Below are 57,671 nucleotides of genomic sequence, written 5' to 3'. Positions count from 1 at the left end.
TGATTTTCATTGACCCGCGTGGTCTTTTTCAAACGCGGTATTTCAGACAGCTTCACGCAAGCCAAACGCTTTACCTTCTCCTTGAAAGATGACCACGAGGGTTTTTGAATGAGTATTTTCGGCACTATGCGAACCGGCGTGTCCGGCATGAATGCACAGGCGAACAAGCTGGGCACCGTTGGCGACAACATCGCCAACGCAAGCACCACCGGTTACAAGCGTGCATCGACGTCGTTCTCGTCGCTCGTTCTGCCCTCCTCGTCGGGCAGCTACGCTTCCGGCGGTGTGCAGTCCAACGTTCGCTACAGCATTTCGGAGCAGGGCAACCTCTCCTACACCACCTCGGGTACTGACCTTGCCATTCAGGGCAACGGTTTCTTCGTTGTCCAGGATGGTGCAGGCACGCCTTATCTCACCCGTGCCGGCTCTTTCGTGAAAAACTCGGAAGGCTATCTGGAAAACGCCGCTGGCTTCCAGCTGATGGGTTACCCCTACGGTTCCAACCCGCCGGCTGCCGTCGTTAACGGCTTCACAGGTCTTGAAGCCATTAACGTCAACAATTTCGGCCTGACGGCATCGCCCTCCACGCAGGGCAGCTTCCCGGCCAACCTCAATCGTGACGATACGGCCGTAGCGGCGGCGTCGCTCCCCAGCACCAACTCCGCAACGGCGAAGTTCGGCAACAAGACTTCGCTGACCGCATTCGATAGCGGCGGCGCGAAGGTGCTCTACGACTTCTATTACACCAAGACTGGTGACAACACCTGGGAAGTGGCGGTCTACCGTCAGGATCAGTCGACCAATGGTGGCTTCCCCTATACGGCGACTGCGCCGGCATCCCTTGTGCAGGAAAGCGTCACGCTGACCTTCGATCCTGCGACCAACAAGCTGACGACTACGTCTCCCAAATCCATCACCATCGACGACAACAACAGCGGCGTGGCGCAGGCGATCAACATTGACCTGTCCGACATGACCCAGTTTTCGTCGAAGTTCACGCCCGGCACGGCGATCCTGAACGGTAACGGTCCGAGCCAGATCAAGGATGTCGAAATCGGCAAGGATGGCGTAGTGACGGCAGTTTACCAGGATGGCGGCCGCCGCAACATTTACCAGCTGGCGCTGGCCACCGTGCCGAGCGTCGACAACCTGAGCCCGCAGAACGGCAACGTTTATCTTCCGAGCAACGAGTCCGGTGTCGTTACCATCGGCTTCCCGCAATCGGGCAGCTTTGGTTACGTCCAGAAGGGCGCGCTGGAAGGCTCGAACGTCGATATCGCCAGCGAACTCACCGACATGATTGAATCCCAGCGCATCTATACCGCGAATTCGAAGGTCTTCCAGACTGGATCGGATTTGATGGACGTCCTGATCAATCTGAAGAGATAGTAATTCCTACGGGGACAGATGAATGTCGCTCACGTCAGCAATGAATACTGCGCAGTCGATTTTCAATAATACAGGTAAGCAGACGGACGTTACCTCGAAAAACATTGCCAATGTCGGCAATGCGAACTACGTCAAGCGAACCGCCATTCTCGGCACGACCATGGCCGGAGCGAGTATCGTCTCCAATGGCCGTGCCCAGAATGAAAGTCTTCTCAGGCAGACGATTTCCAGCGCCTCGCTGGCCACCGGGCAGAACACTGTTCTGACCGGTCTCGAGGAGATGAAGAGCATTTTCGGCGGCAACGACTACGAGAGCGCGCCGTCCACCTACATGAAGGAACTGCTCAAGAGCCTTAGCGGCTATGCCGCCAAGCCGAGCAATGCTGCTCTTGCCGCAACGGCCGTGACTTCCGCCGCGGATGTCGCCAGCTCATTGAACAAGGCGTCTGCCGAATTGCAGGCGATGCGTCTGCGTGCCGACAAAGAAATCTCCCTTCAGGTCGACAAGCTGAACGGCCTGCTCGCGAAATTCGAGGAAGCCAATAACGAGGTCAAGGCGCAGACAGCGATCGGCGGCGATCCGAGTGACGCACTCGATCAGCGCGAGACCTTGCTGAAGGACATCTCGTCCATCATCGGCATCAATGTCGTCAACCGCCCGAATAATGACGTCGCGCTTTACACGACCGACGGCGCCACGCTGTTCGAGATCGTACCGCGTCCGGTAACCTTCAAGGCGCAGCCGGGCTACGACGCGACGACCACCGGCAACGCGATTTATGTGGACGGTGTGGCGCTCAAGGCCGGCAGCGGCAGCAACACGACGGCGGAAGGATCGCTTCAGGGTTTGATGCAGGTTCGCGATGAACTTGCGCCGACCATGCAGAGCCAGCTCGACGAAATCGCGCGCGGCCTGATCACGATGTTTGCGGAAAAGCCGATTACCCAGCCGGCGCCGCCTGCGACGCCTCTGACGGCGAAGCCCGGCCTTTTCACCTGGTCGACGGCAACCGCAACGAGCGAGATTCCTCCCGCCGGCGTCGTCGTCCCGGGGCTCGCTGCGACCATTACCGTCAACTCCGCGTTAATTATTTCGCAAGGTGGCAATCCGGAATTGTTGCGCGACGGCGGCATCAACGGTACCGCTTATATAGTCAATCCCGCAGCTACGGGCGGAACCGGGTTTTCCGCGCTGATCGACAGCTATGTGACCGCATTCGACGCGCCCATGAATTTCGCCGCGTCGACACGTATCGATACGAATACCAGCATCCTGAAATACGGCACCAACTCGATGGGTTGGCTCGAACAGGAACGGTCCGGTGCGACTTCGGCAAACGAAGCGAAAAGCGCGCTTTATGAGCGCTCTGCGACATCCTATTCGAACAATACGGCGGTTAGCCTGGACGAGGAGCTGTCGCTGCTCATGGATATCGAGCAGTCTTACAAGGCGGCCACGAAACTGGTGACGACCGTTGATGAAATGCTCAAGTCCTTGATGGACATGGTGAGGTAAAGGATGAAAACGTCATTCATTTCATCGCTGGCGATGCAGAACAGCATGCGCAGCACCATCCTCAAGGCTCAGCTTGAGATGACGAATCTCAATACCGAGCTGACAACGGGCAAGCACGCGGATCTTGGTGTGACGCTGGGTGCCAACACGGCCCGCAGCCTCGATCTCAACAGGGACGTGGAGCGGATTTCCTCGCTCGTTACGGTCAACTCCTTCGCCACACAGCGTCTTGAATCGTCGCAGACCGCGTTGGACGGCATGGCAAAGGCCGCCCAGGAAATCCTCAATGTTCTGGTGCCGAATACGAGCAGCGAGCAGCCCACGCTTGCCACCGTCAACCAAAAAATCACGATCGCCTTCAACAATTTCACCAGCTTTGCTAACACGGCCGTAGATGGTGAGTATCTGTTTTCCGGTACGAATACGGATGTGAAGCCGGTCCAGGACTATTTCGCCGACGGTTCGCCGTTGAAAGCCGCCTATGACGCCGAACTGAACCATTTCATGGCGACACAGACGCCGGCCGTGGGGAGTATCTCGGACCTGTCCAAAGATCAGGTCAACGCCTTCATGACGCATATGGAAGGCGTATTCAACGGTACGACGACTGTAACCAACCCGCCGCACAGCAGTCTCGCTGTGGGACAGAATGTCGATTTCTGGACGAGGTTCGGTTCCAACGCCAGCGATACCAACATGACGAGCCGGATCAGCCAGAACGAGGTGGTCGAAACGTCGACCAACAGTAATTCGCAGGGCATGCGTTACTTCGCGATGACGGCAATCACGGCGATGACCTTCCTCAAGGACAATGTTTCGAGCACGGTCCGCGAGGCGGTCGCCACCCAGTCGGTGACGACTATCGGCAAGGCTATCAGTGGGCTGAACCAGCAGGCAAGCAGTCTTGGCCTTTCGCAGGAGCGCGTCAAAAAGTCGAATGACTCTCTGGCTGCCCAGAAGAAGATCATCGAAACACATCTGTTGGATATCGAGGGGATCGATACCTACGAGGCGAAGACCCGTCTCGATCTGCTGCAGCAGCAGATTGAGATCGCATACAGCCTCACGTCGCGTCTGCAAAAAATGAGTCTGGTGAACTACCTCTGATGAACAGGGGTGGCGGCAGATAAAGGATACATGAATGTACCAGTTTTCCTACGCCGAAATCATGGAGGATGGTGTCGCCAACGCGAAAGACCGCGAGCGACAGGCGTTGACCAAATCGATCGAACTGCTTGCGGAGGCGAAGGACTCCTCTTCTCAGCGGCACACGATCGAAGCACTTTTTTACACTCGACGGGTCTGGATCCGCTTTATTGAGGATCTCAAGCAGCCGGATAATCAACTGGCCATGGAACTGAGGGCCAATCTGATTTCGATCGCGATCTGGATACTGAAAGAGTGCGAACTGATCCGGAAACGTCAGTCGACGAATTTCCAGGGCATAATTGACGTGACAACCATCATCAGGGATGGACTGAAATGAAAAGTACACTTCGAATTTCGCTGAAGTCGGGCGAAAAGATTTTCATCAACGGCGCAGTTCTGCGTGTGGATCGCAAGGTGGCGCTGGAATTCCTGAACGATGTCACGTTCCTGCTCGAGAACCACGTATTGCAGCCCGACCAGGCTACCACCCCGCTGAGACAGCTTTATTTCATCGCGCAGATGATTCTCATCAATCCGGAGGGGCGGGAACAGTCCACCAACATGTTCCGCAAGTCCGTGAGCATGCTCTTGAATTGCTTCCAGCATGACGAGGTCCTGGCGGAGCTCAAGCGCATCGACGGGCTGGTTGCCTCCGGCAAGGCTTTCGAAGCGCTGAAGGCCATCCGCGGCCTTTACCCGATCGAGGAAAAAATCCTCAACAATCAGGAAATGACCCCTGCAACGATCGAACAGATTCGCAAGGAGATCGCACCATGGCGGTAGATGCAGTCAATGCGGCGGCGGCAAACCCCTGGGCGAATGCCGGGGCGAGCAGCAACGACAAGAACGCGGCCTCGCTGAACTATGACAGCTTCCTGAAGCTCCTCATCGCCCAGATGAAGAACCAGGATCCGACCAGCCCGATGGATGCTGGTCAGCAGATGTCGCAGCTTGCAAGCTTTTCGCAGGTCGAGCAGACCATCAAGACGAACACCCATCTGAAGAGCATGCTGCAGGCCGAAGCACTGACCCGTGCGTCGGATCTGGTCGGCAAGACGGTAAAGAGCGCCGACGATACCGTCACGGGCGTGGTAAAGGAAGTCGAAGTCTATTCAGACGGCGTCGTTGCCATCACCGAAGCTGGTGACAAGGTGCTGCTGCAGGCCGGTGTGACCTTCTCCAACGGTCCGATCACGGATAAATCTGATAGCGGAACCGATTCGGATACGCCAGCTGGTTCCTGATATTGATAAGGCGGTATAATGCCGCCTTTCCGGAACGAGGGACGCGACGATGAACGAGGCCGATGCGCTTGATATCATGCAGGCGGCAGTGTGGACGGTTCTCGTCGCGGCCGGTCCTGCGGTCCTCGCTGCGATGATCGTCGGTGTCGCCATCGCCTTCATTCAGGCCCTGACGCAGGTTCAGGAAATGACGCTGACATTTGTTCCCAAGATCGTCACGATCATGATTGTCCTCGGCGTCGCCGCCCCCTTTGTGGGCGCGCAGATAGCGCTTTTTTCCAATCTCGTCTTTTCACGCGTGCAATCGGGCTTCTGATATCGATCCGGCCAGGATGCCATCCTCGCGCAAGCTTCGGCGGCTAGGGATAGGTTGAAGCATCGGGCCGAATTGCGTGAGCGATTTCGCGAAACGATGCCGCGGAACCGTGCGGCGGCTTTTCCGTCGCCCTTCTCATGAAGAGACAGGACGAAATTTATGGCGCAACCACCAGTCATTTCCTTGCCCAAGGTCAGTCCGAGCACGCGTGACATCGGTTTCGCACTGGGCATCGTGGCGATCCTCTGCGTTCTGTTCCTGCCCATTCCGGTCGTTCTGGTGGATATCGGCCTGGCGTTTTCCATCGCGCTTTCGGTCCTCATCCTCATGGTGGCGCTCTGGATCCAACGGCCGCTGGATTTCTCGTCATTCCCGACGGTGCTGCTGATCGCGACCATGATCCGCCTGTCGCTGAACATTGCGACGACGCGTGTCATCCTCTCCCACGGGAATGAGGGGCCGACGGCGGCCGGCGGTGTAATCGCCGGCTTCTCCAGTCTCGTCATGTCAGGCGATTTCGTTATCGGTCTGATCGTCTTCCTGATCCTGATCACCGTCAACTTCATCGTCATCACCAAGGGTGCGACGCGTATCGCTGAAGTCGGCGCACGCTTTACCCTCGACGCCATTCCCGGCAAGCAGATGTCGATCGATGCGGACTTGTCCGCCGGCATCATCGATGAGAAGGAGGCGCAGCGCCGCCGCCGCGAGCTGGAAGAGGAAAGCTCTTTCTTCGGCTCGATGGACGGCGCCTCGAAATTCGTCCGCGGCGATGCGATTGCGGGCCTCATCATCACCGCCATCAACATTTTCGGCGGCATCATCATCGGTTATTTCCGGCACGGCATGCCGATCGGCGAAGCGGCCGATGTTTTCGTCAAGCTTTCCGTCGGTGACGGTATCGTCTCGCAGATTCCGGCCCTCATCGTATCGCTGGCAGCCGGCCTCCTCGTGTCGCGTGGCGGCACGGCGGGGTCGACCGATCAGGCGGTCGTCAATCAGCTCAGCGGTTATCCGCGCGCATTGATGGTTTCTGCCATGTTGATGGGCCTGCTTGCCATTATTCCGGGCCTGCCCTTCCTGCCTTTCATGTTCCTCGGTGGCATCATGGCGTTCGGCAGCTGGTATATTCCGCGCCAGGCTGAAGCCGAAAGCGCGCTTCGTCGCCAGGAGGAGGAGAGCAAGATTCTCCAGACGACAGAGGCGGAAAAAGACTCGGTCAAGCAGGTTCTGAAAACCGCCGAGATCGAGCTGGCGCTCGGCAAACAGGTTTCGACCCGCCTTCTCGGTGCGCATCAGGAACTGGCTTTCCGCGTCGGCAAGATGCGCAAGAAATTCGCAACGCAATACGGTTTCGTCGTGCCGGAGATCAAGGTTTCCGACGACATCATGATCCCGGAGAAGGCTTATCAGATCCGCGTTCACGGCACGACCATCGCATCGAGCAATCTGCGCGTCGGAGATGTTCTCGTCGTGACAGGGGCAGGGCGCAAGCCGAGCATCCCGGGCGACGAAATCCGCGAACCCGCTTTCGGCATGCCGGCCGTATCGATCCTCGAAACCTTCACCGAGGATCTCAAGCGCGAAGGCTTTCATCCGATCGATAACGTCTCCGTGGTGCTGACGCATCTGAGCGAAGTCATTCGCAACAATCTGCCGCAGCTTCTGTCCTACAAGGACGTCAAGATTCTCATCGACAGGCTGGATCCCGAATACAAGAAGCTCGCCGACGAGATTTGTTCGTCGCACATGTCCTATTCCGGCCTGCAGGCCGTGCTGAAACTGCTGCTTGCCGAACGTGTGTCGATCCGCAACCTGCATCTCATTCTCGAAGCCGTCGCCGAACTTGCGCCGCATGTGCGCAAGACGGAACAGATCGTCGAACATGTGCGGGTGCGCATGTCGCAGCAGCTCTGCGGTGATCTGGCCGACAATGGCGTACTCCGCGTCCTGCGTCTCGGCAACAAGTGGGACATGGTCTTCCATCAGGCGCTGAAGCGCGACCAGAAGGGCGAAATCGTCGAATTCGATATCGATCCCCGCCATCTCGAGGAGTTTTCCGAACAGGCGTCGAAAGTTATCCGTGAATTCATGGATCGCGGCCTGCCCTTTGTGCTTGTAACCTCACCGGAAACGCGGTCCTATGTGCGCATGATTATCGAGCGACTCTTCGCGACCCTGCCGGTTCTCTCGCATGTGGAACTTGCCAAGGGGCTGGAGATCAAGATCCTGGGCGCCATTTCATGATAACCGACCCGCAGGGAACCATTATCGCGTTGTTCCTTGCCATCTGCCGTATCGGCGCCTGTTTCATGACCATGCCGGGCTTTTCCAGCTCGCGCATTTCGCCGCAGATTCGCATGTTGCTGTGTGTGGCTGTGTCCATGGCCCTGTTGCCGGTGTTGTGGGATACGATCTATCCGAAAATTTCCGGCGCGAATCAGGGCACTGTCGTCGGCCTCATCGCCACGGAGATCGCGATCGGTGCTATGTACGGGCTGATCGCGCGCTTTTACACGCTTGGTTTTCAGTTCACCGGCGCCCTTATCGGCGCATCGGTCGGCCTCAGTGCGCCCGGCGGCGCCGATGTCATCGAAGACGCCCAGGAAAATCAGATATCCAACTTCATCACCTTCGGCGGATTGCTGGTGCTGTTCATGCTGGATTTTCACCACATCGTCCTCAAGGCCCTTGTGGATTCCTATACGGCCACGCCGGTCGGCGCGCTCATCAGCGGCCAGAAGATGCTGATTACGCTGACTGACACGCTGAGGGCGTCGTTTTCGATCATGCTTCGGCTTGCGAGCCCCTTCGTGATCTACGGTCTGATGTTCAACGTCGCGGTCGGCCTCATCAACAAGCTTGCACCGCAAATCCCCGTCTACTTCATATCGACGCCCTTTGTTCTCGCCGGTGGCATCTTCATGCTCTATCTGTCGGTCGCGGCCCTTATCCGCCAGTTCGTGGATGGCTTCGGCCCGGTCTTCATCGGCTTTTGATCGGGAGAAACGCGGTGGCCTCAGACAAGCGGTCGGAGAAACTCAAGCGTCTGGTCACGGTCCAGCGCCACATGGAAAAAATGGCCGAGGTCGAACTGGCCGACACCACCCGCACGCGAAGCGAAGTGGCGCAATCGATGGACAGCGTGCTGGAGGCTATGAGTTCGATGGAGCCGGTGCATCAGACATTCTCGAGGCATTATTCGGATCGTTACGGCCGTCTGGTCGTCAAGGACCGTCAGCTCTCCGGCGTGCAGCAATTGCAGGAAAACAGGGTGCTCAAAGAAAAAACCAAGGCCGACAGGCTGGAGGACAGGATGCACCTGGCCCGTGATCTCGAGGATCGTGAGGCCGACGACAATGCAATCTATGATTTGTTAGAAATTACGAATGCTTCCCGGACACCAGCCTCCAGCAAGGTTGGCGATTCATAGTCTGCTCCATTGTTGCATCGCGGGCGTTTTTTTGAGGACGCCTAAAGCGATGTTTCTTGATTGGGTGAACGTGCCGGTTCGTGCCGCGCGTTCGTCAGCTCGGGAGATCGGGACGTGGCGATATCGGTTATAAGTGATCTGGTGATGGATGTGGTGCGTGCTGCGGACCCCCAGGAAGTCCAGGTTGCCCAGGAGAAACTCAAGGCCAATAAGGCGGCTTTTGCCGCAACCAGCCTTGCAGACGCCGGCAAGGGCTTTGGCGCCGCGGTGGATATGCTGGATGGCGCCTCCTCGAAGGCGGGCCTTGGCAATACGAATATTCGCGCGGCTCGCACCGAAATTCCTGAACCATATCGCAAATATGAGGCCTCTGTCCTCCAGACCTTCGTAGCCAACATGCTGCCGAAAGACAGCGAGGAAGTTTACGGCAAAGGTAATGCCGGCGAAATCTGGAAGAGCATGATGGCCGAACAGTTTGCCGACACGATCTCCAGAAATGGCGGTGTCGGCATTGCAGAGCAGGCATACAAGGATGCGCTTCGGAAGGCCGAAAGCAAAGGCATAACCGACGTATCGATGAATGAAAAAGACCATAATGCTGCAATTCGGATGGTGGCGGAGTTCGAGCGGCAGGTCCTCGGCGTTTCCAATGAGAAAACGGACGAGGCTTGAGAATGAAAAACCCTAACGAGGAGACAAGCATGGACCTTATGTCGAACGACCACCGTATCCAATCCGTTCTCGGCCGCCTTGAAATGATCATCGACCATGAGAACGACAATATCGGTAAGGACCCGCGGTTCGACTTCAAGGTCTCCAATGCCCATAAGAGCCGGTGCCTTTATGAGCTGACGATGCTGTTCCGGGATACCCCGCGCGAGGAAATCGCTGCCGGTTACATGGAGCAGGTCAAGGGCATCAAGTCCAAGCTCGCTACCAATGCCAGCCGCGTCGAGGCACATCTGAATGCAGTTCGTGCGGTCGCCGACCTCCTGAAGAACGCAATCCAGGAAGCCGACACGGATGGTACCTACTCCCAGGAACAGTTCATGTACGGCGCAGCCTCCTGATGTTGAAGCTTCTTCTCACCGGCGTCTGGGTTTGCGCCGTCACGCTCGGCGCGGTGTATTTCTCCGTCCAGATGGCGACGGCGCCCGCGCCGGATGAGGCGGGCGCAAAAAAGGCCAGCTTGCAACTGGTCAAGGGCGAAAGCATCACCATTCCCGTCATCAATGATGGCGGGGTAAACGGTTACTTCCTAAGCCGTATTTCGCTGCGCGTCGACAAGGACAAGATGGCGAAAATCGAGTTGCCGGCAACCCAGTTGATGACCGATGAGCTGTTCACGCTCCTGGCGGGTTCTTCCATGGTCAACATCGCCAATATCTCTACCTTCGATCCCGACGCCTTCAAGCAGCGCATCCGCGAGGGGCTGAACAAGAGGCTTGATGACGAGGTGGTCGAGGACGTGCTGATCGAGCAACTCGATTATCTGTCCAAAGCCGACATTCGTGAGCAGAACGGGAATGGGACACCCCGTTCCATCAAGATCGTCGAAGGTGAAAAAGCCGACGCCGGCAAGGAAGCGGCCGCCGCGCCAGGCCACTGATAGCGCCGCCCCGCTTCGTGCCTTCGGCATGGCCAGAGGCAAGGGACGGTCGCGTGATCCACGTGGTTAATCATTCCTTTGCGTCGGCCTTGGAATTCTATTGATTGCTTTCAGCGTAAATTCAACCAGCACATGTATAAACGGTCCATGAACCGCGAACCCGCAGAAACCTGCGCGTGACGGGCGGGGCTTGCATCGGGGGCTGGGTATGAACGCAACGACGGGTTTTGCACGACCGGGACAGCAGCGGGACATTTACGGGCTGCACTTCTGCGACCTCGACTGGAACGCAGCGCTGGAACATGTGAGCGACAGGGCTTCCGCCTCTGAGGGCCACACGTCGCTCTCATTTCTCACCCTTGAAAAGGCAAAGCTTTCACTCAAGGACATCGGCTATCGGCAGGTCCTCGAAAGCTGCCTGCTTTTCCCGCAGGGCAAGGCGTTGAACGCTGCCGCGCGGCGCGCACATGGTGAGCCTCTGCCGGTCGTGATCGATGGCGTCGCCTTTGTCATGGCGCTTCTCACCTATATGGCAGTACCGAAACGGATCGGCGTTGCGGGTGACGATGCAGCCCAGCTCGGTGTCGTTCTTACGAAGCTGCGTAGCCATGCGCCCTGGCACGACTTCGTCATGCTGAGCGGCGAGACGTCCGGCGTGAAAGTGGATATGCTGCTGGCGGGAATGACCAAGCAAAATCAGGAAATGTGGCTGCATCGCACCGTCAACCGCGAGGACGCGCGAGTCGCCATCGCAGTCGGGCCGCTTTTCAAGATATTATCGTCCGAAGTGGCAGGCATGCCTGAAATCTTCCGCAGGCTGCATATGAGCTGGCTTTACAGCCTTTGCGCCGAACCCTGGCATATCGCCCTCGGCAAGGGCTGAAGCGGCTTCGGCGAAGGTCCGTTAACCATTTGTTTGCCACGATCCTTTAACCTCTCGTAAGGTTTTGACAGCTGTCCGTCCGCGGGCGGCGGCGAAGGTGGCAGACGGCTTCAGATGGTTGATCACAGTCCAGATATGACGGCGACCCGCCCGGAAGGGGATGAGATTGCCGCGCCCGCGTCGCAGTGGCGCAGGCATTGTCTTCGGCTTTTGACCGCCGGATGCGTCGCGGCCGCCACGGTAACCGGCGCAGCCCTGCCGCTGCTGCTCGTTGATTCCGGTTTTCGCGGCTATGTTTCGCAGGCGCAGATCGAGGTATCACAGACCGCTTATGATGCACCAGATGCGACCCGCTTTCTGGCGATGGCGCGGCGCACCCTGCTTTCACCTGGCGGGCTGGACCGGATCAGCAGCGATCTCAAGCTGAAGCCTGCCGATCTGGTCGGCGTTCGCAAACAGGGTGAATTTCACCTGCTTGTCGATCTTCTGACCGGCGCGGATGCGCGTCCGCTCTCCCCGCGTGAGGCGCTTAACAGCGCGGTCGGAGATGGGATAGGGCTTGAACTGTCGCCCGACGATACGACGCTGATCGTGACTTCGAGGGCTGCGACGCCAGAAGCGGCCATGCGGCTTACCGACTATCTTTCGATGCGTATCATGGCGGACGGCAAGGCCGGCACCATGACGCCCGCTATGCGGGAGATGGAGCGGGCGCGGACAAGGATGGACGAGGCCGAGGCGGCGCTAAGCGGTTTCCAGATGCGCCATGGCGATGCGGTGACCGAGGTGCAGCAGCTCGAGCAGCAATTGCGTGACGTGAACGACAGAATCACCGCGGCGACCCGACAACAGCAGTCGCTGCAGGCGGATCTGGCGGCGGCTTCGGCCCTGAAACCCAACGATCTGTTCTCCAAACCGCTTCCCTCCGGCATCGCCTTTTCTGCACTCGAGGATATCAGGCAGAAACATGCCGCCGCCAGTATGGCGCTTTCCAGCATCTCGGTCGATTACGGCCCGAAACATCCCCGACACATCGCCGCCCGGAACGCGGTGGATGCCGTACAGGCACTCGCTGCTCCAGCATTGCGCCAACTGCTCGACGCACTGCGCGCGGACGAGAAGCGCCTCGCTGAGGAGATCGCCGATGCTGAAGCCGAGCGGAAAAAGAACCTTGATCGCCTGAATGGTCTCGGTGTTGCTCCGGGAGAGTTCTCCAGACTGCAGGGGGAGCTCGAAACGGCGAGAAACACCTATCTGGAGGCGAGCGAACGCCGCGATCTCTCCTCTGCTACGACGCCTGCCCTTGAGACCCGCCTCGCGAAAAAGGCAGGTCCGGGAGAACTATCGCGTGATCTTGCCCAGGCCGCCATGATGGCGGGCGGCGGCGGCCTGATCGGATTGCTGGGCAGTCTCTATCTTCTGACGTATCGTCGCCATGACGAGGAAGAGCAGGATGCCTCCGCCTTCGAACCGGAATCGGCAATCCGGCTCCCCGAGGAGGAACCCGCGCAATTTTCGGAATTCGAGCCAATCGAACCGGCTGTGTTTGACGATCTGCAATCTCCTGATGCCGAAACGGCCGGCTTGGATGCTGGCCACGACGAGGAGAGCTTCGCCGATTATTACGGCGGTGCGGTTAACGACGATGAGCGCATGCCGCTCGACGAGCGTGTAAGGCAGGTTCTGATGGGCAACCGCACGGTCGAGATCGCCGGTCAGGCACCGTCCGCGCTGCCGCCGCTGCTGGCTGATGCGCTTGCCGGCCACGCCGATCATGCCCAGGCGGAAGCGGAGGAGCTGATGGAATTGCGACGGGAATTGGCGCTCCTGAGGGAGCGTCTCGTCGATTATGCCGACCACCAAGAAGACTACCGCAAAACCGCCTGAAAACGCCGCATTTTAGCTTGCATTCCTGCGACGGGGGCACCATACGGAGCCTACGTAACCCATGAGGAGCAGGACGCATGGCAGTTGTGATTGACGGGAAGGCGAAGGCGGCCTCGGTAACGGAGGCGGTCCGCGTATCGGCAGAAGCGCTTGAGGCGAAAAAGGGCGTCAAGCCCGGTCTCGCGGTCGTCATCGTCGGTAATGATCCGGCCAGCCACGCTTATGTGAACTCCAAGAGCAAGATGGCCAAGCAATGCGGGTTCAATTCCATCCAGCACACGCTGCCGGAGGAGACCACACAGGCTGACCTCCTGAAGCTGGTCGGTGAACTGAATGCCGACACCTCCATCCACGGCATTCTGGTTCAGCTGCCGCTGCCGAAACATTTCAATTCCGATGAAATCATCCAGTCGATCCTGCCCGAGAAGGATGTCGACGGCCTCAGCGTGCTAAATGCCGGCAAGCTCGCGACCGGCGATCTTGCCACCGGTCTCATTTCCTGCACGCCCGCAGGCGCCATGCTTCTGGTGCGCGGCATTCACGGAGACGACCTTTCCGGCCTGAACGCCGTTGTCATCGGCCGCTCCAACCTGTTCGGCAAGCCCATGGGCCAGCTTCTGCTCAATGCCAACGCCACTGTGACGATGGCACATTCGCGCACCAAGGATCTGGCCGGCATCTGCAAGACGGCGGATATTCTGGTGGCGGCGGTTGGCCGCGCGGCGATGGTGAAGGGTGACTGGGTGAAATCCGGCGCGACCGTCATCGACGTCGGCATCAACCGCATTCCCGCACCCGAAAAGGGTGAAGGCAAGTCGAAGCTGGTGGGCGACGTCGCCTATGATGAAGCAAGCGCCGTTGCCGCGGCCATCACCCCTGTTCCCGGTGGTGTCGGCCCGATGACGATCGCGATGCTGATGGCCAACACCGTCATCGCCGCTCATCGCGCCGAAGGCCTGGCGGCGCCGAAGTTCTAGACGTTGAAACGGCCGGCTACGCTTTCGGAGCCGGCCCCGTCGAGGCGCGGACCACCAGTTCCGCCTTCCAGAGTTCCTGATACGGCTCCGTCTGGTCGTTCTTGATACGGTTGATCAGGCGCTGGCCCACGCGGACGCCTGCCGCTCTCAGCGACGAGCGCGTGGTGGTGAGCGGCACGGAAAAATTATCGGGTTTCAAAAGCGGCAGCACATCGTCATGGGCGATGAGGGAAATATCCTTGCCGGGTTTCAGGCCTCGCTGGTTGAGCGAGCGGATCGCGCCGAGTGCGAGCGCGGTACTGGCACAGAGAATGGCGGTCGGTTTCTCCGGGCGTGAAAGCAGGGCCTCCATGCCGAGATAACCTTCCTCGTCGGTCATGCTGCCGTGTCTCTTATTGCTCGCATGCAAGGCCAGGCCGTTTGCCGCCAGCGCCTTTTCCACCCCGAGACAGCGCCGATAGGTAAAATCATAGCCTTCCGGGCCATTCAGCAGGCCGATGCGCGTATGGCCAAGCTGAAGCAGGAGCTGGGTCGCGTCACGGAAGGCGCCTTCATTGTCCACGTCGAGGTAGGGATAATCCTCCTCCACGCCGATGGAGCGGCCATGCACGAGGAAGGGCAGGGAGAGTGACTGCATCATGGCGATGCGCGGATCGTTATTCTTCATATAAGCGAGATAGATGCCGTCGACGCTGCCGCTAGCGGCGAGCCCGCGAAGGGCTTCGCGTTCCTTTTCCGGCTCGGTGGGCATGATGACGAGATGAAAGCCGCTGCGCGAGGCTTCCTCGCCAAGACCGCTCAGGAATTCGCCGAAATGCACATCCGAACGGTGATGTTCGCCAATCGGCATCACGAGCCCAATGGAGCCGACCTTGCCGGTTGCCAGCCGCTGTGCCGCGGCATTGGGGCGATATCCCGTCTTCTCCGCGGCTTCCATGACGCGGCGGCGCGTTTCCGCGCTGACCTCGGGATAGCCGTTGAGCGCCCTGCTGATGGTCGTCTGCGAAATGCCCAGCAGTTGCGACAGCTGTTTCAGGTTCATGTCTGTCATTCCTCCATGCGCGCGCCCGGAAAAGGCCAAAAGCCCCTCCTCATTTTCCCAAAGCGCTTTAGATTTTTAACAGCCCCATCCGCTTTTCTCAATCGAAAATGATAGCCGCCTTCCTAAATCAATATGACTATTTCGAAGGTTAGGCAGCGTTTCCGAATAAAGAGCCTCTTGACTCCATCTTGATGACAATGAGATGAATAGGTAGCCAAAGCGCTTTGATTGGAGAGGACGCTTTGAGCCTTTTATGTGATGGGAGGTAAATCACATGCGGAAGACCCTTTTGGCGACGGCTGCTTCAATCGTGCTGCTGTCGGGTTCGGCCATTGCCGCCGATCTGAAATTCGCGCCGGGCCAGGACGCCAAGTTCAACTGGAAAAGCTACGAAGATTTCAAAGCGGCCCATGCTGACCTTAAAGGCCAGACGCTGACGATTTTCGGCCCGTGGCGTGGTGAGGACGAGGCTTTGTTCCAGTCCGTACTCGCCTATTTTGCTGACGCGACGGGCGTGAATGTCCGTTATTCCTCGTCGGAAAACTACGAGCAGCAGATCGTCATCGACACACAGGCCGGCTCGCCGCCCAATATTGCCATTTTGCCGCAGCCTGGCCTTCTCGCCGATCTCGCCGCCAAGGGTTTTCTTGTGCCGCTCGGCGACGACACGGCCAAATGGGTCGAGGAAAATTACGGCGCGGGTAAATCCTGGGTCGATCTCGGCAGTTATAAGGGCAAGGACGGCAACAAGGCCTATTTCGCTTTCCCCTTCAAGGCCGACGTGAAGTCGCTCGTCTGGTATGTGCCCGAGAATTTCGAGGAAGCGGGATATAAAGTTCCCGAGAGCATGGAAGACCTGCTCAAGCTCACCGATCAGATCGTCGCTGATGGCGGCACGCCCTGGTGCATTGGTCTCGGCTCCGGTGGTGCGACCGGGTGGCCGGCAACCGACTGGGTGGAAGACCTGATGCTGCGCACGCAGCCGCTGGATGTCTACCAGAAGTGGACGACCAACGAGGTGAAATTCACCGATCCGGCCGTGGTTGCCGCGATCAACGAATTCGGCAAATTCGCCAAGAACGAAAAATATGTGAGTGGCGGCGTTGCGGCCGTAGCCTCCACCGACTTCCGCGACAGCCCCAAGGGCCTCTTCGACATTCCGCCGAAGTGCTACCTGCACCATCAGGCATCGTTCATTCCCTCCTTTTTCCCTGAGGGCACCAAGGTCGGAACGGATGCGGATTTCTTCTATATGCCGACCTATGCCTCAAAGCCTGACCTCGGCAAGCCGGTTCTCGGTGCCGGCACGCTCGTCACCATCACTAAGGAAGCGCCCGCTGCCAAGGCATTCGTACAATTCCTGCAGACGCCGATCGCCCATGAAGTGTGGATGGCGCAGTCCAGCTTCCTGACGCCGTACAAGGGTGTGAACGTCGAAACCTATGCCAATGAGCAGATGAAGCGTCAGGGTGAAATCCTGACCACGGCGACGACCTTCGGTTTTGACGGTTCCGACCTGATGCCCGGCAAGATCGGCGCCGGCGCTTTCTGGACCGGCATGATCGATTTCGTCGGTGGCAAGTCTGCCGATCAAGTCGCCGCCGATATCCAGAAGGCCTGGGACGGCCTGAAGTAACACGGATTAAGACGAGGCCTGGCGGCTCGCTGCCGGGCCTCTTCCGCAGGAACGGCCCGACAGCTGCATAAATCAACGCGGCGCGGAGAGGATCAGGGAGGGAACATGGCTCAACAACTGGTGTCCGCCATCGGCGTTATGGTAGCGGGCGTTTTTGCCTGTGCTGCCTATTACTGGCTATCCGATAAGGCGTTGCAGGCAATCTTTCCCGTCCGCTCGGGAGATGTCCTTCATGCCTCCCGCAATCTCAATCGCCGTGCCGCCGTCCGGCCTTGGCTGTTCATCGGCCCGGCGCTGATCCTGTTGCTCGTCTATCTTGTGTATCCCGTCATCGCGACGCTGATCCTCTCCTTCTACGACCGCACCGGCAGCGAATTCGTCGGTCTCGCCAATTATCGCTGGGCGTTTTTCGACGCCGGTTTCCGTCAGTCGATCTTCAACAACATTCTCTGGCTCGCCGTCGTGCCGGCCGCCTGCACCTTCTTCGGCCTCGTCATCGCCGTCATGACGGACCGCATCTGGTGGGGCAACATCGCCAAGTCCATCGTCTTCATGCCGATGGCGATCTCCTTCGTCGGCGCTTCCGTCATTTGGAAGTTCATCTATGAATACCGCGCCGAAGGTCAGGTGCAGATCGGCCTGCTGAACGCCATCGTCGAGTTTTTCGGTGGTAATCCGCAGGTCTGGATTTCCATGCCCTTCTGGAACAACTTCTTCCTGATGGTCATCCTCATCTGGATTCAGACCGGGTTCGCCATGGTCATCCTCTCTGCGGCTTTGCGCGGTATTCCGGAAGAGACCATCGAGGCGGCTGTCATCGATGGCGCCAATGGCTGGCAGATCTTCTGGAAGATCATGGTTCCGCAAATCTGGAGCACTATCGCCGTCGTCTGGACGACGATCACCATTCTCGTGCTGAAGGTCTTCGACATCGTGCTGACCATGACCAACGGGCAATGGAACACCATGGTTCTCGCCAATCTCATGTTCGACTGGATGTTCCGCGGCGGCGGTGATAGCGGCCGAAGCGCTGTTATCGCGCTCATCATCATGGCGGCCGTCACCCCGATCATGGTCTGGAACATCCGCCAGGCAAACCGCGAGATGGAGGGCCGCTGAGATGGATATTGTCAAACGCCTCCGCCGCGTCGGCCTGCCGCGGCTCATCGTTCACGCCAGCGTTCTGATCGTCGTGCTGCTCTGGCTCTTGCCAACGCTCGGCATTCTCGTGAGTTCGCTGCGCGACAAGGATCAGATCACGGTGTCGGGCTGGTGGACCGCTTTTTCGAGCTCCGAACAAACGCAAGCCGTTCGTCTGGCCGATGCCTCGGCTCAGAAGCAGGATGGCAGCCGCTACGTCATATCAGGCAATGTCTTCGAAAACGGCCAGGGCGGAAAGGTTGCGGCCTTCGGCGTGCGCGTGCAGGAGCCGACAGCTTTCAAGGCAGGTGAAGCCGCTGACATCGGCGATGGCGAGACGCTGCTTATCAATGAAGACGGCACTTACGAATATAGCAAAGCCGCGAGCTTCGAGGGTTCGCGCGGCAAGCGCGTCTACATCTCTGTCGCAACGCCGCCCGTCTTCACGCTCGACAATTACCGCACGGTACTCACCTCGGAAGGCATCGGCCAGTCCTTCGTCAACTCGCTGACAGTTGCCGTGCCCGCAACCGTCATCCCCATCCTCATCGCCGCCTTTGCCGCCTATGCCCTGTCATGGATGAGCTTTTCCGGCCGCAATCTGCTGATTGCCATGGTGGTGGGCCTGATCGTCGTGCCGTTGCAGATGTCGCTGATCCCGCTTCTGAGACTGTATAATGAAATTGGCACCATCTTCGGCGTGCCGTCCAAGACCTATGCCGGTATCTGGCTGGCGCACACCGCCTTCGGACTGCCGCTCGCCATCTATCTGCTGCGCAACTACATTTCCGGCCTGCCGAAAGAGATCATTGAAAGCGCCCGTGTCGATGGCGCCAGCGATTTCGAAATCTTCGTCAAGATCATCCTGCCGCTCTCTTTCCCGGCACTCGCTTCCTTCGCCATCTTCCAGTTCCTGTGGACCTGGAACGACCTGCTCGTCGCCATGGTGTTCCTCGGCACACAGAAGGACGAGCTGGTACTGACGGGTGCACTCAACGCGCTGCTCGGCTCGCGCGGCGGCAACTGGGAAATTCTTACCGCCTCGGCCTTCGTCACCATCGTCGTGCCGCTCGGCGTCTTCTTCGCTCTTCAACGTTATCTCGTGCGTGGCCTGCTGGCAGGCTCCGTCAAGGGAGGCTGATCATTCCATGAACGCCCATACCACACAGGACACTTCCATGACCGCTTCGGTGACTTCCGCTTTGACGCCCAACAAGGACTGGTGGCGCGGCGCTGTTATCTATCAGATCTATCCGCGCTCCTATCAGGACTCCAATGGCGACGGCATCGGCGATCTCAAGGGTATCACCGATCGCCTCCATCACATCGCAGGCCTCGGTGCCGATGCGATCTGGATTTCGCCCTTCTTCACCTCGCCGATGAAGGATTTTGGATACGACGTCTCGAATTATGTGGATGTCGATCCGATGTTCGGCACGCTAGCCGATTTTGACGGGCTGATCGCCGAAGCCCACCGTCTCGGCATCCGCGTCATGATCGATCTCGTTCTGTCGCACACCTCGGACCAGCATCCTTGGTTCGTGGAAAGCCGCGCCAGCCGCAACAATGCAAAATCCGACTGGTATGTCTGGTCGGACAGCAAGCCGGATGGCACGCCGCCCAACAACTGGCTGTCGATTTTCGGCGGCTCGGGCTGGCAGTGGGATCCGACCCGCATGCAATATTACATGCACAACTTTCTGACCTCGCAGCCGGACCTCAACCTGCATAATCCGGAAGTGCAAGAAGAGCTGCTGAATATCACACGCTTCTGGCTGAAGCGCGGCGTCGATGGTTTCCGCCTTGACACCATCAACTTCTATTTCCACGACCTTGAGCTGCGCGATAATCCGGCGCTGGCGCCGGAGCGCCGCAATGCCTCCACCGCGCCTGCGGTCAATCCCTATAACTTCCAGGAGCATCTCTACGACAAGAACCGCCCGGAAAACATCGCCTTCTTGAAGCGCTTCCGCGCCGTACTGGACGAATTCCCTGATATCGCCGCCGTCGGCGAAGTGGGCGACAGCCAGCGTGGCCTCGAGATCGTCGGCGAATACACCTCCGGCGATGACAAGATGCAGATGTGCTACGCCTTTGAATTCCTCGCGCCCGATGCGCTGACCCCGCAGCGTGTTGCCGATGTACAGGCGGATTTTGCGAGAGCTGCACCGGAAGGCTGGGCCTGCTGGGCTTTCTCCAACCATGATGTCGTGCGCCATGTCAGCCGGTGGGGCGAACATGTCGAGGACAAGGATGCTTTCGCGAAGGTGCTGTCGGCACTTCTCATGACCCAGCGCGGTTCCGTCTGTATCTATGAGGGCGAAGAACTCGGCCTCACCGAAGCCGATATCGCTTTCGAAGATTTGCAGGATCCTTACGGCATTCAGTTCTGGCCTGAATTCAAGGGCCGCGACGGTTGCCGTACGCCGATGGTATGGGACGCCGGCCATGCGCAGGCCGGGTTCTCGACGGCCGACAAGACGTGGCTGCCGATTCCGACCGAGCACAAGCAGCGCGCCGTGAGCGCCCAGCAGGGCAATGAGGCTTCGGTGCTGGAGCATTACCGCCGCTTCCTCGCGTTCCGCAGGCAGCATCCGGCTTTCGCAAAGGGCGGCATCGAATTTCAGCCCGTGCAGGGTGAGGTGTTGAGCTATACCCGCAAGCTGGGCAACGAAACCGTTCTTTGCGTCTTTAACTTGTCAGCGACGCCGGCAGAGGCCACGCTGCCGGAAGGGAACTGGGAGGTTCTTGAAGGCCATGGCTTTGCAAGCGGACTGAAGGGCAGAAGCGTCGAACTTCCGGCATGGGGCGCTTTCTTCGCCCGTTACGCCTGACAGATGAGGGAGGAACACCCATGACAAGTCTCGTTCTCAAGGATATCCGTAAATCATACGGACAGGTGAAGGTGCTGCACGGCATCGATCTCGATATCGAACAGGGCGAATTCATCGTTTTTGTTGGCCCCTCCGGCTGCGGAAAATCGACCCTGCTGCGCATGATCGCCGGGCTGGAGGAAATCACCGGCGGCGAGATGTATATTGACGGCCAGCTTGTCAACGAAATCCCGCCTTCGCGTCGGGGCATCGCCATGGTGTTCCAGTCCTATGCCCTTTATCCGCACATGACTGTCTACGACAACATGGCCTTCGGCATGAAGATTGCCAGGGAAAGCAAGCAGGAGATCGACCGCCGCGTTCGCGCCGCCGCCGAAATCCTGCAGCTCACGCAATATCTGGAGCGATTGCCAAAGGCGCTGTCCGGCGGCCAGCGTCAGCGTGTCGCCATCGGTCGCGCGATCTGCCGCAACCCCAAGGTCTTCCTGTTCGATGAGCCGCTCTCGAACCTCGATGCGGCTCTGCGTGTTGCCACGCGCATTGAAATCGCCAAGCTCAACGAGCAGATGGCCGATACAACGATGATCTACGTTACCCACGACCAGGTGGAGGCGATGACGCTCGCCGACCGTATCGTCGTTTTGAACGCGGGGCGGGTGGAACAGGTCGGCGCGCCGCTTGAGCTTTATGAGAGGCCGGCCAATCTTTTCGTGGCGCGTTTCATCGGCTCGCCCGCCATGAATATTATCGGTGCGAAAGTGACCGCCACGGGTGAACGGACCTCCATCGAACTTGCCGGCGGCAAGACATTGGTCGTCGATGTTCCCACATCCGCATCTGAGCAGGGCAAGGCCGCAAGCTTTGGCGTTCGGCCGGAAGACCTGAGCATCGCGACGGGCGACGACTATCTATTCGAGGGAAAAGTCGCGATCGTGGAGGCCCTGGGTGAGGTGACCCTGCTTTATCTCGAAGCGCCCAAGGGCCAGGAGCCGATCATCGTAAAGGTGCCGGGCATTGTTTCCGTGGGTAAGGGTGAAACCCTGCGCTTTGCCGCCCTGCAGGAGAAGCTTCATCTTTTCGATGCGGAAGGCAAAGCCTACCGCAAGTAAACGGTGGCGATACTGAAACAAGCCCCGGAACTGTCCGTTCCGGGGCTTTTTACTGGTTATCGGCCGTGTGGAAAAACGTCGGAAATGTCCCGCTTCCGTCCTGTTTAAGCTGACGCTGATATGAATTGTTAAAGACTATGGCCTAGTCTCGTCCTATTGGTAAGCATTGGGAGTTCGGGCGTGCAGAGCGGTGCGGGTGTCATCAGAAATCATTATCTGAGCAAGGAAGAGTCCTTCATGTATGACCGCGAAAGCCGGTTCCGCATGGAAGACACCATGAACGCGGCGCGCATCGAATATACCGAAAAGGCCGTGATGCACATGGCGGCACGCCGCTGCGACGTCATTCGCATCTCCCAGACAGAGGCCGTGCTGGCGCTACTGACCAAGTACAACCTGCCGAACCAGTTCTATCTCGATATCCCCGATGCCCGCATCACCAAGATCGGCTGCGTGATGTTGCGCGTCAACGCCAACAACACCATCCATGTCCGTTTCCTGCGTATGCTGACTCAGAAGGAGCTGGATCGAATTTTCGTATTCAGCACGCACCCGGCCCACAAGGACCGCAAGCTGGATATCCGGTCGTTCTAAGACCCTGACGATTTGCGGCTTTAGGAAAGCCCGCCCAGAACCGTCTGCTTCAGCTTCACATCCGGCACTTCGATGAAGGCGAGATCGCTGCGGCCGAAATAGGATTTCTGGTTGGTAGCGGACCAGTCGTTGCAGACCAGTTTGTAACGGCCTTTCTTCTCCGGCTTTTCCGGCATGGCGTAGAGATAGTCGCCCGTGCGTGCGGCGAGCGGAATGTTGCTGTCCTGATTGCATCGCTTGAGGATTTGGACGAGCGTTTCGCTGTCCACTTCGGTCACCATCAGCTTGCCGTCGAAGCGCAGCGAGGCGTTGAAATCATAACGGCGAATATCGCCTGCAGGCAGGCCTGCGCCGAAAGAGGTGTGGCCGATGAAACCGACATCGGCGCCGGTCTTCGCGGCGATCAGATGCGCCACATGACGCCCGCTTCGTCGACGGTCATCGCCTTGGCGGCCTTGCCGACAACTTCCCGTTCTTCTGCGGTCAGGTGCTTTTCAAGCGTCTGCTCGATGAGGGTCTTGAGAGCCGGCGAGGCGGGAGCATCACGATGGATGGTGACCGTCTCAATGGCGCCGGCCTTGCCGGGACCGGTAATTGTCGCGACCGTCATGGAGGTGCACCAGGAGCCGGTGTGGACATAGCGCGTCGCGCCCTCTTCGTGCACGAAATTAAGGTGATCATGGCCGCCCACCAGCAGCGTGCCGTCAGGCAGCACCGGCAGAATATCGCGGTCGGCGACAACGCCGGCGTGGCTCAGAACAATATTGATCGCATCCGCTTTGACGATTTCGGGCAGATTGGCCTTCGCCCATTCCACCGGCTGCGGAATGTCCAGCATCTCGCGCGTCGCCTTCGGATAGGTATTGATTGCATTGGTCGCGAGGCCCGCGACGATGACCGCCCGTTCGCCGGCCTTCACCGCGGCACTGGACGGCGCATAGGGGTTGCCGCTTCGCTTGTCGATGATGTTGGAAAGCACGGTGATGCCGAGGGCTTGAGCACGGCTGACGAAATTGGCGAGGTCATTGTCAATATCGGGCTCATGATTGCCGATATTGATGACCGTGGGGGCAAGCTTGGCGAGCGCCGCAAGGAAGGTCCATTCGATTTCGCCGGCCGAACGTGTGGCCACCGCGTTGCCGAGTTCGAAAAGGTCGCCATTTAGCAGGATGATGTGGGGCGCCTTGTCGGCCGCGATACGCGTTTCGATGGCCGCGAGAAGCTGGCCAATACGCTCATAGGCCGAATGCAGATCGGAGATGACGATGGCACGCAGGGCTACATCCTGCGCCGTTGCCGGCATGGCCGCTGCCATCAGCGGCAGCATGGCGGTGCCCGCCATAAGCTTCAGCACATCGCGGCGGTTGCTTGAAAAAATCGTCATGTCATGCCCCATTATCCGAAACTGCGCCGTCATCCCACGGCTGGTCGGGAACGCCTTAAGAGGCGATCATCACAGCCGCATGACAAGTTTGGCGTTTAAGGCATGGGAAATAAAGCTGTTTCTGCGTCCGCCCGTCCCGGGCGTGAAAGTGCGGTGGGACGATGCCGCAGAGCGGGGTTTAAAGACGAAAGCCGCATCCAGCCTTCGCCTTTTGGAAATCAATGAAACAGGACGCTGGCACCTTGATCGGCAGGACCGGCATTACGGCGGAAGGGGGCGAAAAGTTCGCGGCCCATGCCCCATTCATTGCCGGAGAGATCGGCGCGCGCCGGTTCGCGTTTTGACAGTTCGGCGGCGGACACCAGCACTTCGAGCGATCCGGAAACGGCGTCGAGACGGATGATATCGCCATCGCGGATGAGCGAGATCGGCCCGCAATCGGAAGCCTCAGGCGTAACATGGATCGCGGCCGGCACCTTGCCGGATGCGCCGGACATGCGCCCGTCCGTCACAAGCGCCACCTTGAAGCCGCGGTCCTGCAGCACGCCGAGCGGCGGTGTCAGGCGGTGTAGCTCAGGCATGCCATTCGCCTTCGGCCCCTGGAAGCGGACGACCGCAATGAAGTCGCGGTTAAGCTTGCCTTCCTTGAAGGCGTCCTGAAGCTCCTGCTGGTCGTGGAAAACAATCGCGGGCGCTTCGATGATATGGCGCTCCGGCTTGACGGCGGAAATCTTGATGACGGATTTGCCGAGATTACCGGTCAGCATCTTGAGACCGCCGGTGGGCTGGAACGGTGTTTCGATGCTGGAAAGCACCTTCGGATCGTGGCTCTGCTCGGGGGAGGGCTGGCGGGTGACCGCGCCCTTCTCGTCCAGTAGTGCATCCACGGTGTAGGCGGCCAGACCCTGTCCGAAGACGGTGCGCACATCGTCATGCACGAAGCCCTGTTTCAGGAGCTGCTTGATGAGGAAGCCCATGCCGCCTGCAGCGTGGAAATGGTTCACATCGGCCAGCCCGTTGGGATAAACGCGGGCCAGCAGCGGCACGATGTCAGAGAGATCGGAAATATCCTGCCATGTGAGGATGATGCCTGCGGCGCGCGCCATGGCGATCAGATGCATGGTGTGATTGGTGGAACCACCGGTCGCATGCAGACCCACGACGCCGTTGACGATGGATCGTTCGTCGATCATCTCGCCAGCGGGAGTGAATTCGTTGCCCTGCGCGGTGATGGCGAGCGCTCTCTTGGTAGCCTCGCGGGTCAGCGCGTCACGCAATGGCGTGCCGGGATTGATGAAGGAGGAGCCAGGCATATGAAAGCCCATGATCTCCATCAGCATCTGGTTGGAATTGGCGGTGCCGTAGAAGGTGCAGGTTCCGGGACCGTGGTAAGATTTGGATTCCGCTTCCAGCAGCTCCGCGCGACCGACCTTGCCTTCGGCGTAAAGCTGGCGAATACGTGACTTCTCGTCATTCGGCAGGCCTGATGTCATCGGACCGGCAGGAATGAAGACCGCGGGCAGGTGACCGAAGGCGAGTGCGGCGATCACGAGGCCGGGCACGATCTTGTCGCACACGCCGAGATAGAGGGCCGCATCGAACATGTTGTGCGAGAGGCCGATCCCCGCAGCCATGGCGATGGCATCGCGGGAAAACAGCGAAAGCTCCATGCCGGGCTGCCCTTGGGTGACGCCGTCACACATGGCAGGCACAGCGCCGGCAACCTGAGCGATACCGCCCGCTTCCTTGGCTGCATCGCGGATGATGGCCGGGAAGGTCTCATAGGGCTGGTGCGCCGAGAGCATGTCGTTATAGGCGGTGATGATGCCGAGATTGGGAACCCGGTCGCCGGCAAGGATGTCCTTGTCGGCGGGGGAACAGACCGCAAACCCGTGTGCAAGATTGCCGCAGGAAAGCACGGAACGGTGAACGCCTTTTGAGACCTGCAGCCGCAGCCGCTCGAGATAGGTCTCGCGATAGGGCTTGGAACGTTCGACGATGCGGGCGGTGATGGCCTGAATGCGGGAATCGGCGGACATGGGCGTTCATCCTGTTCGTTGGTCGACAGCCGGCGTTCCGGGAGGCGAATGCCGGTTGTCGTGTTTCAGTCTTCATGTCTTCGGGGCGCTTGTCGCGGACCGCAGGAGCGGCCGTCGCGTCGGCTTATGGCGCCCAGTAAATATCCACTGGCGTTTCTGCCCGGTTCAGCACGGCACGGACGGGCATTTCTTCCTCATCCTCGCCCGACTGCGCCTTCTCCAGCGTCGCCTTCTTGGCGGCGCCTTCGATATGCAGCACCAGGAAACCGGCATCGTGCAGGCTGGAGAAGTTGAAGGTCAACCGTTCCTCGCCGGCATTCTCGGCCGCCATGGTCAAAACGCCGCGCGGCTCATCGAGATCAAGCGCTTCGTAGAGATTGTCTCCACCGGGAAAGAACGAGGCCGTGTGGCCATCCGTTCCCATACCGAGAATGACAACATCGAAGGGATCGCAGATCGCTTCGGTCTTGACGGTCGCAAGCGTTGCCGCATCCTCCGGCGAGGCCGCCGGCTGGAACAGCGGCACGAAATAAGCCGCCTTCGCCTTGTTTTGCAGAAGATTCTCGGCGACGAGACGATGATTGGAGCGATCGCTTTCCGGCGGCACGAAACGCTCGTCCACCAGCGTCACGCTGATATTGGGCCAATCGAGATCGTGCTGGGAAAGCGCCTGAAAGAACAGCTTCGGTGTAGAGCCGCCAGAGACCGCGATGCTTGCGGTCCCCCGTTCCTTGGTTGCCGCGTCGAGCCGCTGGGCGACATCAGCCGCAAGCGTATTGGCAAGATCGGAGGCGCTATCGAAGGCGTGGATTGTTTCGCTCATCCGTGCGCCCTCAGTCGGCATCGTGCCAGGTACGACCGTCACGCTCGATCAGTGCGATCGAGCCGCTCGGCCCCCAGGTTCCTGCCGTGTAACCCTGCACGCCTTGACCAAGCTCTTCCCAGCTCTTGAGAATTGGGTCGATCCAGTCCCATGCGGCCTCGACCTCGTCGCGGCGCATGAACAGCGTCTGGTTGGACCGGATGGTATCCATCAGCAGGCGCTCATAGGCGTCGGGGCTGCGCACGTTGAAGGCTTCGGCAAAGCTCATGTCCAGCGACACCTGGCGCAGGCGCATGCCGCCCGGACCGGGGTCCTTGATGAGGAGCGACTGCTTGACGCCTTCATCCGGCTGCAGGCGAATGACCAGCTTGTTGGCCTCGATCTTGCCGGCCGCGTCGTCGAAGATCGAATGCGGGATCTGCTTGAAGGTGACGACGATTTCCGAAACGCGGGTCGCGAGGCGTTTTCCCGTGCGGATGTAGAAGGGAACGCCCGCCCAGCGCCAGTTGGCGATCTCAGCCTTGATGGCGACGAAGGTTTCGGTGTTGGAAACGCCGCCTTCCAATTCTTCCAGATAGCCCTTGACCGGGCCACCTGCGGAAGCGCCGGCGCGGTACTGGCCCCGAACCGTCAGCTTTTCGACGTTGCTGGTGTCGATCGGCTTCAGCGAACGCAGAACCTTCAACTTTTCGTCGCGCACGGCTTCGGCGTTCATGGAAGCCGGCGGCTCCATGGCGACGAGGCAGAGTAGCTGGAGAATATGGTTCTGCACCATGTCGCGCAACGCGCCGGCCTTGTCGTAATAACCGGCGCGACCTTCGAGACCGACTGCCTCGGCAACCGTAATCTGCACGTGGTCGATATGCGCGGAATTCCACAGCGGCTCGTAAAGCGCGTTGGCGAAACGCAGCGCCATCAGGTTCTGCACCGTCTCCTTGCCGAGATAGTGGTCGATGCGGAAGATCTGCTCTTCCTTGAAGACATGGCCGATGGTGTCGTTGAGTTCCTGCGCCGAGGCGAGGTCGCGGCCGATCGGCTTTTCAACGACGATGCGGGTCGAGCGAGTGATGAGCTTGTGTTCGCGGATCTTGTCGGCGATATCGCCGAAAATTCCGGGCGCGACAGCGAGATAGAAAGCGCGCACGCGCTCTTTACCTTCGTCCAGCAGCTTCTTCAGCACGTCCCAGCCATTGTTGCCCTTGGCGTCAACGGGCACGTAGAAAAGCCTGTTCAGGAACACGGCAACCTGCGCGTCGTCATACTCGCCGGCCTTCAGATGCTCCTTCAGGGCGTCCTGTGCGAATTTGCGATATTCCTCATGGGTCATGACCGAACGCGACGCACCGATGATGCGGGTCGGCTCCGTGAACTGCCCTTCGATCTGCCGGTGATAAAGGGCCGGCAGAAGCTTGCGCTCGGCAAGATCGCCCGTGCCGCCGAAAACGACACAATCAAAAGGTTCAACAGGAATGATCTGACTGCTCATATCGATTCTCTCGATCTTCAAGGGTTGGGGCATCAATAATCTAATCGATTTAAAAATGCCAGACTCAGTTATGTGAAATTATGAATTTTGCTTTTGCCGGTGTGCTTGCCGCCGGTAATGGACTGTAAACATTGGACTAAAACCTGTCTCGCAACGCAAACCACGAAAGCGCCAGGAAAAGCAGCGGCGCGCGCAGTGACGTTCCGCCCGGAAAGGCCGGCACTTTAAGCCGCGCGAATGGCGCCAGCATGTCCTTTTTGCCGAGCACCAGATCGGCATAAAGCTTGCCGCAATAATTCGACAGCATCACGCCGTGGCCTGAATATCCACCGATGGAGGTGACACCTGGCATGACCTCACGCACGAAGACCTTGCGCGGCAGGGTAATGCCGACGGAGCCGCCCCAGGAATGGGTGATGTCGATATCCTTCAGCTCGGGATAGATTTCCGCGATCTGCCGGCGGATATGGCTGGAAATATCCCGCGGCATATCTGCCGTGTAAGCTTCGCGGCCGCCGAACAACAGCCGGTTATCGGCCGTCTTGCGGAAGTAACGCACCACAAACCGTGAATCCGCCACGGCCTCCCGGTCTGGAATGATGCCGGGGAAGGCATCCAGCGGTGCGGTTGCGCCGATGAAGGAGCGGATCGGCATGATATGGGCTGCCGTTATCGGTTCCAGATTGCCGATATAGGCATTGGTCGCAATCAACACCCGTGGCGCAGTGATGGTGCCGAAAGGGGTGTCGATGATGGTCTTGCCGCCCACTTGCCGGATGGATTTCGCAGGCGTCATCTCGTAAATCTGAGCACCCGCATCTTTCGCGGCTTTCGCAAGCCCGACCAGCAGCTTAAGCGGGTGTATATGGCCGGTGCCGGTGTCGCGGGTGCCGCCGAAATAATGAGTGGAGCCGACGCGTTTGCGCGCTTCGCCACGCTCCATGTAGGAAATATGCGGATAGCCGTAGCGGTTGTTCATCGCATCGACGCTGCGGCGATAGTCGTCCTCGTAACCTGCCTTGTGCGCCACATAGAGTTGGCCCGGCAGATAATCCATGTCGATGCCGCGGCTGCTTGCGAAATCGCGCACATAATTTTTGGCGTTTTCGGCGATGTCGAACAGCAGCTTCGATTGCTCGAAGCCAATCTCTTCCTCAAGCTCATCGGGGAAAGAGCGCTGGCCGGTGCCGAACTGGCCGCCATTTCGGCCGGAAGCACCATCGCCAAAACGATGCGCTTCGATGAGGGCGACCGAGACGCCGTTTTCAGCGAGATTACAGGCGGCCTGAAGACCCGTGTAACCACCGCCGATGATCGCGACATCCACCTGCTTCGACCCATCGAGCGCGGGATAGTCCGGCCGCTCACCGATGGTTGCCTGATACCAGGATAGTCCCGGCGCAATGGGGCTTTGCCATGTCATGCTCGGGATTCCTTACACGTTGAGAAGCAGGAACTCGCGCTCCCAGGGGCTGATGACCTGCATGAAGGTCTCGAATTCCCCCCGCTTCAGACCGGCATAAAGGCCGACAAATTCGTGACCGAAGATCCGGTCGAACTGTGCCTCGCCCTCCAGCAAGGCGACCGCTTCAAGCAGGCCACGCGGCAGGTCGATCGAGCCTTCATTGGCAGTATCGGCGGTGGGTTCGGTCGGCTCGATGCTGTTGACGATGCCGAGCCAGCCGCAGCCGAGCGAGGCCGCGAGCGCCAGATAGGGGTTGGCGTCCGAGCTGGGCAGGCGGTTTTCGACGCGCCGCGCCTGCGGGCCGGAAATCGGCACGCGGAAGGCCGTCGTGCGGTTGTCGTAACCCCAGGCATTGTTCACCGGGCAGGCCATGTCAGGCGTCAGGCGGCGGTAGGAATTCACATAGGGCGCCAGCATGACCAGCGCATTCGGAACGTAACGCTGCATGCCGCCGACAAAGGAGAAGAATTCTTTCGAAGGGCTGCCGTCTTCATTGGAGAAGATGTTGCGGCCGCTATCGATTTCTACCACCGACTGGTGGATGTGCATGGCCGAACCCGGCTGGCCCTGCATGGGCTTGGCCATGAAGGTGGCATAGATGCCGTGCTTCAGCGCGGCTTCGCGAATGGTGCGCTTGAACAGGAACACCTGGTCGGCAAGCTCGATCGGATCGCCATGGCGCAGGTTGATTTCCAGCTGTGCCGGCCCTTCCTCATGGATGAGCGTATCGATCTCCAGACCCTGCTTTTCGGAGAAGTGATAGATATCGTCGATCAGTTCGTCGAACTCGTTGATGCCGGCGATGGAATAGCTTTGACCGCCAACGATGGAGCGTCCCGACCGACCCTTTGGCGGATGCAGCGGATAGTCCGGATCGTCATTCATGGCGACGAGGTAGAATTCGATTTCCGGTGCCACCACCGGCTTCCAGCCCTTTTCGGTATAGAGCGAAAGCACGTTCTTCAAAACGTTGCGCGGCGTGTAGGGCACGAAATTGCCTTCCGCATCCACCACGTCACAGATCACCTGCGCGGTCGGGTCGGTTTCCCAGGGCACGACGGAGAGGGTGGAAAGATCAGGCACCAGCTTCAGATCGCTGTCGCGCGGCTCGTAGCGGAAATTGGCGGTCTCATCGGGATATTCGCCCGATATCGTGTGGCGATAGAGCGCCGAGGGTAGAGCAAGCGAGGTATCGCCCGTGAATTTCGCCGTCGGCATCATTTTGCCGCGGGGGACGCCGGCAAGGTCGGGCGTGATGCATTCTATGTCTTCTATCCCACGCGCCCTCAGCCATTGCGCGGCTTCGCGCCAGGAGGAAACGCCACGGGTGGAGGAAAGGTCGAGGGGAGGGGTCTTCTTTGCCATGGTTGCCTGTTTTTTCGGGCGGAGCATGGTTTTCTTGGCGGGCATGTATCACCGGGTCTGTGTTTCGACTGTCGCCATCATAACCGTAGTTTGGCAATTGGCGAGGGGGAAAGCGCCATTGACAAGCGGCGGCACTTGGAAAAGAGGAAAGGAAACGAAACGGATGGAATGATGGCAGATAAATGTGACGTGCTGATTTTGGGGGCGGGCGCCGCCGGCATGATGTGCGCCATCCGCGCCGGCCAGCGCGGCCGCTCCGTCGTCGTTCTCGACCATGCGAAAGCGCCGGGCGAAAAGATCCGCATCTCCGGCGGCGGTCGCTGTAACTTTACCAATATCCACGCCGGGCCGAGGAATTATCTCTCTGCCAACCCGCATTTCGCCAAATCCGCGCTTGCCCGATATACGCCGCGCGATTTCATCGCCCTTGTCGAAAAACACCGTATCTCCTGGCACGAAAAGACGCTCGGCCAGCTTTTCTGTGATGACAGCGCCAAGGATGTCATCCGCATGCTGCTGGCTGAAATGCAGGCGGTGAATGCGAAGCTTCGGCTCGAAACGTCAGTCTTCGCCGTGACCCATGACGGCGGCCGTTTTCGGGTGTCGACCTCGGGTGGCGTCATCGAGGCGGAGAGCCTCGTCGTCGCGACAGGCGGCAAGTCTATCCCGAAGATGGGCGCGACCGGTTTTGCCTACCAGATCGCCGAACAGTTCGGCCTCAAGCTCATTGAAACCCGCCCCGGCCTCGTTCCGCTGACGCTTGATCCCGGTCTTCTGGAAAAGCTGAGCCCGCTTGCCGGTGTCGCTGTTCCGGCTGAGGTTTCCCATGGCAAAACCTCGTTCGAGGAAGCGCTATTGTTCACCCATCGCGGTTTGAGCGGTCCTTCCATACTGCAAATCTCCTCATACTGGCGCGAGGGTGATCCCATCCGCCTGAAGCTTGAGCCGCATCGTGATCTGGCCACGGTGTTGAAGCAGGCCAAACAGAAAAACGGCCGTCAGTCTGCCCAGACCGCCCTGTCGGAGATCCTTCCGAAGCGGCTCGCCCAGCATGTCGTCGAACAATCCGCCCTCACCGGCCATCTTGCCGATATGTCCGACAAGGCTCTGGCGAAGCTGGGGGCAGAGGTGCAGGACTGGCAGATCAAGCCCGCCGGTTCGGAAGGTTATCGCACCGCGGAGGTCACGCTCGGCGGCGTGGACACGACCGGCCTCGATTCCCGCAGCATGGCGGCGAAATCCGTGCCCGGCCTCTATTTCATCGGCGAATGTGTCGATGTGACCGGCTGGCTCGGCGGTTATAATTTCCAGTGGGCCTGGGCGTCCGGCCAGGCGGCCGGCGAATTCGCGTGATCGTCTCTGGCCGTGGAAAAGATCGGACCTCTCTCCTTCGTCATGCGGGACTTGATCCGGCATCCAGCCATGGCGCTTCTGCGCCGTAAGGAGTCTTTCGCGATTAAGGACTTGATCGCGCTCGACCCCGGAACTAGTCCGGGGTGACGGAGCTGATGAGACCTGTTCGCCAACCCAGTTTCAGTTGGTAAAGTTGTGGCCCTTCCTCGCTTTTTTAATAATCTGTTAACGGGGGAGGAGTCATCCTGACCGAATGCCAGCAAGGCCGGATCGCTCAATGATCCCGCTGCACATGATGTCACGCTGGAAGCCCTTAACAGGGCATGGGTCGGTTGAGTTTTTCGTCTGGAGCCCGCGCATGAACAGATCTGCACATCGCCGCCCTCGCGCCATTGCCATCGCCCGCACTGACAACGAGAGCCGGCAGTTGGCCTTTCGGCTGAGCCTCATCGCAGCCGGTGCTCTCGCAGCCCTTATCGCCCTCTTCCATTGATCGACGGCTTCTCGCCTTCACAAAGTTGATAAGCGCGCTGAAAAACCGTGACATCCGTGATGCCTCGGCCATATCCCTGTAAAACTTTTCTTCCTGCAGAATGGCTTCACGCCGTGTGCGCGGTCGCTGATTTTCAATAATGGCCCGTGCTGCAAAAATCGCGTGCATGTTCGCTCTCCTTCTTACTGCGGAGGGCCATGATGCACGCCGTTTTTTGATTTATCTGCGCAAGAAAATGCGCTACGTTTTTCAATTATGAAAAACGTCACCTGGGATTCCTACCAGCTTTTCCTCGACGTGTCACGCAGCGGTGGCCTGACGGGTGCCGCCGCGCTGACGGGCTTAAGCCCCGCGACCATAGGGCGGCGCATGGTCGAGCTGGAGGAGCGGATCGGCAAGGCGCTGTTCCAGCGCAGCCAGACGGGATACGCCCTCACAGTGGACGGCCGTGCGTTGTTCGACAGACTTCAGGCTATGGAGAATGCGGCCAGGGATATCGAGGGGTGGCAGAAGGCGTCATCGGCCTCGTCCATCGTGCGGATTGCCGTGGGCACCTGGAATGCCTGGCTCTTGACCAGCAACTTCTCCGCCATCTGCACGGATCGCGATGATTTCCGCATCGACCTTTTTATTGCCGAGCAGAGGGCGTCTCTGGCGCATCGCGAAAACGATATCGGTATCCGCGCTTTCGAGCCGCAGGAGCGCAATCTCGCTGCCATCAAGACGGGGGAGGTTGCCTACGCTCCCTACAGGCTGCGCAATGCCGCCGCCACTGTCGCTGACCGCTGGCTGTCGGTAGCCGAGGAAAACGCCATTTCAACCTATCTTCGCTGGCCGCATGAAAACCGGAGCAACGAGATCGTCGTAACGGTGAACCGGCCAACGGCGCTTCTCGATCTTGTCCTGTCAGGGGCGGGGATCGCGGTGCTTCCCTGTTTCGTGGGCGATGCGGATGCGCGCCTCGTCCGGGAGGGCGGCGAAATCGAACCGCTGCGCCACAATCAATGGATCGTCATGAATAATGACGATCGCCACCGACCCGATATCAGGACAGTGGCGGATCGGATGACCCGTCTGATCAAGAGCCATTCCGATCTCTACGCCGGACGCAAGGGCCGCCCGGCATAGGCCGGCTGCGGATCAGGCGGCGCTTCCCTGCGCAACGATGACGGGGATAAGCAGATCACCCCAGTTGCCGCCGCCGCCATGGTGGCGGGCCGAGCGGACCAGCTCGACGGAAACGCCGGCCTCGACGGCTTTCATGACGGCCTGGTTGAGGCGGTGCAGGTCATTGGCCAGCATGCGGATGGCAGCCTGCTGATCCTGCGTCATGGCGGAGGATTGCTCCTCGGCGCGTTCCTTGACGTGCGTCTTGATGGGATTGTGGGCGTTCATGGCATTTCTCCTCTCGTTATTGTCAGGGGTTTTTGATCTGCTTTGCAAGCCCTTCCCGCGATGGGGAAGGGCGGTTTTCTTGATTTATTCGGCCGCCGGGCGGAACTGGTCGTGCTCGGTGGATTCCTTCATGGCCGTGGTGGACGACGTGCCGCCAGAGATCGCCAGAGACACGGCGTCGAAATAGCCGGTGCCGACTTCGCGCTGATGCTTGGTGGCGGTGTAACCATTGGCCTCTGCTGCGAATTCCGCCTCCTGAAGCTCGGAATAAGCCGCCATCTGCCGGTCCCTGTAGCCGCGCGCCAGTTCGAACATCCCGTAGTTGAGCTGGTGGAAGCCAGCGAGCGTGATGAACTGGAACTTGTAGCCCATCGCGCCTAGCTCGCGCTGGAACTTCGCAATCGTCGCGTCGTCGAGGTTCTTTTTCCAGTTGAACGACGGCGAGCAGTTGTAGGCGAGCTTCTTGCCCGGATGCACCTTATGCACGCCTTCCGCAAACCTGCGCGCCTGTTCCAGATCCGGCTTTGATGTTTCGCACCAGATCAGGTCGCAATAGGGCGCATAAGCCACGGCGCGGGCAATGCAGGGCTCCAGACCGTTCTTGACCTGATAAAAGCCCTCAACGGTGCGCCCGGCATCGTAATCCACGAAGGGACGGTCGCGCTCGTCGATGTCAGAGGTCAGAAGCTTGGCGGCCTCCGCGTCCGTGCGGGCGATGACCAGCGTTGGTACACCCATGACGTCGGCCGCAAGCCGCGCTGCCGTCAGGTTGCGGATGTGCGCCGCCGTCGGGATCAGAACCTTGCCGCCGAGATGGCCGCACTTCTTTTCCGATGCCAGCTGATCCTCATAGTGAACACCTGCTGCACCTGCCTCGATGAAGGCCTTCATGATCTCGAAGGCGTTGAGCGGCCCGCCGAAACCGGCCTCCGCATCGGCAACGATCGGCGCGAACCAGGTGTCGACAGAAAGGCCCTTGCCCTCCGCGGTCTCGATCTGGTCGGCGCGTTGCAGGGTGCGGTTTATGCGCTTGGCCAGCTCCGGCGCTGCATTGGCGGGATAGAGCGACTGGTCCGGATACATGGCCGAGGCCGTGTTCGCATCCGCTGCAACCTGCCATCCCGAGAGATAAATCGCCTTCAGCCCGGCGCGAACCATCTGCATGGCCTGGTTGCCCGAGAGCGCACCCAGCGCATTGACGAAATTCTCCTCGTTGATCAGCTTCCACAGCCGGTTCGCACCCATTTCGGCCAGCGAATGGCGGATTTCGACGGAGCCGCGCAGCCGCTCCACGTCGGCGGCGGTATAGGTGCGCTCGATGCCGTCGAAACGTCCCTGCGGTGCGCCCGGAACAAGTTTGTAAAAATCCGTCATACTTCTCTCTCCCATGATAAATGCGGTTTTCGTAGCGGGCCGTCTTGAACATCATATGGCGCCGTTTGATGTGACTACATTTACATTTTTCGAGATTTGATCGCCAGAATAAACATAAAAACAGTGACTTGAAAGAGGTTATCCTGTAGCGTGCATGACAGAGTGACGCTGTAAAAATGTAAATTTTGTAAAAGAGTATGATCCGTCGATTTTGTAATGGAATTGTATGTGTTGACGGGGGTGGAGGGGAAAGGCTGTGTCGGAAAACAAGATTTTTGCAGGCCCGCGCGTGCGCCGCATTCGCAACGGTCTCGCGCTGACGCAGACGGCCATGGCCGAGGCGCTGGCGATTTCGCCGTCCTATCTCAATCTCATCGAGCGCAACCAGCGGCCGCTGACGGTGCAGCTGCTTTTGAAGCTCGCCTCTGTGTACAAGGTCGATCTGGATGACCTGCAGGGCGAAAACGCCGGTTCCGCCGGGCAGCTGCGCGAGGTCTTCGCCGATCCGCTGCTGGTCGGCGAAGTGCCGTCGCCGCAGGAACTGATTGAGGTCGCCGATGCCGCGCCCAATGCGGCAAGTGGTGTTCTCAAGCTATACCGGGCTTACCGGGAACAGGCGCAGCGCCTGTCCGATCTCTCCGATCTTCTGGCGCGGGAGGGTCATGAAACGATGCTTTCCTCCACCCGCCTGCCGATCGACGAGGTGCGACACGTCATTGAAAACCGCCCGGCCTACTTCCATTCCATCGATGCGGCTGCGGAAGACCTCCACAAACATTTGTCGACGGGCGATGATCTCGCCTCCGGCGTTCGCGCATGGCTCCAGAAAAACCACGGCATCGTGGTCCGCACCCTGCCGGTTCACGCTATGCCGAACCTCCGGCGACGTTACGACCGGCATTCCATGCGGCTTTTTTTATCCGAGCGCCTGTCGCAGCCGGATCAGCTGAGGGAAATGGCGATGGAGACCTGCCTTCTGGCGCTGCGCGAAGAAATCGGTACGGAGCTTGAAGGGCTTGGCCTGAAAGGGGAAGAGGCGAGACGCATTGCCCGCTTCGAACTGGCGCGTTACGCCGCTCATGCGTTGATGATGCCCTATGGCGCATTCCTCGGCGCCGCCCAGCGGGCGAAGTACGATCTCGAAGTCTTGCGGTCGCGCTTCAACGTATCGTTTGAACAGGCGGCCAATCGCATCGTCAGCCTGCAGCGGCCGTCAGCCGCGGCGATCCCGTTTTTCCTGATGGAAATCGACAATGCCGGTAACCGTTTTCGCCTTGCGGGGGCCGGCGGTTTTCCAAGGGCGCGTTTTGGCGGCCTCTGTCCGCGTCTCAATATTCATGCGGCTTTCGCCCAGCCGGGACAAGTGCTCGTGGAAGCGGTCGAGATGCCCGACGGGGATGCTTTCCTCACGGTGTCGCGCACGCTGGAAGGTCCGCAGGCTGGTTTCGGCGAGAGGGTGCGGCGAACGGCGGTGCTTCTTGGCTGCGATTTCGCTCAGGCGGCAGAGACCGTCTATGGCCCGGCCGCTTCGGGCGCTGCGCCCGTCGCCGTCGGTCCTTCGTGCCGGCTGTGCGAAAGACAGGGCTGTCTTTCGCGGGCGGAAGCGCCGCTCACGCGGCCGCTGGGGCTGGATGAAATGGTCACCGGCCTCAGTGTTTTCGACTTCCAGTAGGTGTTTTCATTCGCTTTTTTGCGACCGGAACACATTTGGTTGAAAATGCTGTGCTGCACATTTCCCCCTTGCTCCCTTCTGTTTTCCTTTCTAGTCTCTCCGAAAAAAGGGGATCACGCTCCCGTCGTGAGGATGCGTTAACAGGAGACATCATGAAAAACCGTTCTCTCCGCCTGACCTTGGCTCTCACCACCGCGCTCGTTGCAGCAGGCTCGGCAATGGCCCAGGAAAAGGTCGTCCACGTCTATAACTGGTCGGATTATATCGACGAATCGATCCTCGCCGATTTCACCAAGGAAACCGGCATCAAGGTCGTCTATGACGTTTTCGACAGCAATGAACTTGTGGAAACCAAGCTGCTGGCCGGCAGCTCCGGATATGATGTCGTCGTGCCCACCGGCCCCTTTCTCGCCCGCCAGATCAATGCCGGCGTGTTCCAGAAACTTGACAAGTCCAAGTTGCCGAATCTGAAAAACATGTGGCCCGAGGTTTCCGAGCGTCTGGCGAAATACGACCCCGGCAACGAATATGCCGTGAACTACATGTGGGGCACCACCGGCATCGGTTATAACGTCGCCAAGGTGAAGGCTGCGCTGGGCGATGTTCCGGTCGATAGCTGGGATATTCTGTTCAAGCCGGAAAATGCTGAAAAGCTGAAATCCTGCGGCATCAATATTCTCGATGCGTCGGACGAGACCTTCGCCATTGCCATGAATTATCTCGGCAAGAACCCGGACAGCAAAGAAACCGCCGATCTCGAGGCGGGCGGCGATGTCTACATGAAGATCCGCCCCTATGTGAAGACCTTCAACTCCTCCGCCTATATCGATGAACTGGCGAATGGCGACAGCTGTATCACTATCGGCTGGTCGGGCGACATCCTCCAAGCGAAGAGCCGCGCCGAGGAAGCCAAGAATGGCGTCGAGGTGAATTATGTCATCCCGAAGGAAGGCACCTACATGTGGTTCGACAACCTTGCCATCCCGGCGGATGCCAAGAATGTCGAAGAAGCGCACGCCTTCATCAACTATCTGATGCGGCCGGAAGTCATTGCCAAGGCGTCGAACTACGTTCAGTACGCCAATGGCAACCTTGCTTCGCAGGCGCTGATGGATGAGTCTGTTGCCAAGAACCCGGCAGTCTATCCCGATGCCGAGACGATGAAGAAGCTCTTCACGATCTCGCCTTACGGACCGAAGGAACAGCGCGTGCTGAACCGCGTCTGGACGCAGATAAAGACCGGCAGCTGACACCTCCGCCCGCTGGTTGAGGAACGGCCGGCGGGCCTGTTCCTCTGATACTTTGCCGGCAGGTCCGTTACCTGCCGGTATTGCCCGCCCCGAAGCATCGATCGACAGACCAACGGGATTTGAGGGTAGGGTGAATGGCGAAAACTCTAGGGCCGGTCAAACGCAAATTTAGCCCCTGGGACAATCCCGATGCGGTGCCCTTCATCCGCTTTGAAAACGTCACCAAACGTTTTGGCGATTTCGTCGCCGTCAACAATCTGACGCTTGATATTTACGAGCGTGAGTTCTTCTCGCTGCTCGGCCCCTCCGGTTGCGGCAAGACCACGCTGATGCGCATGCTGGCTGGTTTCGAGGAGCCGACCGAGGGCCGCATCCTGCTGCAGGGCAAGGATATTTCCGGCGTTCCGCCCTATAAGCGGCCCACCAACATGATGTTCCAGTCCTATGCGCTTTTCCCGCACATGTCGGTAGAAAAGAACGTCGCTTTCGGTCTGGAGCAGGATGGCCTGCCCAAGGCGGACATCGTCGCCCGCGTCGAGGAAATGCTGCGCCTCGTCAAGCTCACGGAATTCGCCAAACGCAAGCCGAGCCAGCTTTCCGGCGGGCAGCGGCAGCGCGTGGCGCTTGCCCGATCGCTTGCCAAGCGGCCGAAGGTGCTTCTCCTCGATGAGCCGCTCGGCGCGCTCGACAAGAAGCTGCGTGAGGAAACGCAATTCGAACTGATGGATATCCAGACCAATCTCGGTCTCACCTTCCTCATCGTCACCCACGATCAGGAAGAGGCGATGACGGTGTCGGACCGCATCGCCGTCATGGACAAGGGCATTGTCGTGCAGGTGGCGACGCCCGCCGAGATATATGAAGCGCCGAACAGCCGCTACGTGGCCGATTTTATCGGTGACATCAATATTTTCGACGCCAATGTCGTCGCCAATGCTTCCAATATCGGCAGGCCCGGCCTCGTGACACTGGATTGCGACGGGCTGAAGGTGGCGGTTGAGCAGGAATGCGCCGCTGCTGCCGGTAGCCAGGTGGCTTTCGCAATCCGGCCAGAGAAGGTGCGCATCTCGCTCGATCAGCCTGCCGATAGCAGCATCAACTCCGCCTATGGCGAGGTATGGGATATCGGCTATCTGGGCGACTTCTCGGTCTTCATCGTCAAGCTTGCCGATGGCCGCGTCATCCGCGCCGCACAGGCAAATGTCTCGCGTCTCGTGGATCGCCCGATTACCTTCGGCGATATGGTGTGGCTGAACTGGAAGCCGGACTCCGGCCTCGTCCTGACGCGCTGAGGGAGGCTTCGATGGCGATCACCACTCCCGAAAACCGGCAAAGCCCCTGGCGCTGGCTGGTCGTCGCGGTTCCCTATTTCTGGCTGCTGCTGTTTTTTGCGGCCCCCTTTTTCATCATCTTCAAAATCTCGCTGTCGGATACGGCGATCTCCATGCCGCCCTATACCCCTGTCTTCGAAGGCTTCTCGAGGCTCGGTGATTTCTTTTCGCAGCTGGATTTCGAAAATTACCTCTTCCTGACGGAAGACCCGCTCTACATCGACGCCTATCTATCGTCGTTGCGCATCGCCTTCATTTCCACCTTCCTGCTTTTGCTGATCGGTTATCCCATGGCGCTGGCCATGGCCCGCGCGCCGTCTTCCGTGCGGCCGACGCTGGTTATGCTGGTGATCCTGCCTTTCTGGACTTCGTTCCTGATCCGCGTTTACGCCTGGATCGGGATTCTGAAGCCGGAAGGCCTGCTGACGGTGCTGTTCCAGTGGCTCGGATTGCTCGGGCCGGACCAGCAGGTCAACATCTTCCGCACCGAAACCGCGATCTTCATCGGTATCGTTTATTCCTACTTGCCCTTCATGGTACTGCCGCTTTATTCCGCGCTGGAAAAGCTGGACAATACGCTGCTGGAAGCGGCCGCCGATCTGGGTTGCCCGCCTTGGAAAGCCTTCTGGAAGATTACGTTCCCGCTCTCCCTGCCGGGTGTCGTGGCCGGCTCGATGATCTGCTTCATCCCGATAACAGGTGAATTCGTCATCCCCGATCTGCTCGGCGGCGCACAGACGCTGATGATCGGCAAGACGCTCTGGACGGAATTCTTCGGCAACCGCGACTGGCCGCTGGCATCAGCCGTTGCCGTGCTGCTTCTGCTGTTGCTGGTCGTGCCTATCGCCATCTTCCAGAACCAGCAAAAGAAGGTGGGGTGAGGCCATGAAGCGCGGAAAATTTGACATCACCGTCCTCACACTCGGTTTTGCCTTTCTTTACATACCGATCATCATTCTGATCGTTTATTCCTTCAATGCTTCCAAGCTTGTCACCGTCTGGGGCGGCTTCTCGCTGCAATGGTACAGGTCCATGTGGTCGAATGAAGGGTTGATGGATGCCGCCTGGGTGACGCTGCGCGTGGGTATCCTCAGCGCCACCATCGGCACCATCCTCGGGACACTCGCGGCGCTCTCGTTGACGCGCTTTGCGCGTTTTCCGGGCCGGGTGCTGTTTTCCGGCATGATCTATGCCCCGCTCGTCATGCCGGAGGTGATTACCGGCCTGTCGCTGCTGCTGCTCTTCGTGGCCGTCGGCGTGGATCGCGGTTTCTGGACGGTGGTCATTGCGCACACCACCTTTACCATGTGTTATGTGGCGATTGTGGTGCAGTCGCGTCTTTTGACCTTTGATCGAAGTCTCGAGGAAGCCGCGCTTGATCTTGGTTGCCCACCGGTCAAGACCTTCTTCCGTATCACCCTGCCGCTGATCTTTCCCGCCGTTATTGCCGGCTGGATGCTGGCCTTTACCCTGTCGCTCGATGATCTCGTCATTGCCAGCTTCGCCACCGGACCGGGTGCGACGACGCTGCCGATCAAGATCTATTCGCAGGTTCGCCTCGGCGTGACCCCGGAAATCAACGCCATCTGCACCATCCTGATCGGGCTTGTGACCGTCGGCGTCATCGTCGCCTCAATCGCCTCGAAGCGCACGGAGTTGCAGCGGATGCGCGATGAACACGCCGCGGCGCGAAACTGACCGGAGAGAACTCTACGATTTTTTCGCGTTACTGTTGAAACGCCAATAAAATCAGAAACCTGTAATTTAGTTTCGGGGCTTTACGGTTCCAGAATAGGAATTTTCGTCGGTGATTGATCGATTTTGGTTTTAACTGCTTGTTAATGGGAGTTGGCGGAAAGTAAACCCAACGCAGGGTCGTCATATGACTGATGGCCGGGATTGATAATTTCCATCTGGCGAGATTGTCCCCCTTTCTCTCGTTGAAAAGCACACCTTATCCAGGCGGCCGCAAGGCCGCCTTTCTTTTTTTGTCTCATTGGCGGGACGCTCATCGGTTTTCAGGATGATCCATCGACCTGGAAACGAGAAGGACGGGGACAAGCCCGGCGATGATGATGATGATCGCCGGTACGGCGGCATCCTGCACCTTGGAGCGTGAGGCATTCTCGTAAACAAGCGTGGCAAGCGTATTGAAGCCGAAGGGTCTCAGCAGGATGGTTGCCGGCAACTCCTTCATGGATTCGATCAGGACCAAAAGGAAAGCGGTCAACGCCGCGGGCCGCATATTGGGCAACAGCACCCTGAACAGCGTCTGCGCCCGGTTCCGCCCAAGCGTTCGCGAAGCCATGTCGATATGCGGCGAAAGCTTCTGGAAACCGGCATCCAGCGTGCCTTCCGCCATGGTCATGAAACGCACGGTGTGCGCATAGATGATGGCAAACGCGGTGCCGGAGAGCAGCAGGCCGGTGGAAAAGCCGAAATGTGTACGGAAGAACCCGTCCACCCCGTTGTCGAGAGCCGCGAGTGGAATGAGCACGCCGATGGCGAGCACCGTTCCCGGCACCCCATATCCCATGGAGCCGAAGCGGGCGGCAAACTTCGAGGTTCGTGACCGCCCCGTGCGGATGGCGTATGAAAAGACGAAAGCCGCAACCAGCGTTACCAGGGCCGCGGCAAAGGAAACTTCGAGGCTGTGCCCGAGTGCCTTAAGAAGTTTCGGCGCAAGCAGCGCATCGAACCGTTTGGCCGCGTAACCACCCAGCACGATGACGGGAATGAGAAAGCCACTCGTCACGGGCAGGAAGCAGAAAACAGTTGCCGCGCCGCGCCGCCAGCCGGTCAGCGACTTCAGCCGATGGCGCTGCGTCATGTTTGTCGCCTTGGGTGCGCCGAAGCGCTGTTTTTCCCGGGCGTTGCGTTCGATTACGATGAGCGCGCCGACGATGATGAGGATGACGGCGGCGATCTGCGTTGCATTGGCGAGATTGCCGCGGTTGAGCCAGGTCTCGTAAATGGTGAAGGTCAGCGTCTGCACGCCGAGATATTCGACCGCGCCGATATCGTTGAGGGTCTCCATCAAGACCAGAGAAAGCCCGATGGCAATCGCCGGTCGCGCCATCGGCAATTGCACGGAGAAGAACACGTCGAGAGGCTTTGCGCCGAGCGTGCGTGCGGCTTCGGCTGCAAAACGCCCCTGCATGGAAAAGGCGGCACGGGCCGAGAGATAGACATAGGGATAGAGCACCGAGCTCAGGACGATGACCGCACCGCCGAGGGAACGGATATCAGGAAACCAGTAGTCGCGTATGCTGTGATAGCCGAAAGCAGCACGCAATAAGCTCTGCACGGGCCCGGTAAAGTCGAGAAACTCACCGAACGCATAAGCGGCGAGATAAGATGGAATGGCGAGCGGCAGGACGAGCGCCGCCGACAGCAGCCGCCGCAGCGGAAACTCGAACGTGGTGACAAGCCAGGCGCAGACAATGCCGAAGAAAGCGGTCGTCGCTGCCGTTGCTCCGAGCAGCATGAACGTACGAAATCCGGCTCGCGGCAGGACGTTGACGAGAAGATGTCGCCACCCCTCCGTGCTGCCGGTCAGCGCCAGCCAGAAGATCGCCAGAACGGGCATGGCGGCGATAGCCGAAACAATGATGGCCGCAATCGGCAATAGAGAAACGCGTTTTGTCGCGGGAAGGGGAACCGTCATGGGCATGCGAGCCTGCTGTCCTGCATAGGCCTTGACCGGCTGGTTCTCCAGCCGGCGGCTTTCGCATTGCTACGCCCGCATGACCTCAGTTGGCAAGGACCCGCTGTGACGGAAAGGTGATTTCCACCAGCGTGCCTTCGTTGGGTGTCGAGGTGATGGAGAAATTCGCCCGGTTGGCGTCCACCATGGCCTTGGTCAACGGCAGGCCGAGCCCGGTGCCGTCACCGCGTACACGTTTGCCGGAAGAAGCCACCTGCCGGAACGGCTTCATCGCCTGTTCCAGTTCCGCCCGCGTCATGCCGATACCGGTGTCGCGGATGCGAAGCGACACGCTGCCATTGGCCTCATAGGCGGTGGATACAACGATCTGCCCGCCTGACGGGGTGAAGCGAATGGCGTTCGACAGGATGTTGAGCACGATCTGCTTGATCGATCGCAGGTCGGCGACGATCTGCGGCACGGATTGCGCAAGCGCCGTGCGGATGATGACGCGCTGATTGTTTGCCTGCGGCTGCACCAGCGAGACCGCTTCGGCCACCGTTTCGTTGAGCGGGACGGCGATGAAGTCGACATCCATCTGCCCCGCCTCGATCTTGGATATATCGAGGAGATCATTGACGATATCGAGCACATGCCGGCCGGAACGGCCGATATCATTGGCGTATTCCACATAACGCGGATGGCCGATCGGCCCGAAACGTTCTGTCGCCATCATGTCCGCAAAGCCGATGATGGCGTTGAGCGGCGTGCGGATTTCGTGGCTGACGCGCGCTAGGAAGTCGGTCTTGTGGGCATTGGCGGTTTCCGCCGCGCGCTTGGCGTTGCGCAGTTCTTCTTCGGTGCGCTTCCACTGGGTGATGTCGCGGATTACAGCGCAATAGCCATGTGAGGATTTGAGCCGCCCGATGGTCATGAACAGCGGCAGGAAACCGCCGGATGCTTCGCGGCCGATCACTTCGCGGCCATCGTTCAGCACGCTCGCAACACCGTTATTGGCGAGGCCGGAGAGATAGTCCAGCACGGCGCGCTGGCTCTCATGGGCAAAGAGCGTGACGAAAGGCTTGCCGGCAATTTCGCCATTGTCATAGTTGAACAGCGCGCTGGCCGAGCGGTTGAGGGAGCGGATTTCGCCTTCGTCGCCCAAAAGCACCACGCCGTCAGTGGCCGTTTCAAGAATGGAGTGCAGTTCCTCGACTTCGCCCTGAAGCAGGGAAATGCTGCCGGCCTGCGCGCTCTGCGCCGCGGTGTTTTCATTGGCGGCGGCAACCGGCGCTGCTTTTTCTTCCAGCGGAACGAGAGAAAGCATCAGCGCCTTCGTCTCTTCCCAGCGGATGGATTGCAGCCGCGCTCTGACAGGAACGATATCGTTTTCGGCGCTGACAACCACCATGCCGCCTTCATTGTCAGGCATGTCTTCGAGCTCCTGCCTTTGCAGCAGGGCTTCCAGCCCACCCACTTCTTCGAGTTCGGCCAGAGAGTCATAGCCCGTCAGCCGCAGGAAATCCGGATTGGCGTGGATCAGCCTGTCGCCGGCATGCACGAGAAGGGCAACGGGCATCTGGTCCAGCGTCTCGGCCGTCAGCGCGTCGGCGGGGCGAGGTACAGGACTGACCATTGCTGCCGCGACTTCGGCAACCGGCCGCTCTTCGGCGATGGCCTGCTGCTGCATTTCGTCCGAACCGCTTTCCGCTACGGGTTCGCTGACGGCCGCAGGCTGTTCACCCCGAACATAGTCGGCAAAAAGATCGTCGTCCTGCGCTGGCGCCGTGGCCTTGAGGTCAGTATCGGAAGGTGCGCTGTCAGGCGCATGCGCATCTATGTCCTGTTTAATATCATGCGTGTCCGAATCGATGGAAACGGTTTCCGCATCCGTTTCCCGGCCGTCTTCGAAAGCAGTATCCGCTGGCGCCAGGGCACGGCCGATCTCGCGGAAGGCGGCCTGCTCACCGGCGGTCAGGCCTTCGCGGGAGCGCGAACGGCGCTCTTCCAGACGAACGATCTTGTCGGAGGAAGACGGTTCCGGTGCAGTTGCCGGGGCTTCGAATTCGGGCGGGGTATAATCATGATGCTGTTCGTCGGTCGAAACGTCGTCCGCTGCATCGTCTGCCGCTCCGACCTCCGCGGCCGGGATTTCATCGTCAGTAGCCGATCCGGAAGTGTCCTCCGCATCGTCATCCTCATCGATGAAGGCCAGCAATTCATGGCTCGTGCTGTCGACGGTTGGCTCCGGAGAAACCTCCGCCGGATCAGACTCTTCGCCCTTCAAGAAGGTAAGGCCGATGGCGTGCGGGTCCTCTGTGGCGTCGGCCAGACGCACGATCCCGAAACCGCGAAAACCGTCAAATTCCCGCGAGCGGGTATAGGTAGGCAGGGCGGCGAGATCGATCGGCACCATCAGCGATGTGCCTTCCACGGGCCAATGGATTGTCTTGCCCGACCACGTGTCGCGGCGGCCTAGAAGCTCTCGGATCTTTCCGTCGGGATCGAGATTGAACAGGGCGGCGACGTCGGCAAAGCCCATGCCTTCCACCGCAGCCGCCCTGGCACCCACGGCCTCGGCAAATTCATGAGAGATGGAGCTGAACCGTCCTTCAGCGTCGATTTTCCAGACGAAACGGGATGCACGGGCGCCGGCGTTGAAGGCAAAAGGCTGGGCCTGTTCGACTGCTTCGGTCTCGATTGCAGCATCCTCGTCCGCCGGTGGCGCAACCGGGGATGCCGCGTTTTCGGTTATCTCGTCCTTTGCGACGAAACTCTCCGCATGGAGAGCCTCTTCGGCGGGTTCGTCGTCCGTCTTCTTGGTGAAGGGTGCCTCCGCCTCATCCTCATCCAGTTCAAAAAGATCGGCAATGTCGTCAGTCATCGCCACGTCCGCAGCCGCATCGGCGTCCTGCGTGAAAAGCGCTGCGGGGGCCTCCGGCTTCTCTTCCGCAAAGGGCATAAGCCTGTCTTCATCCTGTCCGGATACCGCTTCTTCCTCCGCGTCGGATGGCTGCTCCTGCGGGTCTTCCACCTCTTCGATGTCTGCGACAGCATCGAGAACGGCGTCGAAAGAGGCGGCCGTTGCGACAACAGGCGCCGTCTCTGCAACCGGCGACGCAGGCTCGACGACCGGGACGTCCTGCGGCTTGTCCTCGGCAAAACCATCGGGGTCGAGTGTGCCCAGTGCGGTTTCGACCACGAAGATCAGGTTGAGTTCGGGCGTGGTGGTGATTTGGCCAGCGGCTGCGGGCAGATAACCCTTTCCGGTAGGTACCGGGCGTTTGACAAGATGCCCCGATTGGCGCGCCGCCATTCCAACCAGTGTTCTGGCCGTATGCGGGGTGATGCCGAGTGTAGAGAAGCCGGGCGAGGCGGCAACGATCCGGTTGTCGCCATCGGTGACTGCCATATGAATATCGGGGTCGTCGAAGCCTTCGATCATGCGCCGGGCGCATTCCACCATGTCGGGCTCGGCCTGATCGGCGCGGGCAGAAAAGAGTATCGCGGTTTGGCCGGGCTCGGCCTCAATGATCTCCGCGCGCGCAGTCGCGGCAATGCTGCGGAAACCGGAGGTGATGCGGATCGTGAAGGGCAGGCTGTCGCCGGTCTTTGAAAGCCGCGCCGCCGTGGCCGCCAGTTGGCGGAATGTCACATCCTGCCGCTTCGGTCCCTGTTCCAGAAAGTCATAAACCATCGGCGTGCCAAACAGGGCAGCGCCGCGTCCATTGGCCCATAGAACATGTCCAAGATCGAGCGAGAACAAAGCCATCGCTTCACCGCGCCCGAAACCTTCACGCACCCGTTCATGCACTGCGATATCGATAAAGGGATACTGGACGGCGGGCATGTCGAAACCTATTCTGGCACTACCGGACCTTGCGGGCTCCCGGCTTCCTCATGAAACCGAAACGTAAACCCGCCGAGGCATCACGTTAACAGAATTTTAAATAACTTCACAGGGTCGCCGGGTCCACCGCCCGGCTTATGAATCACCAAATAGAGTTAACATCAACAGCCTTAATGCCGGCTTTCCGGTGTCAGCCCGCGCTGGAAAAGCGCTTGCCTTTCGCTGCCTTTTTTCGCAAAATTCGGATAGGGACTTGCAAATGGGAAAAACACCTTTTATGTGACCCCCCGTGGCGCCGCTTTGGCGTTTGATGTGCGGTTGTAGCTCAGTTGGTTAGAGCGCAGGTTTGTGGCACCTGAGGTCGGTGGTTCGACCCCACTCAACCGTACCATTCCCCTCTCCCAGTAAGTTTATATGTCACAAGGACTTACCGGGAGAGGGGAAAGTCTCTTCCGCCGCTGGTCAGATATCCCGTTTTCCCGGAAAATAATCTTTGCGATCACACGGCGCGCGGTCGTGTCAGGGGCCCTGCGGTTTCAGTCCGGCAAAAACCATTTGGCTAAAATCTCTTGCGCTGGTATTGTCTGCCCAACGAAACCTTATGAAAGCCTGCAGCATAGCGTCTACGCTTGTGCGCGGCGAAATGGACAAGACAGTGATCGACCCCGGAAACGGCCCAAAGCCGTCGGAACAAGGGGCGTCGGTGGCAAACAAAGGGAAAGCGAAGCGTTCCCGTCGTGGCAAGAAACACAAGCGTGACGGTAAGCCCCGTGACGCCTCTGTGTTGTTGCATGATGTTGCCGCGGATGTTCCGGCCGGTTCCTCCTATGTATCGGCGCTCGAGCCGGATGCCGAGCCACGCAAGAGAAAACGTCGCAGGCGTTCTCGAGGCAAGGGTGCGTCTCAGCCTGCATCTGCGGCTTCCCCTGCACAGGTCCAGGCTTCAGCTGCAATTGACCCGGCCAATCCATCCTCCGTACCACCCGGTGGCGGGCGTAAGTCGCGTAACCGCAAACGCGGGCATCGCGATCCGCGTGGACGTGATCCGCAGGGCCGCCCGCTTGTCCCCAGCCATGCACCGAAACACGTCGGCAAGCAGAACGGTCGCGCCGGCGGCTCCGCGCAGGACCAGCACCGGCAGCAATCGGAAACATCAGCCCGTCACCCAGGGCGGCAGCACGAGCATGGCCCGGACGCGCCGGCGGATATGTATGCCGCGCTTGATCTCGGCACCAACAATTGCCGCCTGCTGATTGCGCAGCCGACGCGGCCCGGCCAGTTCCGGGTGGTCGATGCGTTTTCGCGCATCGTGCGGCTGGGTGAAGGGCTGGTATCGAGCGGCCGGCTTTCCGATGATGCGATGGACCGCGCGGTTGAAGCACTCAAGGTCTGCGCCGCAAAACTCTCCGGCCGCCCGATCCGGCGCATGCGGCTCATCGCCACCGAGGCTTGCCGCGCTGCTTCGAATGGCGAGGAATTTCTAGCGCGTGTTACGCGGGAAACGGGGCTTAAACTCGAAATCATCAGCCGCGAGACGGAAGCCCGCCTTGCGGTTTCGGGCTGCGCCTCCCTCGTCGGCCGTGAAGCGCGTTCCGTCGTGCTGTTCGATATCGGCGGCGGATCGTCGGAGATCGCCGTCATCAAGGTCGGGGAGAACCGCTCGAACCGGCTTGCCAACCACATCACCCACTGGACCTCGCTGCCCGTCGGCGTTGTTACTCTTTCCGAGCGCCATGGCGGCCGTGATGTGACGCCTGACGTTTTTGCTGCGATGGTGCGGGAAGTCGAAGGCCTGCTCGACGCCTTCCATTGCCCGCCGCTCGCGCCGCAAACGCATCACGAGGATTTTCACCTCATCGGCACATCAGGCACGGTGACGACACTTGCGGGCGTTCATCTCGATCTGCCGCGATATGATCGCCGCAAGGTGGATGGTCTCTGGCTTTCCGATGCCGAGGTGACGGCGATGCAGGACAAGTTGCTGGCATGGGATTTCGCCGGTCGCGCCGCCAATGCCTGCATCGGGCCTGACCGGGCCGATCTGGTTCTCGCCGGCTGCGCGATTCTCGAGGCCATTCGCCGCCGCTGGCCGGCGCGCCGAATGCGCGTGGCGGATCGCGGTCTGCGCGAAGGCCTGCTGACGGATATGATGGCGGATGACGGCGCATGGCGGCGCAACCGCATAAGGCGCATGCAGATGGTACGGCAGGACAGGACGGAAGGTTTGACATGAGCAAGGCGCCAACAAGCACCAATCGCACCGGCCGCAAGATCGGCCAGAAGGTCAAGAAGACCAAGCTCAAGGCCTCGTCGCGCCGCTGGCTCGAACGTCATATCAATGACCCCTATGTGCAGCGCGCCAAGCTGGAAGGCTATCGTGCCCGCGCCGCCTTCAAGCTGTTGGAAATCAACGACAAGCACCAGATCTTGAAGGGGGCCACCCGCATCATCGACCTTGGCGCCGCCCCCGGAAGCTGGTCGCAGATCGCCGCCAAGGTGACGGATTCGACCGAGGACGATATCCGCGTTGCAGCGATCGATTTCCTCGAGATCGATCCCATTCCCGGCGTGAAAATTCTGCAGCTCGACTTCCTCGACCCGAGCGCGCCGGAAAAGCTGATGGAGGCCGTTGGTGGCACGCCCGATCTTGTTTTGTCGGACATGGCAGCACCCACCACCGGGCACCAGAAAACCGACCACATCCGCACCATGCATCTGTGCGAAGTCGCGGCCGATTTTGCCGTTCAGGTGCTTGCGGAAGGTGGCCATTTCCTTGCCAAGACCTTCCAGGGCGGTACGGAAAAGCAGCTGCTGGATATGCTGAAGAAGAACTTCAAGCAGGTTCTCCACATCAAGCCGGCGTCGTCACGCTCGGAATCGGTGGAAATGTTCCTGCTTGCCAAACACTTCAAGGGCCGCAAGACCGAGGCGGCGGGTGCATCTGAAGCCGACGAGGCCTCGAAAGACTGATTACTCCGCCGGTTGCGAGACCTTGCCGCGGTGGCCGGAAACGGCCGCACCCGCCTGTGCGTCCATGCGGATGATTGGCACGATGGCGAAGAGCGATACCAGCGCGACGATGGTGAAGGCGATGTGGAAATCGGCGAGCTGCAGATGCGTGCCCGACATCATGCTGCTGACTTCCAGAATGGAAGCGGCGAATGCAACGCCGAGCGCCAGGCTGATTTGTTGCAGCACGGAGGCCATGGACGTTGCTTGGCTCGCCTGACTGTCCTCGATATCGGAATAGCTGAGCGCGTTCGATCCGGTAAAGAAGAAGGACCGGGCAAATCCGGCCGTCACAAGAAAGATCATGATCAACGGGTATGGCGTTTCCGGCGTGAAAAAACTGTTGGCGAGCGTCGTGAACGCGCCGACGATGCCCGCGCCGATCAGCGTCGAGCGAAATCCGGTCGCCGCAAACACCCGCTTGGCCATGAACTTGGTGGTGATCGCCCCGATGGCGCCGGCGAAAGTTATCATGCCCGACTGGAACGGGTTCAATCCGAAGCCGATCTGCAGCATCAGCGGCATCAGGAAGGGAATGGCGCCCGTGGAGATGCGGAAGATGGTGCCGCCGACGGAGGCGGCCCGGAAGGTCGTGTTCTGGAAAATTCGAAAGTCCAGAATGGGGGCGGGGTGGCGCGTAGCGTGGCGCATATAAAGGAAACCGCAGATGAAGCCGATGATGGTCGACGCGATGCCGATGGCTGGCGGGAGCGCAGGCAGGCTGACGACGGAGAGGCCGAACACCACGCCGGAGGCGGCGATGCCGGACAGCACGAAACCCTTTCCGTCCATTGGCGGCGGGTTGGTGGTTTCGATTTCCGGCAGGAAGATCGTCGAAAGCCAGATGCCGATGATGCCGATCGGCACATTGATCAGGAAGATCCAGTGCCATGAAAAATAGGTGGTGATGAAACCGCCGATGGGCGGACCGGTCAGCGGCCCCACGAGCCCCGGTATTGTCAGCAGCGCCATGGCGGAGACGAGTTCGCTGCGCTTCGTCGTGCGCAATAGCACAAGGCGGCCCACGGGTGTCATCATCGCTCCGCCCATACCCTGCAGGAAACGCGAGAGTACGAATTCGAACACCGAAGACGAGACCGCGCAGCAGATCGACCCCACGACGAAGACGCCAATGGCGAAACGGAAGATTTTCTTCGCGCCGTATTTGTCGGCCATCCAGCCGCTGATCGGAATGAAAATCGCCAGAGCCACCATGTAGGCCGTTAAAGCCAGCTTAAGCGTAATCGGGCCGACGTGGAGATCTGCGGCAATTGCCGGAAGCGAGGTGGCGATGACGGTGGAGTCCATCTGCTCCATAAAGAGAGCGACTGCCAGGATGAGGGGAATGATGCGGTTCATGAGGCTGCCTGCGGCTTTCCGCTGCGACAAGGGATATCGCCGTCCGTCCTACGCCTGATAGGCGGGCTTGCCAACACGTTAATTACCAATTTCTGATGTTCCGATCAAACCTGCGTGAGGCCGGTTTCCTTGCAACTTTCTCGCTCTATTGTCCGTTGGGTGAGTTCAGTTGGCAATCACGGCCAGTTGGCGATATCGGAGACAAGATGATGACCCAATCCTTGAACATGAGCAGACGCGGCCTCATCGGTGCGGCAGGCGCAAGCGTTCTCGGCGCGCCGTTTTTGATAGCGCGCAGCGCAAATGCCCAGACCAACCAGCCGCAGACCTCGATGGAGATAGAGCACGCCATGCCGCCCGAAACCAACCGCTTCAAGCTCGGTAATTTCGAAGTGCTGGTGGTGAAGGATGGCGCGCGCGCGGCCCCCAATCCCGGCGAGACCTTCGGCACAGACCAGTCGGCCGAGACGGTCGGTAAATTGCTGGAAGACAATTTTCTGCCGACGGACCAGTTCGTCAATTCCTTCTCCCCCGTCCTCGTCAATACAGGGTCCGACCTCGTGCTGTTCGACACCGGTTTCGGTGAGGCCGGGCGCGGTGCGGGCAATGGTCGCCTGATCGAGGGCATGGCAGCCGCCGGTTACGCACCTGAAGATGTGACAGTGGTGGTGCTGACCCACATGCATGGCGACCATATCGGCGGCCTGATGGAGAAGGGCGCGCCGGCCTTTTCCAAGGCACGTTATGTTTTCGGCCAGACGGAATATGATTTCTGGACGGATGAAAAGCGCGTCGGCACGCCGGCAGAGGGCGGTCACAAGGGTGTTCTCGCCAACGTGAAGCCGCTGGCCGAAAAGGCGACCTTCATCGGCGACGGTCAAGATGTGGTGTCTGGCATCACAGGCATCGCAGCCTTCGGCCATTCGCCGGGCCACATGATTTTCCGTGTCGAATCGGAAGGCAAGCAGCTGATCCTGACGGCGGATACGGCCAATCATTTCGTCCTGTCGCTGCAGAGACCTGACTGGGAGGTTAAGTTCGACATGGACAAAACGGCAGCCGCTGCGACCCGCAAGAAGGTCTTCGACATGATTGCCACCGACCGGCTGCCCTTCCTGGGCTACCATATGCCTTTCCCGTCTGTCGGTTACGCAGAAAAGCTGGATACGGGTTATCGTTTCGTGCCGAAATCTTACCAGTTCGATATCTGATATCTGCTGCAATGCAGCAACAGGAAAAGCCCGGAAGCCGATTCCGGGTTTTTTCTATTCCCTTCCTGTCATGAACGTGTTACCAGCCCTCGCCAACTTCCAAGCAATCCTTGCACGGCGCCGGGGTGAACTTTTCGTTCCGGAGCGGCCACGCATTTTCAGTATGAAGGAATTTGGTCATGGCACGCATCATTCAAACACCCACTGGTTTGGACGCTCTCACATTTGACGATGTGTTGCTGCAGCCCGGACATTCCGAAGTCATGCCGGGACAGACGAATATCGCCACCCGCATCGCCCGCGATATCGATCTCAACCTGCCTATCCTCTCCTCCGCCATGGATACGGTCACCGAAGGTCGCCTCGCGATCGCCATGGCCCAGGCCGGTGGCATCGGTGTCATCCACCGCAACCTGACCCCCATCGAACAGGCCGAAGAAGTCCGGCAGGTGAAGAAGTTCGAAAGCGGCATGGTCGTCAACCCGGTCACCATCGGCCCGGATGCGACGCTTGCCGAAGCCCAGGCGTTGATGAAGGCGCATGGCATTTCCGGCATCCCGGTGGTTGAAAACGGCGGCGCCGGCGGCCACAAGAACGGCCGCCTCGTTGGCATCCTGACCAATCGCGACGTTCGTTTTGCCTCCGATCCGCAGCAGAAAATCTACGAACTGATGACCCGCGAAAATCTGGTCACGGTCAAGGAAAGCAGCGTCGATCAGCAGGAAGCACGCCGCCTCTTGCACAAGCACCGCATTGAAAAGCTGCTGGTGGTGGACGCCAAGGGCAATTGCGTCGGCCTCATCACCGTCAAGGATATCGAGAAGTCGCAGCTGAACCCCAATGCCACCAAGGATGCGCAGGGCCGCCTTCGCGCCGCTGCCGCCATCAGCGTTGGTGCTGACGCCATCGAGCGCGCCGAGCGCCTCATAGATGCCGGCGTCGACCTTCTGGTTGTCGATACCGCACACGGCCATTCGCAGCGCGTGCTGGATGCCGTCTCTCAGGTCAAGAAGATGTCGAACTCGGTTCGCATCATCGCCGGTAATGTCGCCACTGCCGACGGCACCAAGGCTCTGATCGATGCCGGCGCGGACGCCGTCAAGGTCGGTATCGGCCCCGGCTCCATCTGCACCACCCGCATCGTCGCCGGCGTCGGCGTGCCGCAGCTTGCGGCGATCATGTCGTCGGTTGAAGTCGCCAACGCGGCTGATATACCCGTCATCGCCGATGGCGGCATCAAGTTTTCGGGCGATCTGGCCAAGGCGATCGCCGCCGGCGCCTCGGCTGTCATGATCGGCTCGCTGCTTGCCGGCACGGATGAAAGCCCGGGCGAAGTATTCCTGTATCAGGGCCGGTCCTTCAAGGCCTATCGCGGCATGGGCTCCGTTGGCGCCATGGCGCGTGGTTCTGCCGACCGTTATTTCCAGGCTGAAGTGCGCGACACACTGAAGCTCGTGCCTGAAGGCATTGAAGGCCAGGTTCCCTATAAGGGCCCGGTCTCCGGCGTTCTGCACCAGCTGGCCGGCGGCCTGAAGGCTGCCATGGGTTATGTTGGCGGCAGCAACATCAAGGAATTCCAGGAACGCGCCACTTTCGTGCGCATTTCCAGCGCTGGCCTGCGCGAAAGCCACGCCCATGACGTGACAATCACCCGCGAAAGCCCGAACTACCCCGGCGCGGTTTGATCTTTCGAGCCGAATCCGTAAAAAGATAGGCTAGTTATTTGGCGCTCCCCGATTCATGCCGGATCGGGGAGCGTTTTCATGATTGGAGAAAAGCATGTCACCCACGACCGCAATGTTCTGGCCGATGATCGCCCATGTCGTTCTGGTCTTCTGGCTTTACGCGCTTCTGATCGTTCGGCGCAACAAATATGCATTCAAGGATCGCGAATCGGCGATCCGCCTCCGGGATCACGGCGAGGAGGCACGCGAAAGCCGTCTGGTGAACCGCAACATCGCCAACCAGTTCGAAGTGCCGGTCCTGTTCCACATTGCCTGCCTGCTGCTCTACATCACGGATGCGGACAATATCGTGACCGTTGTCCTGGCATGGCTTTTTGTGCTTTCGCGTTATGCGCATTCCTATGTCCACGTCACCAGCAACCGCCTGCGTCAGCGCGGCGCATTGTTTGGTATTGGTTTTGCGCTGGTCGTCTGCCTGTGGGGATGGCTCGCCATATGGTTGGCGCTGGAGTAAATCAGCACCGTGAGGTTGCTTCATAAGTGAGACAATCCCGGCCTGCAAAATGGTGCGATTTGCGATGGGTCAATTCCATGACGCCCCATCCCCGTTAATCTCTGCCTCGCCGTCGAGGATTTCAGGCGAGCAGAGATTAGGGAGTATGTCATGGCTAAGACAATGAAAGCGGCAGTCGTCCGCGCATTTGGAAAACCGCTGACCATCGAGGAAGTGGCGATACCGGATCCCGGCCCCGGTGAAATTCTCATCAACTACAAGGCGACGGGCATTTGCCACACCGACCTGCACGCCGCGACCGGCGACTGGCCGGTCAAACCCAACCCGCCTTTCATCCCCGGCCACGAAGGTGTCGGTTATGTCGCAAAGATCGGCGCTGGCGTCACGGGCATCAAGGAAGGTGATCGCGCCGGCACGCCCTGGCTTTATACGGCCTGCGGATGCTGCATCCCCTGCCGTACGGGCTGGGAAACGCTATGCCCGAGCCAGAAGAATTCCGGTTATTCCGTCAACGGCAGCTTCGCCGAATATGGTCTTGCCGATCCGAAATTCGTCGGCCGCCTGCCGGATAATCTCGATTTCGGCCCGGCCGCACCTGTCCTTTGCGCCGGCGTCACCGTCTACAAGGGTCTGAAGGAAACCGAAGTCAGGCCCGGTGAATGGGTGGTCATCTCGGGCATTGGCGGGCTTGGCCATATGGCCGTGCAATATGCCAAGGCCATGGGCATGCATGTTGCTGCCGCCGATATCTTCGATGACAAGCTGGCGCTTGCCAAAAAACTCGGCGCCGATGTCGTCGTCAACGGCCGTGCGCCTGACGCGGTGGAGCAGGTGCAGAAGGCGACCGGCGGTGTCCATGGTGCGCTGGTGACCGCGGTATCGCCGAAGGCCATGGAGCAGGCCTATGGCTTCCTGCGCTCCAAGGGCACCATGGCGCTTGTCGGCCTGCCGCCGGGCTTCATCTCCATTCCGGTATTCGACACGGTGCTGAAGCGCATCACGGTGCGCGGCTCCATCGTCGGCACACGACAGGATCTGGAGGAGGCGCTGACCTTCGCCGGCGAAGGCAAGGTGGCGGCTCACTTCTCGTGGGACAAGCTCGAAAACATCAACGATATCTTCCACCGCATGGAAGAGGGCAAGATCGACGGCCGTATCGTCGTGGACCTCGCCGCCTGATGTGAAAATCCGGAAGCGGCGCTCACGCAAATGTGTGGCGCCCCTTCCGACTGCCTTATTCCCCGCCCTTAGATCTGCGTTATCCTCCCGCATCCGTGCGTCCAAGGAGGATACAGCGATGGACAAGCCCAAGATTACGCAGGCCATGATCGACGCTTATGATGAGTATACCCATCTCAGCCTTGATCGCCGCAAATTCATGGAAAAGCTCACCGTGCTGGCCGGCTCCGGCGCGGCGGCGGCGGCAATTGCGCCCCTTCTTTCCGCCAACAGCGCCCGCGCCGCCATCGTCGCGCCTGACGATGCTGGCATTGTTGCGGAAGACGTGACCTATCCGGCGCCCGGCGGCGAGATGAAGGGTTATCTCGTCACGCCGAAATCGGCGTCCGGCCCCATCGGTTCCGTCATCGTCATTCACGAGAACCGCGGCCTCAACGACCATATCCGTGATGTGGCCAGACGCGTGGCGCTCGCCGGATTTCGGGCGCTTGCGGTCGATTTCCTCTCGCCGCAGGGTGGTACGCCCGCTGATGAGGAGAAGGCGCGGCAGATGTTCAGTGGTCTCGACATGGATGCAACTGTCGCCAATGCCGAAGCGGGACGGGTCTGGCTTGCGGCAAGGCAAGGGGCGAATGGCAAGGTCGGCGCCATCGGTTTCTGCTGGGGCGGCGGGCTGGTCAACCGTTTCGCCACCAAGTCGGAAGGTCTGAATGCCGGCGTCGCCTATTACGGTCAGCAGGTCCCGGCGGCCGATGTGCCGGCCATAAAGGCACCGCTGCTTTTGCATTATGCCGGTCTCGACGAGCGCATCAATGCCGGCATCGATGCTTACAAGAAGGCGCTGGAGGAAAACGGCAAGACCTTCGAGATTTTCGTCTATGACGGCGTCAACCATGCCTTTAACAATGACACGTCTTCGGCGCGCTATGACAAGGCGGCTGCTGATCTCGCCTGGGGGCGGACGGTGGAGTTTTTCAGGAAATATCTGGGGTGATTGGGTTTTGAGCGGGCAGCTGTTCTTCTCGCCGGC

The 57,671-nt window shown here is 59.5% G+C and carries 49 protein-coding genes, 1 tRNA gene and 1 pseudogene (1 of these 51 cut by a window edge); 39 read left to right on the top strand and 12 right to left on the bottom strand.

Features of this window, described 5'->3' with window-relative positions; translation table 11 throughout:
* The 17 genes from BLU28_RS02260 to BLU28_RS02180 form a co-directional block, all read left to right on the top strand.
* A protein-coding gene (locus BLU28_RS02260; protein WP_006698188.1) for a response regulator transcription factor crosses the window boundary here: on the top strand, positions 1–3 show its 3' end. It extends 669 nt beyond the left edge of the window; 3 of the gene's 672 nt are visible here — the last part of the coding sequence; its start codon lies off the left edge, out of view; it ends in the stop codon at positions 1–3.
* Between the two features lie 105 nt (positions 4–108).
* Positions 109–1,389, top strand: coding sequence for a flagellar hook protein FlgE (locus tag BLU28_RS02255; RefSeq protein ID WP_004440014.1), 1,281 nt, complete (start codon positions 109–111; stop codon positions 1,387–1,389).
* Between the two features lie 22 nt (positions 1,390–1,411).
* Positions 1,412–2,905 carry a flagellar hook-associated protein FlgK gene (flgK, locus tag BLU28_RS02250; protein WP_004440016.1) on the top strand — a complete coding sequence of 498 codons (1,494 nt, stop codon included), beginning with the start codon at positions 1,412–1,414 and terminating at the stop codon, positions 2,903–2,905.
* Positions 2,906–2,908: 3 nt separating this feature from the next.
* Positions 2,909–4,012, top strand: a complete 1,104-nt coding sequence (locus BLU28_RS02245) for a flagellar hook-associated family protein (RefSeq protein ID WP_006698186.1) — start codon at positions 2,909–2,911, stop codon at positions 4,010–4,012.
* 34 nt (positions 4,013–4,046) lie between these two features.
* On the top strand, positions 4,047–4,391 hold the full coding sequence (gene flaF / locus BLU28_RS02240; RefSeq protein ID WP_004440020.1) for a flagellar biosynthesis regulator FlaF: 345 nt from the start codon (positions 4,047–4,049) through the stop codon (positions 4,389–4,391).
* The gene (gene flbT, locus BLU28_RS02235) at positions 4,388–4,837 is read left to right on the top strand and encodes a flagellar biosynthesis repressor FlbT (RefSeq protein WP_004432543.1); all 450 of its coding nucleotides are present in this window, start codon (positions 4,388–4,390) and stop codon (positions 4,835–4,837) included. Before flaF ends, flbT begins: the two co-directional genes overlap by 4 nt.
* Positions 4,828–5,298 carry a flagellar hook assembly protein FlgD gene (gene flgD / locus BLU28_RS02230; RefSeq protein WP_004440022.1) on the top strand — a complete coding sequence of 157 codons (471 nt, stop codon included), beginning with the start codon at positions 4,828–4,830 and terminating at the stop codon, positions 5,296–5,298. Before flbT ends, flgD begins: the two co-directional genes overlap by 10 nt.
* Before the next feature lie 49 nt (positions 5,299–5,347).
* Positions 5,348–5,614: a flagellar biosynthetic protein FliQ gene (locus BLU28_RS02225; protein WP_003515115.1), complete on the top strand. Its 267-nt coding sequence runs from the start codon at positions 5,348–5,350 to the stop codon at positions 5,612–5,614.
* 159 nt (positions 5,615–5,773) lie between these two features.
* Positions 5,774–7,861 (top strand): flagellar biosynthesis protein FlhA, encoded by a 2,088-nt coding sequence (flhA, locus tag BLU28_RS02220; RefSeq protein ID WP_004440025.1) that lies wholly within the window; start codon positions 5,774–5,776, stop codon positions 7,859–7,861.
* Complete coding sequence (fliR, locus tag BLU28_RS02215) at positions 7,858–8,613, top strand: flagellar biosynthetic protein FliR (protein WP_004440028.1); 756 nt, start codon at positions 7,858–7,860, stop codon at positions 8,611–8,613. The genes flhA and fliR overlap by 4 nt, the downstream gene beginning before the upstream one ends.
* Before the next feature lie 14 nt (positions 8,614–8,627).
* Entirely contained in the window at positions 8,628–9,047 is a 420-nt protein-coding gene (locus tag BLU28_RS02210; RefSeq protein ID WP_004440029.1) for a hypothetical protein, read from the top strand.
* 114 nt (positions 9,048–9,161) lie between these two features.
* The gene (locus BLU28_RS02205) at positions 9,162–9,719 is read left to right on the top strand and encodes a rod-binding protein (RefSeq protein WP_167497085.1); all 558 of its coding nucleotides are present in this window, start codon (positions 9,162–9,164) and stop codon (positions 9,717–9,719) included.
* Positions 9,720–9,748: 29 nt separating this feature from the next.
* Positions 9,749–10,117, top strand: coding sequence for a hypothetical protein (locus BLU28_RS02200; RefSeq protein ID WP_006698182.1), 369 nt, complete (start codon positions 9,749–9,751; stop codon positions 10,115–10,117).
* A complete protein-coding gene (locus BLU28_RS02195) occupies positions 10,117–10,656 on the top strand; it encodes a flagellar basal body-associated FliL family protein (RefSeq protein ID WP_004440034.1) in 540 nt (179 codons plus the stop codon). The genes BLU28_RS02200 and BLU28_RS02195 overlap by 1 nt, the downstream gene beginning before the upstream one ends.
* Before the next feature lie 208 nt (positions 10,657–10,864).
* A complete protein-coding gene (locus tag BLU28_RS02190) occupies positions 10,865–11,539 on the top strand; it encodes a WecB/TagA/CpsF family glycosyltransferase (RefSeq protein WP_077986642.1) in 675 nt (224 codons plus the stop codon).
* Positions 11,540–11,653: 114 nt separating this feature from the next.
* Complete coding sequence (locus BLU28_RS02185; protein ID WP_077986643.1) at positions 11,654–13,426, top strand: GumC domain-containing protein; 1,773 nt, start codon at positions 11,654–11,656, stop codon at positions 13,424–13,426.
* A gap of 77 nt (positions 13,427–13,503) precedes the next feature.
* Positions 13,504–14,403 (top strand): bifunctional methylenetetrahydrofolate dehydrogenase/methenyltetrahydrofolate cyclohydrolase, encoded by a 900-nt coding sequence (locus tag BLU28_RS02180; RefSeq protein ID WP_077986644.1) that lies wholly within the window; start codon positions 13,504–13,506, stop codon positions 14,401–14,403.
* 16 nt (positions 14,404–14,419) lie between these two features.
* On the opposite strand, the gene BLU28_RS02175 is transcribed toward BLU28_RS02180, so the two are convergent.
* Complete coding sequence (locus BLU28_RS02175) at positions 14,420–15,445, bottom strand: LacI family DNA-binding transcriptional regulator (protein ID WP_004440041.1); 1,026 nt, start codon at positions 15,443–15,445, stop codon at positions 14,420–14,422.
* A 274-nt stretch (positions 15,446–15,719) separates the two neighbouring features.
* Between BLU28_RS02175 and BLU28_RS02170 the strand changes: the two genes are divergently transcribed.
* The 6 genes from BLU28_RS02170 (at position 15,720) to BLU28_RS02145 (ending at position 22,758) form a co-directional block, all read left to right on the top strand.
* Positions 15,720–17,081 (top strand): ABC transporter substrate-binding protein, encoded by a 1,362-nt coding sequence (locus BLU28_RS02170; protein WP_022555633.1) that lies wholly within the window; start codon positions 15,720–15,722, stop codon positions 17,079–17,081.
* Between the two features lie 105 nt (positions 17,082–17,186).
* The gene (locus BLU28_RS02165; RefSeq protein WP_077986645.1) at positions 17,187–18,200 is read left to right on the top strand and encodes a carbohydrate ABC transporter permease; all 1,014 of its coding nucleotides are present in this window, start codon (positions 17,187–17,189) and stop codon (positions 18,198–18,200) included.
* Between the two features lies 1 nt (position 18,201).
* A complete protein-coding gene (locus BLU28_RS02160) occupies positions 18,202–19,362 on the top strand; it encodes a carbohydrate ABC transporter permease (RefSeq protein ID WP_006698177.1) in 1,161 nt (386 codons plus the stop codon).
* A 37-nt stretch (positions 19,363–19,399) separates the two neighbouring features.
* Positions 19,400–21,055: a beta-galactosidase BglA gene (gene bglA, locus BLU28_RS02155; RefSeq protein ID WP_045532802.1), complete on the top strand. Its 1,656-nt coding sequence runs from the start codon at positions 19,400–19,402 to the stop codon at positions 21,053–21,055.
* 20 nt (positions 21,056–21,075) lie between these two features.
* Positions 21,076–22,164, top strand: a complete 1,089-nt coding sequence (locus tag BLU28_RS02150; RefSeq protein WP_006698176.1) for an ABC transporter ATP-binding protein — start codon at positions 21,076–21,078, stop codon at positions 22,162–22,164.
* 237 nt (positions 22,165–22,401) lie between these two features.
* A complete protein-coding gene (locus tag BLU28_RS02145) occupies positions 22,402–22,758 on the top strand; it encodes a hypothetical protein (protein ID WP_034496014.1) in 357 nt (118 codons plus the stop codon).
* A 20-nt stretch (positions 22,759–22,778) separates the two neighbouring features.
* Here the strand turns inward: BLU28_RS02145 and BLU28_RS02140 are convergent.
* The 6 genes and pseudogenes from BLU28_RS02140 to BLU28_RS02115 all read right to left on the bottom strand — a co-directional run bounded on the left by BLU28_RS02140 (position 22,779) and on the right by BLU28_RS02115 (position 31,365).
* Positions 22,779–24,142, bottom strand: a pseudogene (locus tag BLU28_RS02140) (metallophosphoesterase).
* 218 nt (positions 24,143–24,360) lie between these two features.
* Positions 24,361–26,181 carry a phosphogluconate dehydratase gene (gene edd, locus BLU28_RS02135; RefSeq protein ID WP_004440058.1) on the bottom strand — a complete coding sequence of 607 codons (1,821 nt, stop codon included), beginning with the start codon at positions 26,179–26,181 and terminating at the stop codon, positions 24,361–24,363.
* 124 nt (positions 26,182–26,305) lie between these two features.
* Complete coding sequence (pgl, locus tag BLU28_RS02130) at positions 26,306–27,004, bottom strand: 6-phosphogluconolactonase (protein ID WP_006698174.1); 699 nt, start codon at positions 27,002–27,004, stop codon at positions 26,306–26,308.
* A 10-nt stretch (positions 27,005–27,014) separates the two neighbouring features.
* A complete protein-coding gene (gene zwf, locus BLU28_RS02125; RefSeq protein ID WP_004440062.1) occupies positions 27,015–28,490 on the bottom strand; it encodes a glucose-6-phosphate dehydrogenase in 1,476 nt (491 codons plus the stop codon).
* A gap of 136 nt (positions 28,491–28,626) precedes the next feature.
* Positions 28,627–29,913, bottom strand: coding sequence for an NAD(P)/FAD-dependent oxidoreductase (locus BLU28_RS02120; protein ID WP_077986646.1), 1,287 nt, complete (start codon positions 29,911–29,913; stop codon positions 28,627–28,629).
* 12 nt (positions 29,914–29,925) lie between these two features.
* On the bottom strand, positions 29,926–31,365 hold the full coding sequence (locus tag BLU28_RS02115; RefSeq protein ID WP_022555640.1) for a glutamine synthetase family protein: 1,440 nt from the start codon (positions 31,363–31,365) through the stop codon (positions 29,926–29,928).
* A 123-nt stretch (positions 31,366–31,488) separates the two neighbouring features.
* Here BLU28_RS02115 and BLU28_RS02110 point away from each other — a divergent pair, with 123 nt between their 5' ends.
* The 3 genes from BLU28_RS02110 to BLU28_RS02100 all read left to right on the top strand — a co-directional run bounded on the left by BLU28_RS02110 (position 31,489) and on the right by BLU28_RS02100 (position 34,294).
* Entirely contained in the window at positions 31,489–32,673 is a 1,185-nt protein-coding gene (locus tag BLU28_RS02110) for a BaiN/RdsA family NAD(P)/FAD-dependent oxidoreductase (RefSeq protein WP_077986647.1), read from the top strand.
* A 358-nt stretch (positions 32,674–33,031) separates the two neighbouring features.
* On the top strand, positions 33,032–33,166 hold the full coding sequence (locus BLU28_RS26760) for a hypothetical protein (protein WP_262621252.1): 135 nt from the start codon (positions 33,032–33,034) through the stop codon (positions 33,164–33,166).
* A gap of 255 nt (positions 33,167–33,421) precedes the next feature.
* The gene (locus tag BLU28_RS02100) at positions 33,422–34,294 is read left to right on the top strand and encodes a LysR family transcriptional regulator (RefSeq protein WP_077986648.1); all 873 of its coding nucleotides are present in this window, start codon (positions 33,422–33,424) and stop codon (positions 34,292–34,294) included.
* Positions 34,295–34,306: 12 nt separating this feature from the next.
* Here BLU28_RS02100 and BLU28_RS02095 read toward each other — a convergent pair whose 3' ends face one another.
* On the bottom strand, positions 34,307–34,561 hold the full coding sequence (locus BLU28_RS02095) for an SMc00767 family acetate metabolism repressor (RefSeq protein WP_022555643.1): 255 nt from the start codon (positions 34,559–34,561) through the stop codon (positions 34,307–34,309).
* Positions 34,562–34,645: 84 nt separating this feature from the next.
* Entirely contained in the window at positions 34,646–35,935 is a 1,290-nt protein-coding gene (gene aceA, locus BLU28_RS02090) for an isocitrate lyase (RefSeq protein ID WP_004440074.1), read from the bottom strand.
* 256 nt (positions 35,936–36,191) lie between these two features.
* Here aceA and BLU28_RS02085 point away from each other — a divergent pair, with 256 nt between their 5' ends.
* The 5 genes from BLU28_RS02085 (at position 36,192) to BLU28_RS02065 (ending at position 41,886) form a co-directional block, all read left to right on the top strand.
* Entirely contained in the window at positions 36,192–37,607 is a 1,416-nt protein-coding gene (locus BLU28_RS02085; RefSeq protein ID WP_077986649.1) for a helix-turn-helix domain-containing protein, read from the top strand.
* A gap of 152 nt (positions 37,608–37,759) precedes the next feature.
* Positions 37,760–38,857 (top strand): polyamine ABC transporter substrate-binding protein, encoded by a 1,098-nt coding sequence (locus BLU28_RS02080; protein WP_037090882.1) that lies wholly within the window; start codon positions 37,760–37,762, stop codon positions 38,855–38,857.
* A gap of 134 nt (positions 38,858–38,991) precedes the next feature.
* Complete coding sequence (locus tag BLU28_RS02075; protein WP_060942497.1) at positions 38,992–40,149, top strand: ABC transporter ATP-binding protein; 1,158 nt, start codon at positions 38,992–38,994, stop codon at positions 40,147–40,149.
* 11 nt (positions 40,150–40,160) lie between these two features.
* Positions 40,161–41,069, top strand: a complete 909-nt coding sequence (locus BLU28_RS02070; protein ID WP_004440081.1) for an ABC transporter permease subunit — start codon at positions 40,161–40,163, stop codon at positions 41,067–41,069.
* A 4-nt stretch (positions 41,070–41,073) separates the two neighbouring features.
* Positions 41,074–41,886: an ABC transporter permease gene (locus BLU28_RS02065; protein ID WP_004440083.1), complete on the top strand. Its 813-nt coding sequence runs from the start codon at positions 41,074–41,076 to the stop codon at positions 41,884–41,886.
* Between the two features lie 310 nt (positions 41,887–42,196).
* Here the strand turns inward: BLU28_RS02065 and BLU28_RS02060 are convergent, their stop codons facing one another.
* Together BLU28_RS02060 and BLU28_RS02055 are read right to left on the bottom strand one after the other, a co-directional pair.
* Positions 42,197–43,861 (bottom strand): ABC transporter permease, encoded by a 1,665-nt coding sequence (locus tag BLU28_RS02060; RefSeq protein ID WP_035209031.1) that lies wholly within the window; start codon positions 43,859–43,861, stop codon positions 42,197–42,199.
* A 79-nt stretch (positions 43,862–43,940) separates the two neighbouring features.
* Positions 43,941–47,684 carry an ATP-binding protein gene (locus BLU28_RS02055; RefSeq protein WP_077986650.1) on the bottom strand — a complete coding sequence of 1,248 codons (3,744 nt, stop codon included), beginning with the start codon at positions 47,682–47,684 and terminating at the stop codon, positions 43,941–43,943.
* A 314-nt stretch (positions 47,685–47,998) separates the two neighbouring features.
* Between BLU28_RS02055 and BLU28_RS02050 the strand changes: the two genes are divergently transcribed.
* The 3 genes from BLU28_RS02050 to BLU28_RS02040 all read left to right on the top strand — a co-directional run bounded on the left by BLU28_RS02050 (position 47,999) and on the right by BLU28_RS02040 (position 50,654).
* Positions 47,999–48,075 (top strand) — tRNA-His (locus BLU28_RS02050).
* A 210-nt stretch (positions 48,076–48,285) separates the two neighbouring features.
* Positions 48,286–49,917: a Ppx/GppA phosphatase family protein gene (locus BLU28_RS02045; RefSeq protein ID WP_035208954.1), complete on the top strand. Its 1,632-nt coding sequence runs from the start codon at positions 48,286–48,288 to the stop codon at positions 49,915–49,917.
* Positions 49,914–50,654 (top strand): RlmE family RNA methyltransferase, encoded by a 741-nt coding sequence (locus tag BLU28_RS02040; protein ID WP_004440090.1) that lies wholly within the window; start codon positions 49,914–49,916, stop codon positions 50,652–50,654. The genes BLU28_RS02045 and BLU28_RS02040 overlap by 4 nt, the downstream gene beginning before the upstream one ends.
* Here BLU28_RS02040 and BLU28_RS02035 read toward each other — a convergent pair whose 3' ends face one another.
* Positions 50,655–52,052 carry an MDR family MFS transporter gene (locus BLU28_RS02035; RefSeq protein ID WP_077986652.1) on the bottom strand — a complete coding sequence of 466 codons (1,398 nt, stop codon included), beginning with the start codon at positions 52,050–52,052 and terminating at the stop codon, positions 50,655–50,657. It lies immediately after the preceding gene.
* A gap of 209 nt (positions 52,053–52,261) precedes the next feature.
* Between BLU28_RS02035 and BLU28_RS02030 the strand changes: the two genes are divergently transcribed.
* From BLU28_RS02030 to BLU28_RS02005, 5 genes are all read left to right on the top strand, one after another.
* A complete protein-coding gene (locus BLU28_RS02030) occupies positions 52,262–53,263 on the top strand; it encodes an MBL fold metallo-hydrolase (protein ID WP_168247094.1) in 1,002 nt (333 codons plus the stop codon).
* A 179-nt stretch (positions 53,264–53,442) separates the two neighbouring features.
* Positions 53,443–54,948, top strand: a complete 1,506-nt coding sequence (gene guaB / locus BLU28_RS02020) for an IMP dehydrogenase (RefSeq protein ID WP_004440097.1) — start codon at positions 53,443–53,445, stop codon at positions 54,946–54,948.
* Positions 54,949–55,060: 112 nt separating this feature from the next.
* Positions 55,061–55,462 carry an MAPEG family protein gene (locus BLU28_RS02015; RefSeq protein ID WP_034496309.1) on the top strand — a complete coding sequence of 134 codons (402 nt, stop codon included), beginning with the start codon at positions 55,061–55,063 and terminating at the stop codon, positions 55,460–55,462.
* 150 nt (positions 55,463–55,612) lie between these two features.
* Entirely contained in the window at positions 55,613–56,641 is a 1,029-nt protein-coding gene (adhP, locus tag BLU28_RS02010; RefSeq protein ID WP_077986654.1) for an alcohol dehydrogenase AdhP, read from the top strand.
* 118 nt (positions 56,642–56,759) lie between these two features.
* A complete protein-coding gene (locus tag BLU28_RS02005) occupies positions 56,760–57,635 on the top strand; it encodes a dienelactone hydrolase family protein (protein WP_072493994.1) in 876 nt (291 codons plus the stop codon).
* Positions 57,636–57,671: the final 36 nt, after the last annotated feature.

The organism is Agrobacterium pusense (genome assembly GCF_900102105.1).
Classification (GTDB): Bacteria; Pseudomonadota; Alphaproteobacteria; order Rhizobiales; family Rhizobiaceae; genus Agrobacterium; species Agrobacterium pusense.
The sequence above is the reverse complement of the archived record's forward strand: the minus strand, read 5'-3'. Positions and strand labels throughout refer to the sequence as shown.

Bases quoted from the DNA above. Each gene is read 5' to 3' on its own strand.
- BLU28_RS02255 (WP_004440014.1), top strand. From the start codon at position 109: ATGAGTATTTTCGGCACTATGCGAACCGGCGTGTCCGGCATGAATGCA.
- flgK (WP_004440016.1), top strand. From the start codon at position 1,412: ATGTCGCTCACGTCAGCAATGAATACTGCGCAGTCGATTTTCAATAAT.
- BLU28_RS02245 (WP_006698186.1), top strand. From the start codon at position 2,909: ATGAAAACGTCATTCATTTCATCGCTGGCGATGCAGAACAGCATGCGC.
- flaF (WP_004440020.1), top strand. From the start codon at position 4,047: ATGTACCAGTTTTCCTACGCCGAAATCATGGAGGATGGTGTCGCCAAC.
- flbT (WP_004432543.1), top strand. From the start codon at position 4,388: ATGAAAAGTACACTTCGAATTTCGCTGAAGTCGGGCGAAAAGATTTTC.
- flgD (WP_004440022.1), top strand. From the start codon at position 4,828: ATGGCGGTAGATGCAGTCAATGCGGCGGCGGCAAACCCCTGGGCGAAT.
- BLU28_RS02225 (WP_003515115.1), top strand. From the start codon at position 5,348: ATGAACGAGGCCGATGCGCTTGATATCATGCAGGCGGCAGTGTGGACG.
- flhA (WP_004440025.1), top strand. From the start codon at position 5,774: ATGGCGCAACCACCAGTCATTTCCTTGCCCAAGGTCAGTCCGAGCACG.
- fliR (WP_004440028.1), top strand. From the start codon at position 7,858: ATGATAACCGACCCGCAGGGAACCATTATCGCGTTGTTCCTTGCCATC.
- BLU28_RS02200 (WP_006698182.1), top strand. From the start codon at position 9,749: ATGGACCTTATGTCGAACGACCACCGTATCCAATCCGTTCTCGGCCGC.
- BLU28_RS02195 (WP_004440034.1), top strand. From the start codon at position 10,117: ATGTTGAAGCTTCTTCTCACCGGCGTCTGGGTTTGCGCCGTCACGCTC.
- BLU28_RS02190 (WP_077986642.1), top strand. From the start codon at position 10,865: ATGAACGCAACGACGGGTTTTGCACGACCGGGACAGCAGCGGGACATT.
- BLU28_RS02185 (WP_077986643.1), top strand. From the start codon at position 11,654: ATGGTTGATCACAGTCCAGATATGACGGCGACCCGCCCGGAAGGGGAT.
- BLU28_RS02180 (WP_077986644.1), top strand. From the start codon at position 13,504: ATGGCAGTTGTGATTGACGGGAAGGCGAAGGCGGCCTCGGTAACGGAG.
- BLU28_RS02175 (WP_004440041.1), bottom strand. From the start codon at position 15,445: ATGAACCTGAAACAGCTGTCGCAACTGCTGGGCATTTCGCAGACGACC.
- BLU28_RS02170 (WP_022555633.1), top strand. From the start codon at position 15,720: ATGCGGAAGACCCTTTTGGCGACGGCTGCTTCAATCGTGCTGCTGTCG.
- BLU28_RS02165 (WP_077986645.1), top strand. From the start codon at position 17,187: ATGGCTCAACAACTGGTGTCCGCCATCGGCGTTATGGTAGCGGGCGTT.
- BLU28_RS02160 (WP_006698177.1), top strand. From the start codon at position 18,202: ATGGATATTGTCAAACGCCTCCGCCGCGTCGGCCTGCCGCGGCTCATC.
- bglA (WP_045532802.1), top strand. From the start codon at position 19,400: ATGACCGCTTCGGTGACTTCCGCTTTGACGCCCAACAAGGACTGGTGG.
- BLU28_RS02150 (WP_006698176.1), top strand. From the start codon at position 21,076: ATGACAAGTCTCGTTCTCAAGGATATCCGTAAATCATACGGACAGGTG.
- BLU28_RS02145 (WP_034496014.1), top strand. From the start codon at position 22,402: ATGTATGACCGCGAAAGCCGGTTCCGCATGGAAGACACCATGAACGCG.
- edd (WP_004440058.1), bottom strand. From the start codon at position 26,181: ATGTCCGCCGATTCCCGCATTCAGGCCATCACCGCCCGCATCGTCGAA.
- pgl (WP_006698174.1), bottom strand. From the start codon at position 27,004: ATGAGCGAAACAATCCACGCCTTCGATAGCGCCTCCGATCTTGCCAAT.
- zwf (WP_004440062.1), bottom strand. From the start codon at position 28,490: ATGAGCAGTCAGATCATTCCTGTTGAACCTTTTGATTGTGTCGTTTTC.
- BLU28_RS02120 (WP_077986646.1), bottom strand. From the start codon at position 29,913: ATGACATGGCAAAGCCCCATTGCGCCGGGACTATCCTGGTATCAGGCA.
- BLU28_RS02115 (WP_022555640.1), bottom strand. From the start codon at position 31,365: ATGCCCGCCAAGAAAACCATGCTCCGCCCGAAAAAACAGGCAACCATG.
- BLU28_RS02110 (WP_077986647.1), top strand. From the start codon at position 31,489: ATGATGGCAGATAAATGTGACGTGCTGATTTTGGGGGCGGGCGCCGCC.
- BLU28_RS26760 (WP_262621252.1), top strand. From the start codon at position 33,032: ATGAACAGATCTGCACATCGCCGCCCTCGCGCCATTGCCATCGCCCGC.
- BLU28_RS02100 (WP_077986648.1), top strand. From the start codon at position 33,422: ATGAAAAACGTCACCTGGGATTCCTACCAGCTTTTCCTCGACGTGTCA.
- BLU28_RS02095 (WP_022555643.1), bottom strand. From the start codon at position 34,561: ATGAACGCCCACAATCCCATCAAGACGCACGTCAAGGAACGCGCCGAG.
- aceA (WP_004440074.1), bottom strand. From the start codon at position 35,935: ATGACGGATTTTTACAAACTTGTTCCGGGCGCACCGCAGGGACGTTTC.
- BLU28_RS02080 (WP_037090882.1), top strand. From the start codon at position 37,760: ATGAAAAACCGTTCTCTCCGCCTGACCTTGGCTCTCACCACCGCGCTC.
- BLU28_RS02075 (WP_060942497.1), top strand. From the start codon at position 38,992: ATGGCGAAAACTCTAGGGCCGGTCAAACGCAAATTTAGCCCCTGGGAC.
- BLU28_RS02070 (WP_004440081.1), top strand. From the start codon at position 40,161: ATGGCGATCACCACTCCCGAAAACCGGCAAAGCCCCTGGCGCTGGCTG.
- BLU28_RS02065 (WP_004440083.1), top strand. From the start codon at position 41,074: ATGAAGCGCGGAAAATTTGACATCACCGTCCTCACACTCGGTTTTGCC.
- BLU28_RS02060 (WP_035209031.1), bottom strand. From the start codon at position 43,861: ATGCCCATGACGGTTCCCCTTCCCGCGACAAAACGCGTTTCTCTATTG.
- BLU28_RS02055 (WP_077986650.1), bottom strand. From the start codon at position 47,684: ATGCCCGCCGTCCAGTATCCCTTTATCGATATCGCAGTGCATGAACGG.
- BLU28_RS02045 (WP_035208954.1), top strand. From the start codon at position 48,286: ATGAAAGCCTGCAGCATAGCGTCTACGCTTGTGCGCGGCGAAATGGAC.
- BLU28_RS02040 (WP_004440090.1), top strand. From the start codon at position 49,914: ATGAGCAAGGCGCCAACAAGCACCAATCGCACCGGCCGCAAGATCGGC.
- BLU28_RS02035 (WP_077986652.1), bottom strand. From the start codon at position 52,052: ATGAACCGCATCATTCCCCTCATCCTGGCAGTCGCTCTCTTTATGGAG.
- BLU28_RS02030 (WP_168247094.1), top strand. From the start codon at position 52,262: ATGACCCAATCCTTGAACATGAGCAGACGCGGCCTCATCGGTGCGGCA.
- guaB (WP_004440097.1), top strand. From the start codon at position 53,443: ATGGCACGCATCATTCAAACACCCACTGGTTTGGACGCTCTCACATTT.
- BLU28_RS02015 (WP_034496309.1), top strand. From the start codon at position 55,061: ATGTTCTGGCCGATGATCGCCCATGTCGTTCTGGTCTTCTGGCTTTAC.
- adhP (WP_077986654.1), top strand. From the start codon at position 55,613: ATGGCTAAGACAATGAAAGCGGCAGTCGTCCGCGCATTTGGAAAACCG.
- BLU28_RS02005 (WP_072493994.1), top strand. From the start codon at position 56,760: ATGGACAAGCCCAAGATTACGCAGGCCATGATCGACGCTTATGATGAG.